The organism is Chromobacterium sp. FG89 (genome assembly GCF_057808735.1).
Window position 1 is genome coordinate 223,932 of sequence record NZ_JBMDIQ010000003.1, and the last position, 54,764, is coordinate 278,695.

The 54,764-nt window shown below is 65.4% G+C and carries 54 protein-coding genes (1 of these 54 only partly in view); 24 read left to right on the forward strand and 30 right to left on the reverse strand.

Annotated features, from left to right (window positions below):
- From ACODRW_RS04580 to ACODRW_RS04610, 7 genes are all read left to right on the forward strand, one after another.
- Nucleotides 1–494 carry the end of a tail fiber protein gene (locus ACODRW_RS04580; protein WP_253315717.1) on the forward strand. 1,255 nt of this gene lie to the left of the window's left edge, so 494 of the gene's 1,749 nt are visible here — the last part of the coding sequence; its start codon lies beyond the left edge, outside the window; its stop codon occupies nt 492–494.
- A 10-nt stretch (nt 495–504) separates the two neighbouring features.
- Entirely contained in the window at nt 505–1,086 is a 582-nt protein-coding gene (locus ACODRW_RS04585) for a tail fiber assembly protein (RefSeq protein ID WP_227105775.1), read from the forward strand.
- A gap of 360 nt (nt 1,087–1,446) precedes the next feature.
- Entirely contained in the window at nt 1,447–2,448 is a 1,002-nt protein-coding gene (locus tag ACODRW_RS04590) for a hypothetical protein (RefSeq protein ID WP_235085691.1), read from the forward strand.
- Between the two features lie 227 nt (nt 2,449–2,675).
- Nucleotides 2,676–3,587 carry a phage tail protein gene (locus ACODRW_RS04595; protein ID WP_227105773.1) on the forward strand — a complete coding sequence of 304 codons (912 nt, stop codon included), beginning with the start codon at nt 2,676–2,678 and terminating at the stop codon, nt 3,585–3,587.
- Nucleotides 3,588–3,597: 10 nt separating this feature from the next.
- Nucleotides 3,598–4,182: a tail fiber assembly protein gene (locus ACODRW_RS04600; protein WP_488905255.1), complete on the forward strand. Its 585-nt coding sequence runs from the start codon at nt 3,598–3,600 to the stop codon at nt 4,180–4,182.
- 240 nt (nt 4,183–4,422) lie between these two features.
- Nucleotides 4,423–5,454: a phage tail protein gene (locus ACODRW_RS04605; protein ID WP_488905256.1), complete on the forward strand. Its 1,032-nt coding sequence runs from the start codon at nt 4,423–4,425 to the stop codon at nt 5,452–5,454.
- 10 nt (nt 5,455–5,464) lie between these two features.
- Nucleotides 5,465–6,049, forward strand: coding sequence for a tail fiber assembly protein (locus tag ACODRW_RS04610; RefSeq protein WP_488905257.1), 585 nt, complete (start codon nt 5,465–5,467; stop codon nt 6,047–6,049).
- 209 nt (nt 6,050–6,258) lie between these two features.
- On the opposite strand, the gene ACODRW_RS04615 is transcribed toward ACODRW_RS04610, so the two are convergent.
- The 3 genes from ACODRW_RS04615 to ACODRW_RS04625 all read right to left on the reverse strand — a co-directional run bounded on the left by ACODRW_RS04615 (nt 6,259) and on the right by ACODRW_RS04625 (nt 9,085).
- Nucleotides 6,259–6,906, reverse strand: a complete 648-nt coding sequence (locus tag ACODRW_RS04615; RefSeq protein WP_488905258.1) for an alanyl-tRNA editing protein — start codon at nt 6,904–6,906, stop codon at nt 6,259–6,261.
- Nucleotides 6,903–7,355, reverse strand: a complete 453-nt coding sequence (locus tag ACODRW_RS04620; RefSeq protein WP_488905259.1) for a GNAT family N-acetyltransferase — start codon at nt 7,353–7,355, stop codon at nt 6,903–6,905. Before ACODRW_RS04620 ends, ACODRW_RS04615 begins: the two co-directional genes overlap by 4 nt.
- A gap of 245 nt (nt 7,356–7,600) precedes the next feature.
- Complete coding sequence (locus ACODRW_RS04625; protein ID WP_488905260.1) at nt 7,601–9,085, reverse strand: C69 family dipeptidase; 1,485 nt, start codon at nt 9,083–9,085, stop codon at nt 7,601–7,603.
- A gap of 450 nt (nt 9,086–9,535) precedes the next feature.
- Between ACODRW_RS04625 and ACODRW_RS04630 the strand changes: the two genes are divergently transcribed.
- The gene (locus ACODRW_RS04630) at nt 9,536–9,835 is read left to right on the forward strand and encodes a superinfection immunity protein (protein WP_107801237.1); all 300 of its coding nucleotides are present in this window, start codon (nt 9,536–9,538) and stop codon (nt 9,833–9,835) included.
- A gap of 341 nt (nt 9,836–10,176) precedes the next feature.
- Entirely contained in the window at nt 10,177–11,370 is a 1,194-nt protein-coding gene (locus ACODRW_RS04635; protein ID WP_235085708.1) for an amino acid aminotransferase, read from the forward strand.
- A 259-nt stretch (nt 11,371–11,629) separates the two neighbouring features.
- On the opposite strand, the gene ACODRW_RS04640 is transcribed toward ACODRW_RS04635, so the two are convergent.
- On the reverse strand, nt 11,630–12,457 hold the full coding sequence (locus ACODRW_RS04640) for a LysR family transcriptional regulator (protein ID WP_488905261.1): 828 nt from the start codon (nt 12,455–12,457) through the stop codon (nt 11,630–11,632).
- Nucleotides 12,458–12,572: 115 nt separating this feature from the next.
- Here ACODRW_RS04640 and ACODRW_RS04645 point away from each other — a divergent pair, with 115 nt between their 5' ends.
- The gene (locus ACODRW_RS04645; protein ID WP_107801234.1) at nt 12,573–13,295 is read left to right on the forward strand and encodes an SDR family oxidoreductase; all 723 of its coding nucleotides are present in this window, start codon (nt 12,573–12,575) and stop codon (nt 13,293–13,295) included.
- A gap of 46 nt (nt 13,296–13,341) precedes the next feature.
- Here ACODRW_RS04645 and ACODRW_RS04650 read toward each other — a convergent pair whose 3' ends face one another.
- The 5 genes from ACODRW_RS04650 to ACODRW_RS04670 all read right to left on the reverse strand — a co-directional run bounded on the left by ACODRW_RS04650 (nt 13,342) and on the right by ACODRW_RS04670 (nt 20,216).
- A complete protein-coding gene (locus ACODRW_RS04650; protein ID WP_107801233.1) occupies nt 13,342–14,106 on the reverse strand; it encodes a DeoR/GlpR family DNA-binding transcription regulator in 765 nt (254 codons plus the stop codon).
- Between the two features lie 58 nt (nt 14,107–14,164).
- A complete protein-coding gene (locus ACODRW_RS04655; RefSeq protein WP_488905262.1) occupies nt 14,165–15,259 on the reverse strand; it encodes an NAD(P)/FAD-dependent oxidoreductase in 1,095 nt (364 codons plus the stop codon).
- A 79-nt stretch (nt 15,260–15,338) separates the two neighbouring features.
- Nucleotides 15,339–17,363, reverse strand: coding sequence for a choline BCCT transporter BetT (gene betT / locus ACODRW_RS04660; RefSeq protein WP_235085715.1), 2,025 nt, complete (start codon nt 17,361–17,363; stop codon nt 15,339–15,341).
- A gap of 150 nt (nt 17,364–17,513) precedes the next feature.
- Nucleotides 17,514–18,902: an aminopeptidase P family protein gene (locus tag ACODRW_RS04665; protein WP_253314985.1), complete on the reverse strand. Its 1,389-nt coding sequence runs from the start codon at nt 18,900–18,902 to the stop codon at nt 17,514–17,516.
- Between the two features lie 105 nt (nt 18,903–19,007).
- Nucleotides 19,008–20,216 carry a benzoate/H(+) symporter BenE family transporter gene (locus ACODRW_RS04670; protein WP_253314984.1) on the reverse strand — a complete coding sequence of 403 codons (1,209 nt, stop codon included), beginning with the start codon at nt 20,214–20,216 and terminating at the stop codon, nt 19,008–19,010.
- Nucleotides 20,217–20,331: 115 nt separating this feature from the next.
- Between ACODRW_RS04670 and ACODRW_RS04675 the strand changes: the two genes are divergently transcribed.
- Nucleotides 20,332–21,759, forward strand: coding sequence for an aminotransferase-like domain-containing protein (locus tag ACODRW_RS04675; protein WP_235085722.1), 1,428 nt, complete (start codon nt 20,332–20,334; stop codon nt 21,757–21,759).
- A 49-nt stretch (nt 21,760–21,808) separates the two neighbouring features.
- On the opposite strand, the gene aroG is transcribed toward ACODRW_RS04675, so the two are convergent.
- From aroG to ACODRW_RS04705, 6 genes are all read right to left on the reverse strand, one after another.
- Nucleotides 21,809–22,870, reverse strand: coding sequence for a 3-deoxy-7-phosphoheptulonate synthase AroG (aroG, locus tag ACODRW_RS04680; protein ID WP_235085726.1), 1,062 nt, complete (start codon nt 22,868–22,870; stop codon nt 21,809–21,811).
- A gap of 232 nt (nt 22,871–23,102) precedes the next feature.
- Nucleotides 23,103–23,513 (reverse strand): RNA polymerase-binding protein DksA, encoded by a 411-nt coding sequence (gene dksA / locus ACODRW_RS04685; protein ID WP_019102526.1) that lies wholly within the window; start codon nt 23,511–23,513, stop codon nt 23,103–23,105.
- A gap of 284 nt (nt 23,514–23,797) precedes the next feature.
- Nucleotides 23,798–24,103 (reverse strand): c-type cytochrome, encoded by a 306-nt coding sequence (locus ACODRW_RS04690; RefSeq protein WP_107801226.1) that lies wholly within the window; start codon nt 24,101–24,103, stop codon nt 23,798–23,800.
- A 92-nt stretch (nt 24,104–24,195) separates the two neighbouring features.
- A complete protein-coding gene (locus ACODRW_RS04695; RefSeq protein WP_107801225.1) occupies nt 24,196–24,777 on the reverse strand; it encodes a YggT family protein in 582 nt (193 codons plus the stop codon).
- Between the two features lie 8 nt (nt 24,778–24,785).
- Entirely contained in the window at nt 24,786–25,589 is an 804-nt protein-coding gene (gene proC / locus ACODRW_RS04700) for a pyrroline-5-carboxylate reductase (RefSeq protein WP_107801224.1), read from the reverse strand.
- 53 nt (nt 25,590–25,642) lie between these two features.
- The gene (locus ACODRW_RS04705) at nt 25,643–26,335 is read right to left on the reverse strand and encodes a YggS family pyridoxal phosphate-dependent enzyme (RefSeq protein ID WP_488905263.1); all 693 of its coding nucleotides are present in this window, start codon (nt 26,333–26,335) and stop codon (nt 25,643–25,645) included.
- A 268-nt stretch (nt 26,336–26,603) separates the two neighbouring features.
- Between ACODRW_RS04705 and ACODRW_RS04710 the strand changes: the two genes are divergently transcribed.
- Nucleotides 26,604–27,641 (forward strand): type IV pilus twitching motility protein PilT, encoded by a 1,038-nt coding sequence (locus ACODRW_RS04710; protein WP_043589321.1) that lies wholly within the window; start codon nt 26,604–26,606, stop codon nt 27,639–27,641.
- Between the two features lie 46 nt (nt 27,642–27,687).
- A complete protein-coding gene (locus ACODRW_RS04715) occupies nt 27,688–28,824 on the forward strand; it encodes a PilT/PilU family type 4a pilus ATPase (protein WP_048412756.1) in 1,137 nt (378 codons plus the stop codon).
- Nucleotides 28,825–28,965: 141 nt separating this feature from the next.
- Here ACODRW_RS04715 and ACODRW_RS04720 read toward each other — a convergent pair whose 3' ends face one another.
- The gene (locus ACODRW_RS04720) at nt 28,966–29,553 is read right to left on the reverse strand and encodes a TetR/AcrR family transcriptional regulator (protein ID WP_488905264.1); all 588 of its coding nucleotides are present in this window, start codon (nt 29,551–29,553) and stop codon (nt 28,966–28,968) included.
- 334 nt (nt 29,554–29,887) lie between these two features.
- On the opposite strand from ACODRW_RS04720, the gene ACODRW_RS04725 reads away from it, so the two are divergent.
- Entirely contained in the window at nt 29,888–31,804 is a 1,917-nt protein-coding gene (locus tag ACODRW_RS04725) for a sensor domain-containing diguanylate cyclase (protein ID WP_488905265.1), read from the forward strand.
- A gap of 52 nt (nt 31,805–31,856) precedes the next feature.
- Complete coding sequence (locus ACODRW_RS04730) at nt 31,857–32,564, forward strand: pseudouridine synthase (RefSeq protein WP_107802064.1); 708 nt, start codon at nt 31,857–31,859, stop codon at nt 32,562–32,564.
- A 449-nt stretch (nt 32,565–33,013) separates the two neighbouring features.
- Here ACODRW_RS04730 and fepB read toward each other — a convergent pair whose 3' ends face one another.
- Together fepB and ACODRW_RS04740 are read right to left on the reverse strand one after the other, a co-directional pair.
- Nucleotides 33,014–34,021 carry a Fe2+-enterobactin ABC transporter substrate-binding protein gene (fepB, locus tag ACODRW_RS04735; protein WP_488876709.1) on the reverse strand — a complete coding sequence of 336 codons (1,008 nt, stop codon included), beginning with the start codon at nt 34,019–34,021 and terminating at the stop codon, nt 33,014–33,016.
- A gap of 106 nt (nt 34,022–34,127) precedes the next feature.
- Complete coding sequence (locus ACODRW_RS04740; RefSeq protein WP_488905266.1) at nt 34,128–34,949, reverse strand: M949_RS01915 family surface polysaccharide biosynthesis protein; 822 nt, start codon at nt 34,947–34,949, stop codon at nt 34,128–34,130.
- 336 nt (nt 34,950–35,285) lie between these two features.
- Between ACODRW_RS04740 and ACODRW_RS04745 the strand changes: the two genes are divergently transcribed.
- Complete coding sequence (locus ACODRW_RS04745) at nt 35,286–36,287, forward strand: extracellular catalytic domain type 2 short-chain-length polyhydroxyalkanoate depolymerase (protein WP_107801212.1); 1,002 nt, start codon at nt 35,286–35,288, stop codon at nt 36,285–36,287.
- 18 nt (nt 36,288–36,305) lie between these two features.
- Here ACODRW_RS04745 and ACODRW_RS04750 read toward each other — a convergent pair whose 3' ends face one another.
- The gene (locus tag ACODRW_RS04750) at nt 36,306–37,193 is read right to left on the reverse strand and encodes a LysR family transcriptional regulator (protein ID WP_227105717.1); all 888 of its coding nucleotides are present in this window, start codon (nt 37,191–37,193) and stop codon (nt 36,306–36,308) included.
- A gap of 118 nt (nt 37,194–37,311) precedes the next feature.
- Here ACODRW_RS04750 and ACODRW_RS04755 point away from each other — a divergent pair, with 118 nt between their 5' ends.
- Nucleotides 37,312–38,511, forward strand: a complete 1,200-nt coding sequence (locus ACODRW_RS04755) for an MFS transporter (RefSeq protein ID WP_488905267.1) — start codon at nt 37,312–37,314, stop codon at nt 38,509–38,511.
- Here the strand turns inward: ACODRW_RS04755 and ACODRW_RS04760 are convergent.
- On the reverse strand, nt 38,466–39,245 hold the full coding sequence (locus ACODRW_RS04760) for an EAL domain-containing protein (protein ID WP_107801210.1): 780 nt from the start codon (nt 39,243–39,245) through the stop codon (nt 38,466–38,468). The genes ACODRW_RS04755 and ACODRW_RS04760 overlap by 46 nt on opposite strands.
- 373 nt (nt 39,246–39,618) lie before the next feature.
- Here ACODRW_RS04760 and ACODRW_RS04765 point away from each other — a divergent pair, with 373 nt between their 5' ends.
- Nucleotides 39,619–40,239, forward strand: a complete 621-nt coding sequence (locus ACODRW_RS04765; RefSeq protein ID WP_107801209.1) for a tetratricopeptide repeat protein — start codon at nt 39,619–39,621, stop codon at nt 40,237–40,239.
- Between the two features lie 23 nt (nt 40,240–40,262).
- Here ACODRW_RS04765 and ACODRW_RS04770 read toward each other — a convergent pair whose 3' ends face one another.
- Nucleotides 40,263–40,682: a hypothetical protein gene (locus tag ACODRW_RS04770; protein ID WP_043589344.1), complete on the reverse strand. Its 420-nt coding sequence runs from the start codon at nt 40,680–40,682 to the stop codon at nt 40,263–40,265.
- A 203-nt stretch (nt 40,683–40,885) separates the two neighbouring features.
- Here ACODRW_RS04770 and ACODRW_RS04775 point away from each other — a divergent pair, with 203 nt between their 5' ends.
- Both ACODRW_RS04775 and ACODRW_RS04780 read left to right on the forward strand, forming a co-directional pair.
- Nucleotides 40,886–41,461, forward strand: coding sequence for a YqiA/YcfP family alpha/beta fold hydrolase (locus ACODRW_RS04775; RefSeq protein ID WP_488905268.1), 576 nt, complete (start codon nt 40,886–40,888; stop codon nt 41,459–41,461).
- A gap of 86 nt (nt 41,462–41,547) precedes the next feature.
- Nucleotides 41,548–42,522 carry a quinone oxidoreductase family protein gene (locus ACODRW_RS04780; protein WP_107801207.1) on the forward strand — a complete coding sequence of 325 codons (975 nt, stop codon included), beginning with the start codon at nt 41,548–41,550 and terminating at the stop codon, nt 42,520–42,522.
- Between the two features lie 16 nt (nt 42,523–42,538).
- Here ACODRW_RS04780 and ACODRW_RS04785 read toward each other — a convergent pair whose 3' ends face one another.
- From ACODRW_RS04785 to ACODRW_RS04795, 3 genes are read right to left on the reverse strand one after another with little or no spacing between them, the layout of a single operon-like run.
- Complete coding sequence (locus ACODRW_RS04785) at nt 42,539–43,252, reverse strand: helix-turn-helix transcriptional regulator (RefSeq protein WP_235085734.1); 714 nt, start codon at nt 43,250–43,252, stop codon at nt 42,539–42,541.
- Nucleotides 43,253–43,705: an EVE domain-containing protein gene (locus ACODRW_RS04790; RefSeq protein ID WP_488905269.1), complete on the reverse strand. Its 453-nt coding sequence runs from the start codon at nt 43,703–43,705 to the stop codon at nt 43,253–43,255.
- Complete coding sequence (locus ACODRW_RS04795; RefSeq protein WP_107801204.1) at nt 43,702–44,070, reverse strand: VOC family protein; 369 nt, start codon at nt 44,068–44,070, stop codon at nt 43,702–43,704. The genes ACODRW_RS04790 and ACODRW_RS04795 overlap by 4 nt, the downstream gene beginning before the upstream one ends.
- A gap of 301 nt (nt 44,071–44,371) precedes the next feature.
- Between ACODRW_RS04795 and ACODRW_RS04800 the strand changes: the two genes are divergently transcribed.
- Nucleotides 44,372–45,097, forward strand: coding sequence for an MgtC/SapB family protein (locus tag ACODRW_RS04800; RefSeq protein WP_019103569.1), 726 nt, complete (start codon nt 44,372–44,374; stop codon nt 45,095–45,097).
- Between the two features lie 209 nt (nt 45,098–45,306).
- On the opposite strand, the gene ACODRW_RS04805 is transcribed toward ACODRW_RS04800, so the two are convergent.
- Both ACODRW_RS04805 and lptM read right to left on the reverse strand, forming a co-directional pair.
- A complete protein-coding gene (locus tag ACODRW_RS04805) occupies nt 45,307–46,401 on the reverse strand; it encodes a pyridoxal phosphate-dependent aminotransferase (protein WP_107801203.1) in 1,095 nt (364 codons plus the stop codon).
- 136 nt (nt 46,402–46,537) lie between these two features.
- A complete protein-coding gene (gene lptM, locus ACODRW_RS04810; RefSeq protein WP_488905270.1) occupies nt 46,538–46,708 on the reverse strand; it encodes an LPS translocon maturation chaperone LptM in 171 nt (56 codons plus the stop codon).
- A 135-nt stretch (nt 46,709–46,843) separates the two neighbouring features.
- Here lptM and cyaY point away from each other — a divergent pair, with 135 nt between their 5' ends.
- Together cyaY and ACODRW_RS04820 are read left to right on the forward strand one after the other, a co-directional pair.
- Nucleotides 46,844–47,161, forward strand: a complete 318-nt coding sequence (gene cyaY / locus ACODRW_RS04815; protein ID WP_107801201.1) for an iron donor protein CyaY — start codon at nt 46,844–46,846, stop codon at nt 47,159–47,161.
- Entirely contained in the window at nt 47,158–47,574 is a 417-nt protein-coding gene (locus tag ACODRW_RS04820; protein WP_488905271.1) for a YqaA family protein, read from the forward strand. Before cyaY ends, ACODRW_RS04820 begins: the two co-directional genes overlap by 4 nt.
- A 70-nt stretch (nt 47,575–47,644) precedes the next feature.
- Here the strand turns inward: ACODRW_RS04820 and ACODRW_RS04825 are convergent, their stop codons facing one another.
- Genes ACODRW_RS04825 through hemC form a run of 4 tightly spaced genes read right to left on the reverse strand, consistent with a single transcriptional unit; the run spans nt 47,645 to nt 51,550 of the window.
- Entirely contained in the window at nt 47,645–48,853 is a 1,209-nt protein-coding gene (locus ACODRW_RS04825) for a heme biosynthesis protein HemY (RefSeq protein ID WP_048412739.1), read from the reverse strand.
- A 3-nt stretch (nt 48,854–48,856) separates the two neighbouring features.
- On the reverse strand, nt 48,857–49,885 hold the full coding sequence (locus ACODRW_RS04830) for a uroporphyrinogen-III C-methyltransferase (protein ID WP_107801199.1): 1,029 nt from the start codon (nt 49,883–49,885) through the stop codon (nt 48,857–48,859).
- A complete protein-coding gene (locus ACODRW_RS04835; RefSeq protein ID WP_486636134.1) occupies nt 49,882–50,613 on the reverse strand; it encodes a uroporphyrinogen-III synthase in 732 nt (243 codons plus the stop codon). The genes ACODRW_RS04830 and ACODRW_RS04835 overlap by 4 nt, the downstream gene beginning before the upstream one ends.
- Nucleotides 50,614–50,620: 7 nt before the next feature.
- The gene (hemC, locus tag ACODRW_RS04840) at nt 50,621–51,550 is read right to left on the reverse strand and encodes a hydroxymethylbilane synthase (RefSeq protein WP_488905272.1); all 930 of its coding nucleotides are present in this window, start codon (nt 51,548–51,550) and stop codon (nt 50,621–50,623) included.
- Between the two features lie 295 nt (nt 51,551–51,845).
- On the opposite strand from hemC, the gene ppc reads away from it, so the two are divergent.
- Nucleotides 51,846–54,545: a phosphoenolpyruvate carboxylase gene (ppc, locus tag ACODRW_RS04845; protein ID WP_227105713.1), complete on the forward strand. Its 2,700-nt coding sequence runs from the start codon at nt 51,846–51,848 to the stop codon at nt 54,543–54,545.
- The last annotated feature ends 219 nt before the right edge of the window (nt 54,546–54,764 follow it).

Here is a 54,764-nt window from a genome sequence, read left to right on the forward strand (position 1 = left end):
ATGACGGTCATCTGACCGGGCAAGTCGCCTATTTTGCCATGAGCGATGCACCGGAGGGTTGGCTGAAGGCTAATGGCACCGCGGTAAGCCGAACCGAATACGCCGCTTTATTTGCGGCGATAGGCACCAGGTTTGGTGTTGGGGATGGCTCAACGACTTTTAATCTGCCTGATTTGCGAGGGGAGTTCATCCGTGGTTGGGATGATGGACGAGGGGTGGATTCGGGGCGTGCTCTGGGAGCATCCCAGAGTCCTACCTATATTCGCAATCTGATCGATAAGTTGAGTGGAGGCTATCCAATAGGCACTTCCGCTATCGGGGCTTGGAATACGGAGGGGTGGTCCGTCAATGTCGAGGGCAACAAAACACCCACTGATATGAGCAATACCACTTACTACGTTGCAGTTGCCTCTGCTGTCCCTGGCAGTGGAGATAATGGGGCGTTTTCCACACGTCCCCGCAACGTTGCTCTGCTTGCCTGCATCAAGTTCTAAGGAGACTTTCATGCAAGAAATCAAAAACAAAACCGTCTACGCCTACCACCCGCAAACCGGGGAGTATCTGGGAATCACACAGGCGGACCTGTCGCCACTGGAAAAAGATGTTTGGTTGTTGCCGGCTCATAGCACCGAACAACAGCCGTCGGTCACTGCGGAACGTCAAACCGCAGTATTCCGCGATGGCGGCTGGATGGTCATGCCGGATTGGCGCAGTACTAAACTGTGGAGCCAGCAGACCGCACTACCGGTCCAGGCCAAGCTAGGCGAGACCCCGGACAGCTTGCGTGCCACCTTGCTGGAGCCCTGCGAGTTTGCGGCTTGGGATGGCAAAGGCTGGATCATTAATAAGGCGGCCCAGGCTACCGCTTTGGTGGCACAAATGCAGGCTCAATTGAAGCAGCGCCTCGTGGAAGCCTATGCCAGCCGTCGTCCTTTGGAGGATGCGGCGGAAATCGGCATGGCGACGGAAGCGGAGTTGGCGCGGCTGCTGGGATGGAAGCGTTATTGTGTGGAGCTATCGCGTTTGCCTGAATTGGCGATGTGGCCTCGGCTGGTGGAGACGGACTGGCCGAAGCAGCCTGTCTGATTCAGGGTTTATCAATCAAAACGGCAGCCATGCGCTGCCGTTTTTTCTTCAAGTCATTGCGGAGTATTATCGGTGCCGGGGTATTTAAAACTTGTTCAATGTCTACTGCGCTTTAGCAGGGTAGCTAGACAGCGACGTTGAAAATGCCTGCAGAATGTTCTGTTATGTATGTATTCAGCTGATATTGCTGTGTTTCGTTCTCACTCGCTGGATTTTGAAGCAGCCTCCCTCCTCCGGTGCACTGACATCCGTCCACTGCTGCTGCTGCTGTGTTTCTTGCAAAATCCCCTCCAAATCCTTTCAGTAACGACACCTGTCATCGGCCGTGGCCGATTCTTCATTTCCGCGGGAGGCGATTCCATGCAAGAAGCACTCAAGCCCATCAACACGCCGGACACTCTGTTTCACGACGGCAACCCCACCACCGGCGAACTGGGCACCATCGTCAGCGCCGACTGGTTGAACAACCTGCAACTGGCTACGCGCTCGGCCCAGGAGGAACTGATCTCCTTGATCAAGGACAGTGGTCAGACGCTGGACGCCAGCCGCAAGGACCAGTTGTTGCAGGCGGTGAAAAAAATGGCCTGGGGCGGAGACAGCAAGCCGACCACGCTGGCGGGCTACGGCATTAGCGATGGGGCCACCAAGGCCGAAGTGGCGGTCAAGGCCGATAAGGCCAGCACCCTGGCGGGCTACGGCATCCAGGACGGCATCACTGTGGGCATGCTGCCGCGGCGTAATCTATTGGCGGACGGCGGGCGTTTTTTCGATCCATTCACGCCGGAGGGCATTGCCCAGGTGAGAGCCATTCAGATCACCACTCCGTTTGCCACCCCCATGCATAATGTTTCATATAGCCAGAGTGTTAGCTCTGTGGGGCGTTTCATTCATGATAATAGCTCGTATGAAGGCCCTGGCCCGAAGTTGGCGCAGCCGGTAGAGGATTTATTGAATGGCATGGGGCGTGATCAAAAGCGTTATGGCAACGAGTTTCATATTGCGGAGTTGCGCTGTGGAGCATTGAGTCATTCGGCGCAAGTGCTCGATGGAAAAAATATGGCATTGGCGATGGCGTATGGGGCCGGTACCGATGGACTAGTTACATTCATGAGCTGGCTGCGTTGTATCAGCGGCTCTATTTACCTTGATTGCGGCCAGTATCGCAATGGCAAGCCAATGGAGAATAAGCGCATCACGCCGAGCGATGGCTGGGTGCATATGGCTGGGATGACTGACTGGGGGCGTGGCTATAGCAACTGTCACATTTTTGCCGAGAATAACTCGGTCTTCCAACTGGCCTTGCCTGCAGCGCTGTCCGGTATGCATGGCGGTTACGTACACAAAGCGCCGATCGCGCCGTAAACATCATCGGTTTTCAAGTATGGCAATCCTGCGGGGTTGCCATTTTTTTGCCTGCTCGCCACTGACATCCGTCCGCTGCTGACGCGCGTCGCTCCCCGGCACAATGAGGGCATTAATTCACTAGCGAAGCGGGTCAACTGGCGGTCTGACGACGGCTAATGTGGTCCGTACCCCGCCTATGTCGCCGGCCCGGCTCATGGGCAGACTCATTAAGGAGCGAGAGCGCGATGCAAAACACTTTGAAGCCGATCAACAGCCCGGACGGTCTGTTTCATGACGGCAACCCCACCACTGGCGAACTGGGTACCATCGTCAGCGCCGATTGGCTGAACAGCCTGCAGCAGGCGACTGTCGCCACTCAGGACGAGTTGATTGCCTTGATCAAGGACAGCGGCCAGGCATTGGACGCCAACCGCAAGGATCAATTGCTACAGGCGGTGAAGCAACTGGCCTGGGGTGGCAATAGCAAGCCGACTACTTTGGCGGGTTACGGGATTACCGATGGGGCCACTAAGGCAGAGGTTTCCATCAAGGCGGACAAAGCGGGTACGCTGGCTGGTTATGGCATTGCCGATGGCGCGACGACTAGTCAATTGCGTGCCGCGGCGCCAGCCGGCGAAGTGGCCTACTTTGCAATGCCATCTGCACCGCCTGGTTGGTTGAGATGTGATGGCTCCTTGGCCAGCCGCAATGTTTATCCCGCGTTGTTTGAGGCAATTGGGACGCGATACGGTGCAGGAGATGGGACAACAACGTTTAACCTGCCTGATTTACGCGGAGAATTTATCCGCGGCTGGAGCAGCGATCACCCTGTAGTAGACGTGGGACGTGCATTTGCGTCTAGGCAAATGGGCTCATTGATTCCTTACCAAGGCTATATCGATCCGACGCGCAGCGGTGCATGGCAAAGCAGTTACAACGATAGATTGGGATGGGTGAGTGGTCTGTTTGATGATGGTTTTGAGAGCAACCATGTCGATGGTACTTCCGTGGTTAATTACGGTGTAACTCCGATCCCGAACTGGCAAGCTCAACTTCTTGGAGGCACATTGACGCAAGCTGTTACAGGGTCGACAACCAACCTTTTGAAAGGCACCCGCCCCCGCAACATCGCCCTGCTTGCCTGCATCAAACACTAAGGAGATCACCATGCAAGAACGCACGCAGAAAACCGTCTACGCCTACCATCCGGAAACCGGCGAGTATTTGGGTACCACCATGGCGGACCTGTCGCCGCTGGATGTTGAAGAAACCTGGCTGATTCCGGCCTACGCTACCGAGCAGCAACCGCCGCAGGCGGGGAACAGGCAAGCGGCGGTCTATCGTGACGGCGGCTGGCTGCTGGTGGTGGATTTTCGCGCGCTCAAGCTGTGGAGCAAGGCCAGCGCGCAGCCGGTGACGGCGCAAATCGGCGACACGCCGGACAGCCTGCAGGCCACCGAGCTGGAGCCGCCGCCCTTCGCGGTGTGGAACAAGAAAGCCTGGAAAGTGGACGCCGATGCGCAGCGCGCGGCGCTGACGGCGCAGGCGCAGCAGGAGTTGCAGCAGCGTTTGGCGATTGCCTACGCTCAGCGCCGGCCTTTGGAGGACGCGCAGGAGCTGGGGCTGGCGACGACGCAGGAACAAGGCCTGCTGACGGCGTGGAAGCGTTACTGCGTTGAGCTGTCGCGGCTGCCGCAGCAGGCCGCGTGGCCGCAGCTGGGCAAGGCGGACTGGCCTGCGGCGCCTGTCTAAACATTGAGTTTGTGTGCTTGGAAAACGGCGGCTTCGGCCGTCGTTTTGCTTTGCGGCTGCGCTCCAAACTACTGACATCCGTCCACTGCTGACGCGCGTCGCTAAACGGCAAAATGACGGTATTGATTCACTAGCGAAGCAGGTCAGCGGGTGGTTTACGGATCACCCTACCGGCCCGGAGTCCGCCCCAAGCCGCCAGCCCGGCCAGCGGGCCAACCCTGTAAATGGAGCGAGAGCGCGATGCAAAACACCATGAAGCCGATCAACAGCCCGGACGGCCTGTTCCACGACGGCAACCCTTACACCGGCGAATTGGGCACGGTGGTGACCTCGGAGTGGTTGAACAATGTCCAGTCCGCCGCCCAGTCCAGCCAGGACGAGCTGTTGACGGTGATACGCGACAGCGGCCAGAGCGCGGATCCGGCGCGCAAGGACCAGTTGTTGCAGGCGCTGAAGAAGCTGACCTGGGGCGGCAATAGCAAGCCGACCACGCTGGCCGGCTACGGCATCACCGACGCCTTGCCGCTGAGCGGCGGCAAGATGAATGGGCGGGTGGATTTTCAGCCCAATTCTCGCTTCCTGGCCGAGGGCGGCAAGGAAGGCGGCCAGCTGCAATTGCAAGCGCCGCAAAGCGACAGCAAGCTCAGCGACGTCAATATCGATGTCTGGGGCAACCAGTTCCGCGTGTTCAACAACGATGGCGTCAAGGCGCGTGGTTTTTACGTGGACCTGACCCAGTGCGAGGACGGCCCTATCACCAATCTGCTGACCATGTCCGGCGCGCCGGGCCTGGTAGGGCATTTCGCGATGCCTTATACGCCGCCTGGTTGGTTGAGGTGCGACGGCTCTCCGGTCAGTCGCAGCACTTACCCCGGCTTGTTTGCCACGATTGGGACAACGTATGGGGCAGGGGATGGCTTGACGACGTTCAATCTTCCGGATCTGCGCGGGGAGTTTGTGCGTGGTTGGGATTATGGTGGCGGGGTGGATGACGGGCGGGTGTTCGGTTCATGGCAAAAAGGGACGCTAACAATTTCTGATCCAAGTCTTGACTCCGTTGGCGTTGCGAGTCTGATTCATGCAAATAACAACACCCCGATCGGGTATGTGGACTTAGGCGCGGATAAAACCAAGAAGGAATATTACGAGATGCGACGAGCCCAAATGGAAGGTTACGGCATCGTATACGATGTGGACAGTAATGGCTGGGCTGGCGGTTATGGCTCCACCCGCCCCCGCAACGTCGCCCTTCTCACCTGCATCAAATACTAAGGAAACCGCCATGCAAGAACGCAAACAGAAAACCGTCTACGCCTACCATCCGGAATCCGGCGAGTATCTGGGCACCACTACGGCGGATCTATCGCCGCTGGATGTTGAGGAAACTTGGTTGATTCCGGCCAATGCCACCGAGCAGCAACCCCCGCAGGCAGGGGACAAGCAAGCGGCGGTCTACCGCGACGGCGGCTGGCTGCTGGTGGTGGATTTTCGCGCGCTCAAGCTGTGGAGCAAGGCCAGCGCGCAGCCGGTGACGGCGCAAATCGGCGACACGCCGGACAGCTTGCAGGCCACCGAGCTGGAACCGCCGCCTTTCGCGGTGTGGAACAAGAAAGCCTGGAAAGTGGACGCCGATGCGCAGCGCGCGGCGCTGACGGCGCAGGCGCAGCAGGAGTTGCAGCAGCGTTTGGCGATTGCTTATGCTCAGCGCCGGCCTTTGGAGGACGCGCAGGAGCTGGGCTTGGCGACGACGCAGGAACAAGGCTTGTTGACGGCGTGGAAGCGTTACTGCGTCGAGTTGTCGCGCTTGCCGCAGCAGATCGCGTGGCCGCAGTTGGCCGAGGCGGACTGGCCGAAGCAGCCTGCCTGAGCGTTTGCAGATTGCCGTTTCACGTGAAACCACCCGCGCCGGGCATGCCCGCGCGGGTTTTTCTTAAAGCCTATTCAAAGTCTCGCGGGCAAGAGCGAGACAAGGCGAAAACGGCTGAGAAAGCGGAATGTACACGTGCTACATGAGCATTTCGAAGGTGTACTCACCGCGCCGCTACTCACGTAGCGCAGCAGACATTGAACAGGCTCTTATGGCCGCGCCAGCGTGATCTCCACCCTCTCTTTGCCCTGGCCCACGTTCTTGCGTTTGAGCTTCAGTTCGCCCACTTCGCCGCTGCGGCGCAAATGGGTGCCGCCGCAGGGCACGCGGTAGAGGCCGGGCAGTTCCCAGTAGCGGCGCTGGTTTGCTTCGTCGGAATAGGCGCTGACGATGGCGAGATCGGCGTCTATCAGCGCCAGCACCTTGGCGGCGATGGCGGGCAATAGCGGGGTGATGGGCCGGGCCAGAGCAAAATCGATGCGCGCTTTATCCTCCGCGATGTGAGCGCCTATCTTTTCCGCGTCGGGCAGCTCGCGGCAAATGGTTTCCAGCACCAGCTCCGCGGCGAAGTGCAGCCGCATCAGCCGGTAGCGGCGCGGCCAGTCTATCGCTACCGTCACCGCGTCGCCGGCGCCAAGGCCATGGTTGTCCGCCAGGGTATAGGCGATGTCCAGGCCCTGTTTTTCCGCGCGCAGCACCGGACGGCCGGCTATGTTGCCGCTGTCGCTTTCCTGGCCGCCGGAGAAGGCGTAGAAGAGGGTGGCGTCCAGCCAGACCCGCGAGCCGTCCACGTGCGCCACCGTGGTGTGCAGCTCGGTCTGGTAGGGATCGACCCAGAATTGTTTGCGCACGCTCATGCCGCGCTTCCGGGATTCGCGGTCAGCCGCTGGTAGACGTCGGCGTCTCTTTTTTCCATCATCCATTCCGGCCGGGACAGCGGGCTGAAGCCGAACTGCGCGTACAGGCCGTGAGCGTCGGCGGTGGCCAGCAGCATGCGGCGCAGGTTCTGCAGGCCGGGATGGCTATCGATCGCCGCCATCAATTGCTTGGACACGCCTTGGCCGCGCCAGGCTTCGACCACGAACACGTCGGCCAGATAGGCGAAGGTGGCGTAGTCGGTGATCACGCGAGCGAAGCCTATCTGCTCGCCGTCGGCGGCGTAGGCGCCAAAGCACAGCGAATGGTCGAGCGAGCGCTCGAAGATGTCGCGCGGCAGTTGGCGCGCCCAGTAGGATTGCTCCGACAGGTAGCGGTAGACGCGTTCGCGGTCCAGCCGCGCGGGATCGGTGTCGATGTGGGGGGGCATGGCGCAGCCAGCCGGGCGAGGGGGATGCCATCAAAGATAACACGCCCGGACTGGCGGGAGCGGCCGGGTTTGCCCGCGCCGCTCCTGGCTGCTAGCCGCTTAGAACCTGTTTACGATCTGCTGCGTGGCGTGAAGCGTTGCACGGTGAGGACCCGCTCAAAATGCTCATGTCCCACCTGTATATTCCGCTGTTTCGCTCGTTTCCGCCTTGTTTCGCCTTAGCTCGCGAGATCGTAAACACGTTCTTATAGGTTTTTGATTTTTTCCAGCTCCTCCGGGCTGTATTTCTTCTCGCTGGCCTTGGTCAGGTCGGTCAGCAGGCCGGCGTGCACGTCGCGCGCCGATTGCACCGCGCTCAGCATATTGCCGCCGCTCCACTGGCCGGCAAAGCCTACCGCGGTTTGCGGCTGACTGGCGTAGAGGCTGGTCAGCATGGCGTCCACTGCCGGCTGCTGGCTTTGGAACTGCCGCTCCAGCCGCGCCTGCCATTGCGCCAGCACCGGCAGATATTTGTCCGGCTTGGTCTGGGCCAGCGTGGCGTTGGCGCGGAAGGCCCAGTAGGCGGAGCCGCTCTCGTAATTGGCCGCGCCGGCGCGCAGCGGCACGGGGATGTCCTTCATCGCGTTTTCATACATCGGCACCAGCACCGCGCCGGCCGGGCTGCCGAAGGATTGCCAGGTCAGCGCCGCCAATTCCTTGGGCAGGCCGGCGCGCAGCTGGATGACGTGGGTTTCTATGGTGCGGTCCACGCCCATCGGCCGGTCCGCGTCCTTCTGTTTGGCCAGCGCGGTGCCGTGGAAGGTGGCGCGCAGCACCTTGGCCACGTCGGCCACCGCGATCTTGTGTTCCGGCTTCAGCGTTAGCGGGTATTGCGCCTGCCGCGTGGCCTGGCGCAGCGCCGGGTTCAGCAGATGCTGGCCCAGCCATTCGCGGTCCACATTGTATTTGTCGCCGACGACGCCGAAGGCCTGGGCGAAGTTGAAGCGCTTGGCGTCCACCTTGGCCAGCAGCTGGTGTTTGGCGGTGAACTCGGCCAGGCCGGGGCTGGCGATCACATTGGCGCGGTCGGCGAGGTCGATGTCGTGCAGGCGCAGGCCGTTGGCCACCATCAAATAGCTGTCCTGCGGCACGCGATAGGCCAGCCAGTGGTGGCCGGAGCCGATTTCCATATACCAGGCTTCGTTCGGATCGGCGATCAGCACGCCATTGCCTTCGCCGGCGCCGTATTGGTTGATATAGCGGCCCAGCAGTTCCACACCTTCGCGCGCGGTCTTGGCCTGCGGCAGAATCAGCGAGGGGATCACCGCCTCGACCACGCCGTTGTCCAGCAGCGGGTCCGCTTTCTTGGCGCGGGCGTTGATCTCCGCGCTATTGGTGGCGGACACCGCCACATTGAATTCATTGACGCCGCGTTCCTCGTACAGGCCGTCGCCGCCGGCGCTGTCGCCGTTCCAGTCCATCAGGCCGCTGTAGCGGTAGAACTGTGCCGGCGCCGGCACTTTCAGGCCGTTCTTGAAGCTCAGCGTCTCATCCTTGGCCGCCGCGCGCGCCGGATGCAGCACCAGGCGCTTGTTCCAGTTATTGATGTAATAATCTTCGTTGCGGGCGATGATGATGGAGCCATCGGCGGAGGCCTGTTTGCCGACGATCAGCGATGAGCAGGCGTCGGCGAGCGGGGCGGCCAGCGCAAGGGCGGTGGCCAGGGCAAGCAGGGTAGGGCGCGGCGTCATGATGCATTCCTCTTCTCTGAGAGCGTGTTTACGATCTAGCGAGCTAAGGCGAGACCAAGCGAAAACGGCTGAGAAAGCGCAGTGTACAAACGGTACATGAGCATTTCGAAGCGGTACTCACCGTGTGACGTCTCACGACGCGCAGCAGATCGTAAACAGGTTCTGAGCAGTCAGTCGCGGTGCGAGACGGCTCATGGTGGCCGCGCGCTAAGCGTGCGGCGGTTGGCGGTGAGGGCAAGTGGATTGTAGGCAGATGGTTCGCATTAGTTGAAAAGGGAATCCCATGCTTGCCTGATGCATATCAATCTTGCGCTGTTTGGTAAAAATGTGGCGCAAACTGTCTGATTTATGCAATTGCTTTTGCCATATTGGCGCAAGCCTGATTAAGCTTGGCATTTCATTGTGGCGGCGGCTGATGGCGCTGTCGCGGCGAGAACGGATTAGGAAGATATGAAGATTTTGACGATGGCGCGCAAGCTGTTCTTCACGGTGCTGGCGGCGGCGTTGGCCTTGTGGGCTTACGGCGCTTACAGCGGAGAGCCGCAGTGGCAGCAATGGGCGATGTATCTGGGTAATGCGCTGGCCTTGGGCGGCGCTTATCTGGTGCCGACCTTGACCGCCGCCTTGGTGGGCAGCCCGCGGCTGAAGCTGGTGGCGGCGCTGAATGTGCTGGGCGGCTGGCTGATCCTGCCGTGGATCGCGGCGATGATGCTGGCGCTGAAGCGCGACGATCTGGCGTCCGGGTCCTGAATCCGTCTGGCACAATACTCTATCTTTACCGCCCCGTCAGAGGGCGGCGTAAGAAGCTGTTTACGATCTGCTGCGCGTCGTGAGACGTCACACGGTGAGTACCGTCTCGAAATGCTCATGTACCACTCGTACATTCCGCTTTCTCAGCGGTTTTCGCTTGGTCTCGCCTGAGCTCGCGAGATCGTAAACGCGTTCTAAAGAGCGGCTAACAAATATGGGTTTCACGCCTGAGGCATGGCGCGCCGTTGAGTACGGCAAGTCGGCGCAACGCAGCATCAGGGGTTTGTTAGCCGTTCTAAACGGCTGCACGAGGCGATACCACACTACTCAAGGAGAAACACATGTTTCAGCACGTCGACGCCTACGCCGGCGATCCCATCCTGTCGCTGGTCGACGCCTTCGGCAAGGATGCGCGCGGCGACAAGGTCAACCTCAGCATCGGCCTGTATTACGACGAGCAGGGCCGCATTCCGCGCCTGAACGCGGTGCAGCAGGCTGAGGCCAAGCTGGCGGCCCAGCCGGCCCAGCCTTGCACTTATCTGCCGATGGACGGCCTGCCGGCCTACCGCAAGGCGGTGCAGGAGCTGTTGTTCGGCGAGGGACACCCGGCGCTGGCCGCCGGCCGCGTCGCCACCATCCAGACCCTGGGCGGTTCCGGCGCGCTGAAAGTGGGCGCGGACTTCCTCAAGCGTTATTTCCCCGACGCCCAGGTGTGGGTCAGCGATCCGACCTGGGACAACCACGTGGCCATCTTCGAAGGCGCCGGCATCGCGGTCAATCGCTACCCCTATTTCGATCCGCAAACCCGCGGCGTGGACTTCGCGGCGATGCTGGACACGCTGGAAACCCTGCCTGCCGGCAGCATCCTGCTGCTGCATCCGTGTTGCCACAACCCCACCGGCTCGGATCTGGACAATGCGCAGTGGGATCAGGTGGTGGCGCTGGCCAAGCGCAAGCAGCTGATTCCCTTCATGGACATCGCCTACCAGGGTTTCGGCGCCGGCTTGGAAGAGGACGCCTACGCCATCCGCGCGATGGCCGACGCCGGCGTGTCCTTCCTGGTCAGCAACTCCTTCTCCAAGATCTTCTCGCTGTACGGCGAGCGCTGCGGCGGCCTGTCGGTGGTATGCCCGAGCCAGGCCGAGGCGGAGCTGGTGTTGGGCCAGCTCAAGGCCACGGTGCGCCGCAACTACTCCAATCCGCCCACCACCGGCGCGCGCTTGATCGCCACCGTGCTGGGCGACGCCGAGCTGAAAGCGCTGTGGGTGTCCGAGGTGAACGAGATGCGCAGCCGCATCCTGGAGATGCGCGGCATTCTGGTGGAGGTGCTGAAGCAGGCGCTGCCGGAGCAGGACTTCGCCTATCTGGTCCATCAGCGCGGCATGTTCAGCTACACCGGCTTCAGCCAGGCCCAGGTGGACGCCCTGCGTGAGCGTTTCGGCGTCTATCTGGTGGGCACCGGCCGCATGTGCGTGGCCGGCTTGACCCGCGCCAATGCGCCTTATGTGGCCAAGGCTTTCGCCGCGGTGCAGTAAGAACCTGTTTACGATCTGCTGCGCGTTGTGAAATGTGACACGGTGAGTACCGCTTCGAAATGCTCATGTACCACGTGTACATTCCGCTTTCTCAGCCGTTTTCGCCTTGTCTCGCTTTAGCTCGCGAGACTTTGAACAGGTTCTAAGACCAAGCGCGGCTGACAAAACCGCTGATGCCGTGCTCAAGGGACTGGTTACGTCGGCGCGTCTTGCCTCAGCCGTAAAACTGAGTTTTGTCAGCCGCTGTTAAAACAGGTCCTCAGCCGCCGGCCAGGCCTTGTTTCAAACGGGCCAGCGCCGGCTTGGCCAAGGCGTCCGGCGCGTAGCACAGGCCGACGCGGCGGCTGAGTTCCGCCTGTTCCAGCCGCACGCAGCGCAGCTCGGGGTGGTCCTTGGCCAGCCCCTGCGGGACGAAGGCGACGCCGGCGCCGGCCGCGGCCAGCGTCGCCGCCTGTTGCAGGGTGGCGCAGCGCGCCGCCACCGCCAGTTCCCGCGCCGCCTCGCCCAACAGGCTGGCGAAGCGCTGGTGCGACGGATGGTCCGGGCAGGCGATCAGGTCCTGGCCCAGCAGTTGTCCCGGCCGTAGCAGCGGCTGTCCCGCCAGCGGCGCGTCGGCGCGCATCGCCAGCACATAATCCTCTTCCCACAGCGGCAGGAACAGTTCGTCCTCGCAACGATTGGCCTCCTCGTCCAGCCGCGCGTCGCCGGCGCAGCCCGCCGCCAGTTCCAGCAGCAAGCCGTCCACAGCGCGGTAGGCCGCCGCCAACACGCGCGCCACGTCGGCCTGGCCCAGGTCCGCCGCCACTCCCAGCGTCAGCGGCAGGCAGTCCTGCCGGCCGCGAAACAGCTGTGTCAGGCTGTCGGCTTCTTCCACCAGCCGCCGCGCCGCCGGGTACAGCAGCCGGGCGGCGTCGGTTACTTCCACCCCGCGCGGCTGACGCTGGAACAGCGCGGCCCCCAGCTGTTCTTCCAGTTGCCGGATGGTGGCGGACAGCGCAGGCTGGCTCAGGTAGAGACGCGCCGAGGCCTGGGTGATGTTGCGCTCTTCGAATACAGCGATGAAGGCTTTGAGTGAGCGGATATCCATAAATTAAACCGATGGCAGCAAGTGGAATAAACGATTTTTCGTGGAATCGTCAGCGAATTATAGTGCTGCTCAAGGATTTGATATCAGTTATTTCTATTGCTAAAGGAGAAGTTCCATGAGTAAGGCTCTCATTGTCATCACCGGCGCCAGCTCCGGCATCGGCGCCGCCACCGCCCGTTTGTTGTCGCAACAAGGCCATCCGCTCTTGCTATTGGCGCGTCGGGTGGAGCGGCTGGAAGCGCTGGCCTTGCCCAATACCTTGTGCCGCGCGGTGGACGTGACCGACCGCGCCCAGCTGGCCGCCGCGGTGGCGGAGGCGGAGGGCCGCTTCGGGCCGGTGGACGCCATCGTCAACAACGCCGGCGTGATGTTGCTGGGACAGATGGCCGAGCAGGCGCCGGAGGAGTGGAAAACCATGTTCGACGTCAATGTGCACGGCCTGCTCAACGGCATCCACGCGGTGCTGGGCGGCATGGTGGAGCGCAAGCGCGGCACGGTGATCAATATCAGCTCGGTGGCCGGGCGCAAGACCTTCCCCAACCATGTGGCCTATTGCGGCACCAAGTTCGCGGTGCACGCGATGTCTGAGAATCTGCGCGAGGAAGTGGCGGACCACGGCGTGCGGGTGGTGACGATAGCGCCGGGCGCGGTGGACACCGAGTTGCTGTCGCATACCAGCAGCGAGGCGATCAAGGCCGGTTACGAAGCCTGGAAACAGGAGATGGGCGGCGTGTTGGCGGCGGAAGACGTGGCCAGCGCCATCGTCTACGCCTATCAGCAGCCGCAGAATGTGTGCATTCGCGAGATCGTGCTGGCGGCGACGCGGCAGCAGCCCTGAGACGCGGCGCAAGGCGGACGGACCTTGAGCGGGCTCCGAGGCCGGCTCAGTCCGCCACGTACAATTGGGTATCCGCCTCCCGCATCAGCTCGACGACGGCGGGCGGCGGCGGCTGGTCGGTGAACAGCGCGTCTATCTGCGACAGATGGCCCAGCTCCACCAGCGCCGGGCGGTCGAACTTGCTGTGGTCGGCGGCCAGGAAGACATGGCGGGATTGCTGGATGATGGCCTCGGCGCTGCGCACCTCGCGGTAGTCGTAATCGCGCAGCGTGCCGTCCAGCTCGATGCTGGAAATGCCGATGATGCCGTAATCGACGCGGAACTGGCGGATCAGCTGCACCGTGGCCTCGCCGGTGATGCCGCGGTCGCGTTTGCGCAGCATGCCGCCCAGCACGATGACTTCGCAGTCCGGGTAGTCGCACATGGTGTCCGCCACGTGCAGATTATTGGTGATCACCCGCAGGCCGCGGTGCTGGTGCAGCGCCTTGGCCACTTCCTCGGTGGTGGTGCCCAGATTGATGAACAGCGAAGCGTTGTCCGGGATGTGGCGGGCCAGGCATTCGGCGATGCGGCGCTTTTCGTCTATGCACAGCACCTGCCGCGCCTGGTAGGCGACGTTCTCCACGCTGGACAGCACGCTGGCGCCGCCGTGATAGCGTTGCAGCAACTGATGCTCGGCCAGCAGCGCGATGTCGCGGCGTATGGTCTGCCGGGTGACGGAGAAATGTTCGGCCAGCTTTTCCACGCTGACGTAGCTGTCGCGTTTGACCATGGCCAGCAATTCCTGCTGGCGTTGATTCAGAATGAGCATAGACTGCGAGGCGGCGGGTTGGGACGGTTCGATTGTAAGCGGACAACTCGTCCCGGCGCTATGCCGTCAGCGTCGCCGCCGCGTATTCGGCCAGCGCCAGGCTGGCGGTGAGGCCGGGGGATTCGATGCCGTAGAGTTGGAGCAGGCCGGGCACGCGGTGCTGCGCCGGCCCCTGGATCAGGAAGTCCGCGTCCGGCGCGCCGGGTCCGGCGATCTTGGGGCGGATGCCGGCGTAGGCCGGCGCCAGCGCCTGTTCCGGCAGCGCCGGCCACCAGCGGCGGACGCCGGCGTAGAAGCGCTCCGCGCGTGCCGGGTCCACTTGGTAGTCGATGGCGTCCACCCATTCCAGGTCCGGGCCGAAGCGAGCCTGGCCGGCCAGGTCCAGCGTCAGATGCGTGCCCAGGCCGCCGGCCTCGGGCAGCGGGTAGATCAGGCGCTGGAACGGCGAGCGGCCTTGCAGCGCGAAATAGACGCCGCGCGCGTAATAGGGCGTGGGAATGGTTTCACGTGGAACCCCGGCAATGCTGGCCGCCGCCCGCGGCGCCCACGCGCCGGCGGCGTTGACCGTCAGCTCTGCGCGTAGCCGCATGCCGGCGATGTTCAGCTCCAAACCGTCGCCGCTCACGCGGCCGTCTTGCAGCGGGGAGTTCAAGGCCAACGTCGCGCCGTGGGCCTCGGCGTCGGCCAGCAGGGCCAGCATCAGGCCGTGGCTGTCTATTATGCCGGTGGACGGCGACAACAGCGCGGCGCGGGCCTGCAAGGCCGGCTCCAGCGCCTGAAGCTGTTCCGCGTCCAGCCAGCGCAGATCATCGACGCCGTTGGCGGCGGCGCGCTGTTGCAAGGCTTGCAGCCGCGGCAGTTCGGCCTCGTTTGCGGCGACGACGAGCTTGCCGCAGCGCCGGTGGGCAATCGCGCGCTGGGCGCAGTAGTCGTACAGCCGCTGGCGGCCGGCCACGCAGAGCCGCGCTTTCAGGCTGCCGGGCGGATAGTAGAGCCCGGCGTGGATCACTTCGCTGTTGCGGCTGGACGCATGCTGGCCGATGGCGCTTTCCGCTTCCACGATGAGGACTTCGCGGCCGGCCATCGCCAGCTGCCGCGCCACGGCCAGGCCGATCACGCCGGCGCCTATCACCACGCATTCCACGGTTTCCATCGCGCTTCCCATCATGCCGGATTGAATAGCGCATGGTGCGACGCCGCGACGGCGGCGTCCAGCCCGGCGGCGCGGAGGTCTATGAGGCGGCGGACTGCGCTTGCCGGCTGAGGTGGAGGTAGTGCAGATGCCGTTCGTACTGGTCCAGGATGTCGGCGATGATCTGTTCCTTGTGGTAGCCCCACAGGCTGTAGCCCTGGCTGCCGTCCTGCAAGTGCACTTCCAATCGGCAGTAATGGCCGGGCGCGGCGCGGATGGCGAAGGAGGGCGTGGCCGCCATGGCGGCCTGGATGCGGTAGCGGAAGGCGGCGTCGCCGTCGCCGGCGATGAGCAGGCCCAGCCGCGGCAGGCCGGTCTGCGGGTCTGTTTCCTGTTCCAGCCGCGCCTTGGCGCCGCGCTGGCGCAGCGCGGCGCAAACCTCGCGCAAGGCCGGGAGACAGCTGTGTTCCAGCATGGTCCGGGTCTGGTCCGCGTCCGGATAGCTCATCGCCCGGCTCAGCCGCTGCTGCCAGTTCAGCCGCGGATCGGAGTGGGCGTAGGTGCGGCCGGACAGCGAGCCGGCCAGGCTGGCCTGGCGGCTGTCTTCGCGCATGCCTTCGCGCCGCAGCGCCTTGTACAAGCCGGCCATGATGAAGAACATCACGAAAGAGAAGGGCAAGCCCATGATGATGGTGGCGTTCTGCAGCGTGGGCACGCCGCCCACCATCAGCATGGACAGCGTCAGGATGCCGATGGCCAGCGACCAGAAAATGCGCAGCCACTTGGGCGCGTCGCTGGCCGGGTCCTTGAGAATGGAGGTGAAGTTGCCCAGCACCAGCGCGCCGGAGTCGGCCGAGGTGACGTAGAACAGCAGACCGGTGACGGTGGCGAGCAGGGCGCTGAAACCGGTCCACGGGTATTGCGCCAGCAGCGAATAGAACGCCCGTTCCGGCGTCTCCATCGCGGTCTTGCCGAAGCTCTGGTTGCCGGCCAGCACCAGGTCCAGCGCGCTGTTGCCGAAGATGGAAATCCAGATCAAGGTGAACACGAAGGGGATGACCAGGGTGCCGATGATGAATTGGCGCAGGGTGCGGCCGCGCGAGATGCGCGCCAGGAACAGGCCGACGAAGGGCGCCCAGGCCACCCACCAGGCCCAGAAGAACAGGGTCCAGGCATTCAGCCAGTCCACCGGGCGCTGGAAGGCGAAGGTGTTCAGGGTCATGCCGGCGAAGCCGTTCAGGTAGTCGCCCACGTTCAGCACCAGGCCGTTGAGCAGGAACACGGTATTGCCGCTGAACAGCACGAACAGAATTAGCAGGATGGCCAGCAGCACGTTCAATTCCGATAGCCGGCGGATGCCCTTGTCCACGCCGGAGACCACGGACAGGGTGGCCATCGCCACCGACAGCAGGATCAGCAAGGCCTGCGCCAGCACCCCTTCCGGAATGTCGAACATGAAGCGCAGGCCGTAGTTGAGCTGCACCACGCCTATGCCCAGCGAGGTGGCGATGCCGAAGATGGTGCCGAGCACGGCGGCGATGTCGACGCCGTGGCCGAGCGCGCCGTGGATGCGGCGGCCGAAGATGGGATAGAGGGCCGAGCGGATGCTGAGCGGCAATTGATGGCGATAGCTGAAGTAGCCCAAGGCCATGCCCATCAACGCGTACATCGACCAGCCGGTGATGCCGTAGTGGAACAGGGTCCAGGACATGGCCTGGCGCGCGGCGGCGTGGGTGCCGGGCGCGCCCTCGGGCGGGGCCAGCAGGTGGGTGACCGGTTCGGCCACCGAGAAAAACATCAGGTCGATGCCGATGCCGGCGGCGAACAGCATCGCGCCCCAGGTGAACAGGCTGTATTCCGGCCGCGAATGGGCCGGACCCAGCTTGATGCTGCCAAAGCGGGAACAGGCGATGACGAGGACGAACAAGACATAGAGCGTGGCGGCCAGGAAGTAGTACCAGCCAAAGCCCTCGGTGATCCAGCCCAGCACCTGGGCCATGACGCGGGCGGCGGCGTCGGCGTCCAGCATCGCCCACAGCGCCAGCGCCAGAATGCAGCTGGACGAACCGAGGAACACCGTGCGGTTGAGGCGGTCTGTCGCCCCGGTTTCCGGTAATGCAGCCATGTAGGGGTCTCCCGATGCTGACGCAAGGAAAGACCGACACTAGCATCGGCCCGCGGCGGGGGCTGGTCAGAATGCGACGCGGGGGCGAGCGCAGGCGACCGGGCGTGAAAAAGCCGCCCATGGGCGGCTGGAAGGCGGGAGCGGCGGGTTTCAACCGGCCATCGCGGCTTCGACTTCTTCCACCGTCTTGGGAATCGGCGCGCCCAGCACGCGGCTGCCGTCGGCGGTGACCAGCACATTGTCTTCGATGCGGATGCCGCCGAAGTCCTGGTATTCGCGGAATTTGTCGTAGTCGATGTACTGGCTGTGGCGGCCTTCGGCGGCCCAGGCTTCGATCAGCGCCGGGATGAAGTACATGCCGGGCTCCACCGTCACCACCATGCCTTGTTTCAGCGGCTTGCCCAGACGCAGGTAGCCCAGGCCGAACAGCGGGCTGCGCTCGGTGTCCTCGCCGTAACCCACCAGGTCTTCGCCCAGGCCTTCCATATCGTGCACGTCCATGCCGATTTGATGGCCAAGGCCGTGCGGGAAGGCGATGGCGTAGGCGCCGGATTCAACGATATCGTTGGCGTCGCCCTGGAAGAAGCCCAGCGCGCTCATTCTTTCCACCATCAGCCGCGCGGACAGCTTGTGCACGTCCAGATAGCGCACGCCCGGCTTCATCGCCTCGATGGCGGCCAGCTGCATGTCCAGCACGATATTGTACAGTTCGCGCTGGCGCGGGCTGAACTTGCCGCCCACCGGGAAGGTGCGGGTGATGTCGCTGGCGTAGCCGCCGCCGGAGGTACAGCCGGTGTCGTTCAGCGCCAGGTCGCCGCTTTCCAGGCGGTTGTCGTGGTGATGGTTGTGCAGCACTTCGCCGCGGCGGGAGAAGATGGACGGATAGGCCAGCTGCCAGTCGCGGCGGCGCATGATGCCTTCCATCTCGCCCACCACCTCGTATTCCATCACACCGGGTTTGGCGTGGCGCATCGCGGCGACGTGCATGTCGCGGGTCACCGCCAGCGCCGCTTCCATTTCGGCGATTTCTTCGTCGCCCTTGATTTCGCGCAGCGCCACCACGGCATGGGTCAGCGGCGCGGAGAAGCCGTCCTTGACCTTGGCCGGATGAACGTCCAGCAAGCGGCCCATTTCAATCAGGGTCTCGCCGCGGTACGGCGCCAGGTAATGGACGGCGCGGCCGGCGGCGCGCGCGGCGCTCAGCGCGGAGGCCAGTTCGGCGTAGCCGCGGCTGTGTGTCAGGCCGGCCAGCGCGGCGCGTTCGGCCAGGCTGGGCAGCGGGCCGGTCCAGACGATGTCGGCCACGTCCGGATCGTTGCCGAACAGCGTCGCTTCGCCGCTGTCGGCGTCGATGAGGCCGGCCAGGCCCGGTTCGTTCAGGCCGAAGAAATAACGGAAGCTGGAGTCCTGCACGAAGGGCAGGGTGTTGTCGTGATAGTTCATCGGCGAATCGACATTGCCGACAAACAGCAGCAGGCCGGACAGGCCGGCCGCTTGCAGACGGGCGCGGCGTTGCGCGTATACGGTGGCAGCGAACATGGTTTCCTCGAGGGTGGGCAGGGTCCGCCCGGTTCGGTCGCCGCGCGGAATATTGTATCCAGTCCCTTAACTTATCATGCCCGCCGCCGGGCTGCCAGTGCCGGTTCAGCCGCGCTGGCCGACGGCGGCTTCGGCCTGCCGGGCCTTGGCCGGCCGCAGGATCAAGGCCACCGCGCCGCCGGCCAGCAAGGCCCACAGCGGCGCGCCCAGGCCGGCGATGCTGACGCCGGAGGCCGCCACCACGAAGGTGATCAGCGCCGCTTCGCGGCGGCCCTCGTCGCTTAGCGCCGCGCTCAAGGAGGACGCCAGGGTGCCGAACAGCGCCAGCCCGGCGGCGGTGGCCACCAGCGCCTTGGGCAGGGTCAGGATCAGGCTGGCCAGCGCTCCGCCGGCCGCGCCTATCGCCAGATAGAGCGCGCCGCAGATCACGCCGGCCACATAGCGGCGTTTGGGATCGGGGTGGGTTTCCGGTCCGGTGCAGATGGCGGCGGTGATCGCCGCCAGCACCACGCCGTGGCCGCCGAAGGGCGCGGTCAGCATGGACACCGCGCCCAGCAGCGACACCGGCGAGCGGGCCGGGATGCGGTAGCCGGAGGAGGCCAGCACCGCCATGCCGGGCAGGAATTGACCGGTCAGCGCCACCAGCGCCAGCGGCAAGGCCAGATTGAAGAAGGCGCTCCACGACCATTGCGGCGTGGTGAACAGCGGACCGCCGCCGCCTCCGCCGTGGGCCGGCAGCGGCTGGAACAGGCCTTGCGCCGCCGCCAGCAGCAGGCCCAGCAGGATGGCGGCCGGCAGCGCGTAGCGCGGGAAGAAGCGGCGGCCAACGAAGAACAGCGCGGCCATGCTGACCACCAGCAGCGGATCGTGGCCGGCGGCGCTGGCCAGTTCGGCGACGAAGCGGAACAGGATGCCGGCCAGCATCGCCGCCGCCAGCGCGGCGGGGAACACCTTCATCAGCCGGTCGAACAGGCCGCTGACGCCCAGCAGGGTGACGATGGCGGCGGCGGCCAGGAAGGCGCCCACCGCCTCGCCGTAGGGCACGCCGGGCAGGGCAGCCAGCAGCAGGGCCGCGCCGGGGGTGCTCCAGGCGGTGATCACCGGCGCTTTCCAGCGCCAGGACAGGTAGAGGCCGGCCACGCCGGAGCCGATGGACACCGCCCAGATCCAGGAGCCGAGCTGGGCCGGGGACAAGCCGGCGGACTGGGCGGCGTGGACGATGATGAGGAAGGGGCCGGAATAGCCGACCAATAAGGCCAGCGCCGCGGCCAGCGCGGCGGAGGGCGACAGGTCGCGCCAGAAGGTGGACGGCATGATGCGCTTTCTTGCGATGAAAAGTAGGGCCAGCCTAGCGCAAGCGCCGCGCCTCGCCTTCCCACAGCCGACGCAAACAGTTTATGCTGCGCACAATCTGTTCTATATAACAGCGATGACTGATTCCCTGTATCTACGCATTGCCGCGGACATCGAGCGCGGGCTGGACAGCGGCGAGTACCCGCCCGGCAGCCGGCTGCCCTCGGTGCGCCGCCTGGCCGCCCTGCACGGCGTCAACGTCTTGACCGCGCTGGCGGCTTACCGCCATCTGGAGCGCCGGCAACGCGTCAGCGCCCGGCCGCGCGCCGGCTTTTTCGCCGCCTTGCCCAGCCGCGCGCAGCAGGCGCATGCCCGGGACGACGGCTTGCCGTCGGCCGCGACCCTGGTGCGGGTGGATAGCCGCATGTCGCAATTGATCGAATGGTCGGGCCTGGACATCGGCACTCAGCTGCACATGGCGGAAGCGCACGGCAGCATGTATCCGGCGGCGGCGCTGGCGCGTCGGCTGCAACAGACGCTGAACCAGCGGCCGGAGCTGATCGGCGCCTATCTGCCGCGCGGCGAACAGGCGCGGCTGCACCGGCTGGTGTGCGGGCTGGCGGCGCAGTGGCAGCTGGCGCTGGAGCCGGACGCCATCCTGTTCACCCACGGCATCACCGAGGCGATCAGCCTGTCGCTGCGCTTGCTGACCCGGCCGGGCGACACCGTGGCGGTGGAGACGCCGGTGTACTTCGGCCTGCTGCAAACCCTGGAGGCCCTGGGACTGAAAGCGCTGGAAATTCCGTGCACGCCGGACGCCGGCCTGTCGCTGGAGGCGCTGGAGTTCGCCTTGCGCCACGGACCGGCGCCGCGCTGCCTGGTGACGGTGACCAATTTTCAGAATCCCACCGGCGCCTTGATGCCGGACGAAGCCAAGAAGCGTTTGTTGCAGCTGGCTTACCGTCACGGCCTGACCATCATCGAGGACGATGTGTTCGGCGAGCTTTACTTCGGCGAGCAGCATCCGACGCCGCTGAAGGCCTGGGACAGCCGCGGCGAGGTGATTTACTGCTCATCCTTCACCAAGAGCTTCGCGCCTTCGTTCCGTCTGGGCTGGCTGTCCGGCGGCCGCCATCACGCGGCGCTGGCGCGGCTGAGCAATAGCAGCAGCCTGGTGAGCTCGGCCTTGTATCAGGGCTTGTTGGCGGACGTGCTGGCCGACGGCGACTACGCGCGTTTCGCCGAGCGTTTGCGGCGGCAATTGGCGCGGCAGATGGGCCAACTGGCCGACGCAGTGCTGGCGGCCTTCCCCAAGGGCACGCGGCTGCGGCGGCCGCAGGGCGGTCTGCTGCTGTGGGTGGAATGTCCGGAAGGGCTGGACGCGGGCCGCTTGCTGGAGCGGGCGCTGGCCGAATCCATCAGTTTCGCGCCGGGCCTGGTGTTTTCCGCCGAGCCGCGTTTCGGCCACTGCCTGCGGCTGAACTTCGGCCAGCCGTGGTCGCCGGCGCTGGCGCGGGCGATCGCCACTCTGGGCCGCCTGGCCGGCGAGCAGCTGAGCCAATGAAAACGGCGGAGCGCATGCTCCGCCGCGAGGCTGTCGGCTTGGCGCCGGCTCAGTCTTGACGCGCGCGGCGCGCCTTCACCGCGTCGGCCAGCGTGGTCAGCAGTTTTTCCGTGTCGTCCCAGCCGATGCAGGCGTCGGTGACGCTCTGGCCGTAGGTCAACTCGCAGCCCGGCTTCAGGTCCTGGCGGCCTTCCACCAAGTGGCTTTCCACCATCACGCCGAAGATATTGGCGTTGCCGGCGGCCAGCTGGCCGGCGATGTCGTCGGCCACTTCCATCTGACGACGGTAGTCCTTGCGGCTGTTGGCGTGGCTGAAATCCACCATCAGCTTTTGCGGCAGGCCCACGGAGACCAGTTCCGCCGCCGCGGCGCTCACGTGCTCGGCCGAGTAATTGGGTTCCTTGCCGCCGCGCAGGATCACGTGGCAATCCGGGTTGCCGCCGGTGGAGACGATGGCGGAGTGGCCGGTCTTGGTCACGGACAGGAAATGGTGGGGCACGCTGGAGGAGCGGATGGCGTCCACGGCGATCTTCAGATTGCCGTCGGTGCCGTTCTTGAAACCCACCGGGCAGGACAGGCCGGAGGCCAGTTCGCGGTGCACCTGGCTTTCGGTGGTGCGCGCGCCGATGGCACCCCAGCTGATCAGGTCGGCGAAGTACTGCGGCGTGATCATGTCCAGGAATTCGGTGGCGGCCGGCATGCCCATGTCGTTCAGGGTCAGCAGCAGGCGGCGCGCGATGCGCAGGCCGCTGTTGATGTCGAAGGATTCGTTCAGCAGCGGATCGTTGATCAGGCCTTTCCAGCCGACGGTGGTGCGCGGTTTTTCAAAGTAGACGCGCATCACCACCACCAGCTCCTGCGACAGCTTGTCGCGCAGCGGCGCCAGCTTCTTGGCGTACTCAATGGCGGCTTCGGTGTCGTGGATGGAGCAGGGGCCGATCACCACCAGCAGGCGGTCGTCCTCGCCGCGCAAGAGCGCGGAGATGTCGCGGCGGGCGGCGTAAATCACCTCGGAGGCGGCCTCGGTGATCGGCAGTTCGTACAGGTGGGCGATGGGCGGCAGCAATTCCTTGATTTCGCGGATTCTGACGTCGTCGGTCTGGCGTTGCATAAAGGCGGCTTCCTTGCTATTTCAGTTTTTGCATAGCAGCAAGATAACCGGATTCCACGACGCTAGACAAGCGGCCGGCCTGCTTTAATGCCCTAAATTCATACTAGATGATCGTTAGGGATAAGCTATCGGCTCCCGATTTATCTGCTTGTTTTTCTTGGACGAGGGACAGGCGGACATGAAAAACGCCCCGGATGCGGCCAGGGCGTTTTGCGGGCGAGAGCCGGAACGGTCAGTCGGCGTACTGACGCTTCATGCGTTCGCGGCGTTCCTGGGCTTCCACCGACAGCGTGGCGGTGGGGCGGGCCATCAGGCGGCGCAGGCCGATCGGTTCGCCGGTGTCTTCGCAGAAGCCGTAAGAACCGTCTTCGATCTGGCGCAGCGAGGCCTGGATCTTTTGCAGCAGCTTGCGCTCGCGGTCGCGGGTGCGCAGTTCCAGCGCGTATTCCTCTTCCAGCGTGGCGCGGTCAGCGGGATCCGGCGTGGCTTCCTGCTCTTGCAGGTGATTGGCGGTCGCATTTGCGTTAGAGAGCAACTCCTGCTGCATCTGCAACAACCGGTCTTTGAAAAACTCAAGATGGTCGGCGTTCATGTAATCGTCGCCGGTCCAGTTGAGGATATCCTGTTCGGTTAGTTTGGCCATAATAGGTGCTTCCAGCATAGAGTTGGCAACAGGCGGAGAAGATTACCGGCGCCCCGCTATTTCTGCAACTGTCTTAGGCGCTTAGGTGATATTAACTCCCTGCTGCTGACAATCGGTATAGCGTTGTTTCACTCCGGTAACAAGCCTGAGGCATCGTTAAAAGGGTATTGGCGCAACAGGCTAGGACATAAAATGTCCCGGACAGTTCAAAGGCGGCAATCCGCCGCCTTTTTCCGGGAGCCGGCGCGCCGTGCGGCGTGCCGGGTTTCTAGCGTCGGGATGGCTTATTTCAGCGACAGCACCCATTTGGCCAGCGCGCGCAGGTCCGCGTCCGGGATGTTCGGATGCGGGGTCATCGGCACCGGGCCCCACACGCCGGAGCCGCCGTTCTTGATCTTGGCCATCAGCATGGCTTCCGCGCCTTTCTGGCTGGCGTATTTCTTGGCCACGTCCTTATAGGCCGGACCGACGATCTTCTTGTCCACCGCGTGACAGGCGGTACAGCTGTATTTTTGCGCCAGCTGCATATTGGCGAAGGCGGGAGCGGCGGCGGCGCTCAACAGGGCGGCGGCGAGCAAGGCTTTTTTCATTGGAAGTCTCCTGGTGTGGTGATGCAAATCGGTTGCCAAACGAGCGGCCGCAAAGCGCGGCCGCGAAAAAATATGACAAATAACCTGAATTGCTACAGTACTACCTTGAGTTGGGTCAAGAAGCTTGCTTCCAGCATGCGCACCGGCAGCATCAGGATCACCTGGATGATCAGGAGCAGCACCAGCGGCGACAGGTCCACGCCGCCGATATTGGCCTTGCGGAACGGGCGCAGGAAGGGCCGGGTCAGCGCGTCCAGCACCGGCATCAGCGGGTTGTAGGGGCTGACCCAGCTGAGCACGGCCTGAACGATGACGCTGCCCATCAACAGGGTCAGCGATTGCTTGAACACTTCCAGCAGCGACAGCAGCGACAGCGCCACCCAGACCTGCGGAAAGGTGAAGACTTCCGGCACCGAGCTGAGCAAGGTGACCAGCACATTGGACAGCAGCGCCACCAGCCAGGCCAGCAACATGGTGGCGCTGTCGTAGCCGCGCATCGCCGGCACCAGCTTGCGCAGCGGCAGCACCGCGAAATTGGTGGCGGCCATCACGAACTGGCACAGCGGGTGTTTGAACGGCGCGCGCGCCACTTGCAGATAGAAGCGCAGCAGCAGCACCAGCACGAACAGGCCGCAAAGGGTGTGGATCAGAAAGCGCAAAGTGTCGAAGAACATGATGTGGCTTAGTCCTGGCTGAGTTGTTGGCCCATTTCGATGGAGCGGTCGCGGCAGTCCAGCGTGCCGGCGATGATGGCCTGCTTGACGCCTTCCGCCTCAAAGCGGGCGATGGCGCGTTCGGTGGTGCCGCCCTTGGACATCACATTGGTGCGCAAGGCGGCCACGGACAGCGGGCTTTGCTTGGCCAGTTCCACCGCGCCTTCGAAGGTGGCCAGCACCAGCCGGCGCGCTTCCGCTTCGGAAAAGCCGGTTTGCTGGGCGGCTTCTATCATGCTTTCGATGAAATAGAACACATAGGCCGGGCCGCTGCCGGACACGGCGGTGACGTCGTCGATGCGTTGTTCGTTTTGCAGCCAGACGGTGATGCCGGCCGCCTGCATCACGGTGTTGGCGTCCTGGCGGTCGTCTTCGCTGACGCCCACCGAGGCGAACAGGCCGGACACGCCCTTGCCTATCATCGCCGGGGTGTTGGGCATCACCCGCACCACGCGCTTGCTGCCCAGCCAGCGGCATAGCGCGTCCAGGCGGATGCCGGCGGCGATGGAGATCACCAGCGCGCCGTTGAGCCTGGGCTCAAGCTCCAGGCACAAGTCGCGCAGATGCTGCGGCTTGACCGCCAGCACCACGATGTCGCCGATGCCGAAGGCGTCCGGCAGCGCCGCGCCGCCGCTGACGTCGTATTCCTGGCGCAGCCGTTCCACTTTGCCGGCGTCCGGGTCTACCACGTGGATGCGATGCGCCGCCTGCTTGATCAGGCCGGCGATGATGGCGTTGGCCATATTGCCGCCGCCTATGAAGGTAATCCGCATGCTTTTTCCTTATAAACCGGCCTGAAACCGCTATCGTTTCAAGCCGATGTCATTCAATGATAATGGCGCGCGCCGAAAATGGCCGTACCCACCCGCACCAGGGTGGCGCCTTCGGCGACGGCGACGGCCATGTCGGAGGACATGCCCATGGACAGCGTGTCCAGCGCCAGCCCTTCGGCGATCAGGCGTTCGCGCAGCCTGCGCAGCTGGGCGAACTGAGACGCCAGCCGCACCGTGTCCTCCGTGGGTTCCGGGATGCACATCAGGCCGCGCAGGGTCAGACGCGGCAAGGCCGCCACCGCGCGCGCCAATTCCAGCGCCTGCTCCGGCGCGCAGCCGCTCTTGCTGGCCTCGCCGGACACGTTCACCTGAATGCACACGTTCAGCGGCGGCAGCGCCGCCGGACGTTGCGCCGACAGCCGTTCCGCGATTTTCAGCCGCTCCACCGAGTGGGCCCAGTGCGCCAATTCCGCCACCGCTCGGGTTTTATTGGATTGCATCGGGCCGATGAAGTGCCATTCGATCTCCAGGCCGGCCAGCGCCTCGGCCTTCTGCTGCAATTCCTGCACGTAGTTTTCACCAAAGGCGCGCTGGCCGGCAAGATAGGCTTGCTCGATGTCCGCGGCGGGGAAGGTTTTGCTGACGGCCAGCAAGCGCACCGATCCCGCCGGACGGCCGGCGGCGTGTTCCGCGTCCGCCAGGCGTTGGCGGACTTGCTGCAAGGGTTGGGAGATGGAGTCTGTCATGGCGTCGAGAAATGGTTTGCTGCGGGCGGTGAGGCTTGTTGCCCGGGTTTGGGGTTTCTACAAAGAATCATGGCCGCGCATCATTAATAATATGGGGTGACGGCGATATCCCAAATGGCTGAGTTGAGCTTACAATCAGCGCCAGAGCCGGAAATGCCGGGGTCTCGTTCGGGCGCGTCGCCGACGCGGGCGGTTCTTCATTATTTTTCAAGTGGTCGCCTGGCGGCTGAAACCATGGCGGCGGCGCAGTCATCGTGGAGATTATATTATGGAAATTTCGGAGCTCTTGGCCTTTACGGTCAAGAACAAGGCGTCCGACCTGCACCTGTCCGCCGGGCTGCCGCCGATGATCCGGGTGAACGGCGACATCCGCCGCATCAACCTGCCGCCGATGGACCACCATGACGTGCACGACATGGTGTACGACATCATGAACGATTACCAGCGCAAAATCTTCGAAGACACCTTCGAGTGCGACTTTTCCTTCGACCTGCCCGGCATCGCCCGTTTCCGCGTCAACTCCTTCGTGCAGAACCGCGGCATGGGGGCGGTGTTCCGGGTGATTCCGTCCAAGGTGCTGTCGCTGGAGCAGCTGGGCGCGCCCAAGATCTTCCAGGAAATCGCCGCCTTTCCGCGCGGGCTGGTGCTGGTGACCGGCCCCACCGGCTCAGGCAAGTCCACCACGCTGGCGGCGATGATTGATTTCATCAACGACAACCACTTCTCCCATATCCTGACCGTGGAGGATCCGATCGAGTTCGTCCACGACAGCAAGAAGTGCCTGATCAACCAGCGCGAGCTGGGCTTGCAGACCCACAGCTTCGCCAATGCGCTGAAGTCCGCCCTGCGCGAAGACCCGGACGTGATCCTGGTGGGCGAATTGCGCGATCTGGAAACCATACGTCTGGCGCTGACCGCGGCGGAAACCGGCCACCTGGTGTTCGGCACCCTGCACACCAGCTCCGCCGCCAAGACCATAGACCGTATCGTCGACGTGTTCCCGGCCGGGGAAAAGGAGATGGTGCGTTCGATGCTGTCCGAATCGGTGCGCGCGGTGATCGCCCAGACCCTGCTCAAGACCAAGGACGGCAGCGGGCGGGTGGCCGCGCATGAAATCATGCTGGGCACCCCGGCGATCCGCAACCTGATCCGCGAAAACAAGATCGCCCAGATCAACTCCATGATCCAGACCGGTCAGCAGCACGGCATGCAGACGCTGGACCAGTGTCTACAGGAGCTGGTGCGGCGCAATATGGTGTCGCCGGCGGACGCCAGACAAAAGGCCGCCAACAAGGATCAATTCTGAGCGGGCGCTGCGCTACACTAGAAACGGCGACCCGCGGGACCTCATCATGGAAAAAGACCAGGCTTCCAAGTTCATACTGGATCTGCTGAAGCACGCCACCGGCAAGAACGCCTCCGATGTCTTCATCGCCGCCGACTTTCCGCCGGCGATGAAGATAGACGGCAAGATCACACCGGTGGCGCCGCAGCCCCTGTCCGCCCAGCACACCAAGGAATTGGTGCGCGCGGTGATGAACGACCGGCAGACCGAGGAGTTCGAAACCAAGAAAGAGGCCAACTTCGCGATCAATCCGCCGGGCCTGGGGCGCTTCCGCGTCAGCGCCTATGTGCAGCAGGGCCACGCCGGCATGGTGTTGCGCAAGATCAACACCGAAATCCCCACTTTCGACCAGCTCAACCTGCCGCTGGTCTTGCGCGACATCGCGCTGATCAAGCGCGGGCTGGTGATCTTCGTCGGCGGCACCGGCTCGGGCAAATCCACCTCGCTGGCCGCGCTGGTGGACTGGCGCAACAGCCACAACCACGACCACATCATCACCATCGAAGATCCGATCGAATACGTGCACCAGCACAAAAAGTCCATCATCACCCAGCGCGAGGTGGGCGTGGACACCGATGATTGGGACATCGCCTTGAAGAACACCCTGCGCCAGGCGCCGGACGTGATCCTGATGGGCGAGATCCGCGACCGCGAAACCATGGGCTACGGCTTGCAGTTCGCCGAAACCGGCCACCTGTGCCTGGCCACGCTGCACGCCAACAACGCCAACCAGGCGCTGGACCGCATCCTCAACTTCTTCCCCGAGGAGCGTCATCAACAGGTCTTGATGGATTTGTCGCTGAATATGCGTTCCATCATTTCCCAGCGGCTGGTGCCGATCAAAAGCGGCCGCGGCCGGGTGGCGGCGGTGGAAATCCTGCTCAACAGCCCGCTGGTGTCCGACATGATCTTCAAGGGCGAAATCGCCGGTCTGAAGGAAGTGATGGGCCGCTCGCGCGAGACCGGCATGCAGACCTTCGACCAGTCCTTGTTCGAGCTGTACGAGGCGGATCTGATCAGCTACGAGGACGCTCTGCGCAACGCCGACTCCATCAACGATCTGCGGCTGAAGATCAAGCTTTACAGCGAAGGCTCCAAGTCCAGGGACCCGCTGGAAGGCATAGACCACCTCGACATCGTCTAAAGAGGCCGTTTCCTGTCTGCTGCGCTGCGCGAGATCTCGCGCGGCGGCTAGGCCTCAGCATGCTCACGCGCCGCGCGCTCCTTCCGTTTCTCCCGCCGCAAGGTCTTGTCTCGCGCTTGTCCGCGAGGTTTTGAACGGGTTCTAAGCCCGGGCTTGCAGGGCCAGCGCCGCCGCCGCGGTTTTCAGCAGCCGGTCGGACAGCGTCTCGTCCGAGATGGCGCGGGACAGCAGCAAGGCGCCCACCATCAGGGCCAGGCAGGCTTCGGGCGCCAGCGCCGGCCGAGAGCCGGCCGCCGTGTCGCATTGTTGCGCCTGGCGCAGCGTGTGCAGCAGCGCCTGCAAGCCCTCGGAAAACGCCTGGCGCGTGGCTTTGTCGTGGCGGGCCAGCTCCCCGGCCAGCGCGGCGGCGGCGCAGCCGGAGTCAGGAAAGTCGCGGTGCGCCGCGCTCAGATAATCCTTGGCCAGCCGTTTCAGCCCGGCGCCGTTGGGGGCCTGCTCCAGTTGGGTCTGCCAAATCTCGTTCATGTCCAGCAGCGCCTGGCGACAGGATTGCGCCACCAGATCGTCCTTGCTGTGGAAGTGGGCGTAGAAACCGCCGTGGGTCAGTCCCAGGTCGGCCATCAGATTGGCGATGCCGACATTGGCCACGCCTTCGGCTCGAAAACGCAGCGAGGCCATGGTCAGGATCCGTTGACGGGTTTCGGTCTTGTGAGTTGAGCTGTAGCGCATCGTTGACCTTCCTGTTCGGCTAGAGGGTGGCGCAACGCAATGACGAAGCGGTGATTCCGTTTTAGATGATAGCTATCATTTATTCAATCGCGATGTGAATCAGCAAGATAGCCCGCCCGCCCCCTGCGTGCGTGGCAGTCAAGAAAGCCAAGGAATGACGGCGGAATTTATCCAATATATCTATATTGACTAAAAAGCGGCGTTTCCCGCCTTGCTCCCCGTTCCGGGGACGGCCCGGAACACCGGTCGCGTTCAAGCCGGCGCGCGGGGGACGGATGGTTTCCCCCATTCGCCGGCCGTCGCGGCTGTGCGCTGAGGGAGGGTGGAGACAAGCATGCAGCGATGGAGGGATGCCGCCGCGGGCTTTTGGGCGGCCGCATGGCGGCAGCTGAGCGTGGCCGCGGCCTATTGGGGCTTGGCTCGGCTATTGATGGCCGGCTTCATGAATGCGGAAACCTGGCTGACGCCGGCCTGGTTTCCGGCCGGCCTGGCGATGGCGGTCGCCTTGCGCGGCGGCCAGCGCTACGGCATGGGGCTGGCGGCGGGGTCTTTGCTGTTTAGCCTCTTGTCGCGCCAGTTGCCGCTGGCGGACGCCTTGTTGATCGCCGGCGCCAATACGGTGGGCAGCTTGTTGGGCGCCTTGCTGGTGCGCTACCGCTGCGGCCGGCGCCTGCCCTTGCACAGCCTGTCCTATGTCCAGGCCTTCATCGCCGGCGCGGCGCTGGCCGCGGCCATCGCCGCCATGGGCGGCACGGCGGCCCTGCTGCATGGCCAGCCGCAACTCTTATTGCCGCTGGGGCGTCACTTCATCGCCTGGTGGTTGGCGGACCTGGCCGGCATTTTCAGCCTGACGCCCTGTCTGCTGCTGTTGAGGCGCGCGGTGACAGGCGAAGGCCACGGCGGCCTCGGCTCGCTGGACGGTTTGACCGCCTGGCTGACCTTGCTGGTCGCCGGCCTGGCCATGCTGGGCATAGACGACAGCACCGGACGCTATGCCGCCCTGCCTTATTGCTTCAGCCTGCCTCTGCTGTGGTTTGCGTTTCGCCAGCGCTTGCGGCTGGCCCATGGCCTGTCGCTGGGGATTTTGCTGCTGGCTCTGGCCGGCGGCGTGTCCGGCCACGGCGCTTTCGGGCACGGCGAGCAGGCATTGCTGACTCTCAGCATGCTGATGCTGATCCAGACCACCACCTTGCTGGTGTTCGGCGCGCTGGCGGTGGATCTGCGACGCACCGAGGCCAGGCTGCGCGGGGTCAACCGCCAATTGGAGGGCAAGGTCCGCGTCCGCACCCGCGAACTGGCGGACAGCGAGGCGCGCTTGCGCCTGATGGCCGACGCCGCGCCCTTTCCCTTGGCGATGAACCGTTTGCAGGGCGGCGAGCTGATCTACGCCAATGCCCGCGCCGAGGAGCTGTTCCGCGAACGTCTGGCGCCCGGGCGGCCGCTGCGGGTGCAGGACTTCTACGTGGATCCAACCGAGCGCGAGCGCGTGTCCGCGCTGCTGCGCGTAGGCGGTTGCGTGCGCGACCGCGAAGTGCGGCTGCGCGCCGCCGACGGCCGGGAGTTCTGGGCGCTGATCTCCTGTTCCGTGGTGAGGGCCGACGACGGCTGGTTTGTGATCAACGGCGTCAACGACATCAGCGAGCGCAAACAGCTGGAGCAGGATTTGCTGCAGGCCAACCAGGCGCTGCGCCAGAATCTGAATGAAATAGAACTGCTGCAGCAGGGCTTGCGTGAGCAAGCATTGCGCGATCCGCTGACCGGCCTGTTCAACCGCCGTCATCTGGACGATATTCTGCCGCGCATCCTCAGTCATATGCTGGCGGTGCACAGGGACGTGGCGGTGTTGATGGTCGACGCTGATCATTTCAAGCAGATCAACGACCGGTATGGCCACCCTTGCGGCGACGCGGTGCTGACGGCGCTGGCGGCGCATCTGAGCGACGCCTTCCGCAGCGGAGACATCGTTTGCCGCTACGGCGGCGAAGAGTTCTTCATCCTGCTGCCCGGCGCGTCGCTGAACGACGCCTACGCCAAGGCGCGCCAGCTGTGCCACGATGTGCGCGTTCTGCCCATCGTGGCCGGCGGGCACGATATCCGCGTCACCTTGTCGGTGGGGCTGGCGCTGTGCCCGCTGCACGGCACCGACGCCGGCAGCGTGGTGGCCGCCGCCGACGCGGCCTTGTACCGCGCCAAGAAGGAAGGGCGCGACCGGGTGTGCGTGGCGGATCCCATGCGTCCGCTGGTGTCCTGACGCTCCGGCTTGGCGGCCTGGCGCGTCGGGGGCGGTGTGCTACCATCCGCTGATGGAACTTTACCGACTACTGCAACAACAAGGCTTTGGCGGCCGCAAGGAATGCCGGCAGCTGATCGACTACGGCCTGGTCGAACTCAATGGCGAGATCGTCGACAACTACCGTCAGCAGGTGGAACTGGCCGATATCCGGCAACTGGTGGTGGACGACAAGCCCTGGGACGTGGTGACCGGGCCGCTCTACTTGCTGTTCCACAAGCCCCCCAATTACGAAACCTCGCACAAGCCGCAGCACAATCCCGGCATTTATCGGCTGCTGCCTTATCAGTTCGGCAATCTGGGCATCACCGCCGTGGGCCGGCTGGACGTGGACACCACCGGCCTGATCCTGCTGACCAACGACGGCCAGTTCGTGCACGCGCTCAGCTCGCCCAAGAAGCTGGTGCCCAAGTGCTACCAGGTGACGCTGAAACACGCGGCCAGCGAGGAGTTCATCGCCAAGCTGCAAAGCGGGGTTTATCTGAACGACGAAGGCGCAGAGTTCGCCGCCGACAGCATAGAGCGGCTGGACAGCCATGTGATTCTGCTGACCATCACCCAGGGCAAGTATCACCAGGTCAAACGCATGGTGGCGGCGGCCAGCAACCGGGTGGAACAGCTGCACCGCATCAGCCTGGGCAGCGTGGCGCTGGGCGAGCTGCCGCAGGGCGAATGGCGGCATCTGAGCGCGGAGGAGCTGGCCAGCCTGGGTTGGTCGTGAATCATCCCGCTTGGCGGCAATAAGCGCCGCATGCCGAACAGGCCGCCTTTCAAGGCGGCCTTTTTTGTCGCGCGGCGCGGCGCCGCGCGCCGGCATGGCCGCTCATCAAGTTGATCGCGGCATGGAATGCATTGAAGTGCCCCGAGGCGCGTCCGCGCCCGGGGCTTTTTTGCGCCTGACAAGCGGCGCTTGTGGTGGGAGCCTCCTGATTTGGCCGTGATTTCAGATGGGGGGCTAAATAGGCTTTGCTATCGATACTTTTCCATCGATTGCCATTAATGTAATTTATTTAATGAGTAACATTGTTTATTTACTTAAAAAAATTACACAGCCCCGTCATGGGAAGGCGCTCATGGAGAAGGCGGCGCCGGATGGCGGCGATCAATGTGAAAACAGGCCCGCGCCGTGTCGGGCGCGAGCCTGTCGGGAAGGAAGCCGGCCGCTGCCGGCTATTGGAATTGCCGCGCCAGCCGCGCCAGCAGATTGCGCGAGCTGTAGTAATCCAGGCGGAAGGTGTCGAAGCCGGCGGCGTAGACCTGTTTGCCGCGCACCGCGGCGTTGCCGGCCAGGAAGGGATTGGCCAGCACCTTGGGCACGCTGGGCGCGTCGGCGTTGAACAGCAGGATGCTGTTGCCGCGCAGCCCTTCGGCGAATTTCTCGCCGGACAGCTGCACGATGTCGCGGCGCACGCCCTGGCTGGTGTTGCCCTTGACGCTGTCCGGCGCGGTGGCGAGCGTAAAGCCCAGCGCTTGCAGCAGCTTGCCCTGGGCCGATTCCGGCGTCCAAAGATTGGCCCCGGAGCCGTCCTCGCTGTATACCATGGCGGCGGTGGGCTGCGGCGGCAGCTTCAGCTTGCTTTTCAACTGCGCGACTTCGGCGTCGAAACGGGCGATCACCGCCTGGGCGTCGGCCTCGCGGCCGCTGGCGCGTCCCAGCAGCGTCGCCAGCTCCTGCCAGCTCTTGTCGTCGTAATTGACCACCAGAGTCGGCGCCATCTGGCTTAATTGCTCGTACAGCTTCAGCGCGGAGTCGCCGCCGGTGCCGGCCATCACGATCAGGTCCGGCTGGGCGGCGATGATGGCTTCGGCATTGGGCTCGCCCTGGTAAAGCGGCTGCACGCCCCGTTGCTTGGCCACGGCCCCCCATTGGGTGAAGAAGCCCTGGCCGTCGGTGACTTTGGAATTGGCGGCGCTGCCGCCGCTGGCCACCACCGGGGCGTTGATGGCGAGCAAGGTGCCGGTCAGGGTCACGCTGGTGGACACGATGCGCAGCGGCGGCCGCTCCAGCGTCAACGGACCCTTGGGCGTGCTCAAGGTGCGCGGCCACTGGCCGGCGGCGGCGACGGAGGCGTCGGCGCTTTGCTCAGGCGCGCCGCAGGCGCTCAAGGCCAGAGCCAGGCCGGCGCTCAGCCATAAGCGCAGCGCGGCGCGGCGCGGGCGGGAAAAATCGGAAGCCATGAAAATCCTTAGGATAGACGCGGGTGGTGGCTCCGATTTTATTGCAAACAAGAATTATTATCATAATTACCGAAGGGCAGGTTTGCGAGGGCCGCAAGCCACGCGCTCATTCCTGTTGCTGCTTGAGCCAGTTGTCTTCCTGATGCCGCATCAGCGCAAACCACTGCTGGCGCATGTGGCGAGCAAAAGCCGGCGGCGCCGCGGCGAAGTCGTTTTCGTCGGTGTAACAGCCGGGCAGATAGGGCGGTTCGAAGTCTTTCTCCCAGCCCTTGGCCTGCAGCGCCCGCTGGCCCTGCGGGCTGCAGTCCTCGGGCAGCGGGAGTCCGGTCAGGTGGCCATTGTCCGGGTCCAGCCAGCGCACGCCCTGGCGATCCAGGCCGCGCAGGCCGTATTTGGCTTTGCCGGCGTGAAGAATCAGCTTGTAGTCGTTGGGGCTGACGTCGCTGGCGCAAGCGCTGCGATAGCCGACCACCGTTTCCAGCGCGCCGTCGCGGTTGAGGTCCGGAAAAGCAATGGAGGCCAGATCGAAGGTCGCGCTGGCGTCGAACTCGCAGCGCGTCACGCCGTCGCTGAGCATCCACTGCCGTCGCGGCCTATCCTGGCCCAGCGTGTATTGCGCGGCGTAGAGCGTCGCGCTCTGCGCGCCGTCGGCGCCGCGCGCTTCCTGTCGCTCCGCCAGCACCAGCACGTGCTCGCCGGCGCTGTCCGTCCAGCCGTAGGCGGCGGTCAGCTTGCCGCGCAGCTCGACGCCGGCCGGCACGGCGCTCAGGCGTCGCACTTGGCCGGCGACGGACGGCGCGCTGGCGGTGTCGGCCGGCTCGGCGGCGGGCGGAGGCGGCTGGGGTTTGCAGGCGGTGAGCGTCAGCGTCAGGCCGAGCAACAGCGAGACGCGCAGGCCGGCGGTACGGGGCGCGGGGAGCGGGGGCATGCCGTTCTTCTTGTCATTGATGAAACTGGAATAGTACGGAATACCAGCGACGCGGAACAGCTCCGGCGGCAGAGAGGGGTTGGGGGCAGGGCGGGAACTGACCGATTTGCCGACGATTCATGACGTTGGGGTGATTTTTGCCGGCTGGGGACGCCATAATCCAGGCGGGAGCGCGATCCTCGCGCGATACCGCAGTCTGTTCAAAGTCTCGCGAGCGAAGGCGAAGCAGCCGAGCACGCGGAACGCTCGTGGCTCATGGGCGTTTCAAAGCCGCGCTCGCCGTGTCGCGTTTGACGACGCGGGGCGGACAGGGAACGGGTTCTTTAAGGAGGGCTTATGTTGAAACCTGCTTGGTGGTGGGCTGGGGCGCTGGCGTTGACGCTGGCGCAGATGGCGGCGGCGGAGCCGCTGCCGGCGTATCGCGGCGACGCGCGGCAGTCTTCGGTGTCCGGTCTGTCGTCCGGCGCCTTCATGGCGGTGCAGTATCAGGTGGCGTTTTCCGCCTCGGTGCGAGGCGTCGGCGTGGTGGCGGGCGGGCCTTACTATTGTTCCAAGGGCATGCTGGCGGGCGCGCCGGCCTGCATGAGCGGTCCGCCGCCGGCGGTGGGCGGCCTGGTGCTGGCGACGCAGCAGTTCGCGCTGGCGGGACAGATCGATCCCTTGTCCAACCTGGCCAAGCGCCGCGTCTATCTGTTCAGCGGCAGCCAGGACAATACCGTCAAGACGGCGGTGGTGGACAGCGCCGAGCGTTACTTCCGCAAGCTGGGGGTGCCGGCGGCGAGCATCGACTACCTGCGCAGCCTGCCGGCCGGCCATGCCCAGATCACGCCGGCTTACGGCAATGACTGCGGCGAGACCAAGTCGCCCTATGTCAACCATTGCGACTGGAAGGGCGAAGGCTACGACCAGGCCGGCGCTATCCTGACGCAAATCTACGGCCCCTTGCAGCCGCGCGCCGGCCAATTGAGCAGCCAGGTGTCCGCTTTCAACCAGAAGCCGTACGCGCCGCCGGGCAGCAGCCTGGCCGACGAGGGCTATGTCTATGTGCCGCGCGCCTGCGCCGAGGGCGAATCCTGCAAGGTGCATGTGGCGCTGCACGGTTGCCGCCAGTACGCGGGCGCGGTCGGCGACGCTTTCTACGGCCATGCCGGCTACAACGAATGGGCGGACAGCAATCGCATCATCGTGTTGTATCCGCAGACCACGGCGATGCCGCCGGGCAACCCGAACGGCTGCTGGGACTGGTTCGGCTATACCGGCGTGAATTTCGCCTGGAAGAACGGGGTGCAGATGCGGGCGATCAAGGCGATGGCGGACCGGCTGGTGTCGGCGCCCTGAGCCAGAGTCCGGCGGGGTTCAGCCGCCGGGGAAGCCGCGTTTGGCGAAGAAGTCGATGAAGGCGCGCAGCCGCGGCGGCGGATAGGGCGAACCGGGCCATAGCAGATAAAGGACGCCGCTGCGCTCGGCCCAGGCTTCCGGCAGCGCCCGCAGCCGTCCGTCCGCCAGTTGGCGGCGCACGGTGAAGTCCGGCAGGCAGGCGATGCCGGCGCCTTGCTCCGCCAGCTGGATCAGCGCGTCGCCGGTATTGGCGCAGGCATGGACCGGCAGCGCCGGCGCGTCTTCATCCTGGCCGGCCAGCGGCCACGGCGCCAGTTTGCCGCTGCGCGGATAGCGGTAATGCAGGCAGCGGTGCTTCGTCAGATCCATCGGCGACGCCGGCTCGCCGCAGCGGGCGAAGTAGGCCGGCGCGGCCACCAGCCGCATGCGGTAAGCGCCCAGCCGCCGCGCGCTCAAGCGCGAGTCTCCCGGTTCGCCGCCGCGAATCACCACATCGAAGCCTTCGCCTATCACGTCCACCAGCCGGTCGCTGTAGTCCAGATCCAGTTCGATCTCCGGATAGTCTTGCATGAAGGCGGCCAGCAGCGGGGCCAGCACGCCGCATTCGTGCGGCAGGCCCACCTTCAGCCGGCCGCGCGGCGCGGCCTGCTCTTGTTGCAACTCGCGCTCCGCCGTTTCCACTTCGTCCAGAATGCGCAGGCAACGTTGCAGGTATTGCTCGCCGGCCGGGGTCAAGGTCAGCCGCCGGGTGCTGCGTTGAACCAGACGCGCGCCCAAGCGCGCCTCCAGCCGCGCCAGGCCTTTGCCGGCGGCGGAGGCGGAAATGCCCAGTTGCCGTCCGGCGGCCACCAGGCTGCCTTGCTGGGCGATATGGGCGAACAGCTCGATGCCGCTCATTTTTTCCATGGTTTGCCTCGAAATTACGGAATCAAGTTCCGTTATGTATGGAATTGAAGACTATTTTTCCGTATCGCCAAGGAATCTAGCATAAGCCCTCGTTCATGCGCGATACGGGAGAAGCGGGATGACAGGCAAGAGCGGCGAGTCGGCGATGCCGGCGACGGTGTATCTGTTGGGCTTATGCATTTTTGCGATGGCGACGTCGGAATTCATGGTGGCGGGGATGATGCCGTCGTTGGCGGCGGCCCTGGGCGTCGGCTTGCCGGCGGTGGGCAATCTGGTGTCGGCCTTCGCCGCCAGCGTGGTCCTGGGCGGGCCGGCGCTGACTTGGCTGCTGCGTTCGGCGCGGCGCAAGCACAGCTTGATCGGGCTGTTGCTGTTGTTCCTGGCCGGGCAGGCTTTGGGCGCGCTGGCCGGCGATTACCGGCAGATGCTGTGGTCGCGGCTGATCTGCGGCGTGGCGCAATCGGCTTTCTTCGGCGTGGCCCTGGCCTTGGCTGCGGAACTGGTGGGCGAACACCGGGTGGCGCGCGCCGCCGCGCTGGTGCTCAACGGCCTGATGCTGGCTTCGGTGGCCGGCCTGCCGCTGGCGGCCTGGGTGGATCAGAGCTGGGGCTGGCGTGTGAGCTTTTGGCTGGTGGCGGGCATGGTGGCGTTGGCCGCGGCGGGCATCGCCGCGCTGACGCCGTCCGGCGTCCGTCCGCAGACCTTGAGTCTGGGCGAGGAGGGCCGCCGGCTGGCGCGACCCAGCCTGTGGGCGGCTTATCTGAGCAGCGGCCTGATCATAGGCGCGGTGTTCGCCGCCTTCACTTATCTGGCGCCCTTGTTCACCCGGGTCAGCGGCTTCGCCGCTTCGGAGCTGCCCTGGCTGTTCGCCGCTTACGGGCTGGCGACAGTGCTCGGCAATCTGTTCAGCGGCCGCCTGGCGGACAGCCACACCCGCACCGTGCTGCGCGGCGGTCTGCTGGTCTTGCTGGCTGCCCTGGTGGCGTTGGCCTTGCTGGCGCAATGGCAGGCGGCGACGGCGGCGTGCGTGCTGCTATTGGGCTTGGCCGGCCTGCCGATGAATCCGGCGATGGTTGCGCGGGTGGTGCGCGCCGGCGGCAGCGGGCCTATGGTGAACAGCCTGCACATGTCGGTGGTCAATCTGGGTCTGATGCTGGGTTCCTGGGGCGGCGGCGCCTTGTTGGACGCCGGCTGGAGCCTGCGCGCGCCGGTATGGCTGGGCGCGGCGTTGGCCGCGCTGGCCTTGCTCAGCCTGTGGCTGGACCGCGCCGGTCACAGCTGGCAGGTCACCGGCAGCTCGGCCGGCTTGCCCAGGTAGAAGCCCTGGTAGAGCTCGACCCCCAGTTCCTGCATCGCCTGGTGTTGCTCGCGGGTTTCTATGCCTTCCACCGCCATGCGGCAGCCTATCTGCCAGCCCAGCTCCAGCAGCACCGGCAGCCGGTGGCGTTCGCCGGACATATAGTCCAGCAGCAGGCTGCGGTCTATCTTGATCAGGTCCGGGCACAGCGACTTGACCTTGCCGTGGCGAGCGGCCACCGCGCCGAAATCGTCCACAGACAGGCCGAAGCCGGCCTCGGCGGTCAGACGCAGGCTGTTGATCAGCGGTTGGCCGTGGTGTTCCACCTCGTATTCCGGCAGTTCGAAAATCACGCCGCCGCTGTCCAGTTCCAGCGAGTCCAGCAGGCCTTGCAGTAGGGGAAGGTGATTGCGGCCGTGGTTGTCCACCACCGCGGTCTGGGCCAGCAGATTCAGGCACAGGCAGCCGGATTGGCCGCTTTGCGCGAAATTGCGGATGTGGATCAGCCGCGCCAGCTGATCGGCCTCCAGCGCCAGCTCCGGCGGCAGGCCGGACAAAAAAGAGTCGGGGGACGGCGTCTGGCCGTCCTGCGTCCGCACGCGCAGCAGCGCCTCGTAGCCGAACACGCCGCCGCTGCGGTAGAACAAGGGCTGGAACACGCTGCTGAGCTGACAGCCGCCCAGACGCGCGCAATATCGGCCGTCCGCGTCGCGGTACAGCTGTCGCTCGGGATGAGGGCCTAGGGGTGGAGCCATGGTGGTTTAGTCGCGCGGGATGGACTTTCAGCATAGCAAGCATTGCGCCGGGCTACCGGCCGGCTGCTGCCTCTGCTGGAGCGCTATCCCTTGCCGCTGCACGCGGTGTACGCGGTGTTTCCCGAGCGCAAGCACGTGCCGGCCTAGGTGCGCGCCTTCCTGGAGTTCATCGACCGGAAGCTGGGCGGCGAGCCGCCGCCGACAGATTTCCCGGCCGCCGCCGACTAAGAGTCTGTTCAAAGTTTCGCGAGCGAGAGCGAGACAGGGCGAACGCCGCTGAGAAAGCGGAATGCGTCAGTAGCGCATTGGCGCTTCAGCGGGCTTTGAACAGCTTCTAAGCTTTGGTAGTACGGGCCCGATGAGGAGAGGCGCGATGAAGGCGTGGGCAGGCGGGATATGGGCGGCGTGGGCGTTGGCGTCCCTGGCCGCGGACGTGGCGGGCTGGGCCAGCTATCAGCGCGGCGATTTCGCCGCCGCGCGCCGGCAGTTCGAGCAAGCGGCCCAGGCGGGCGACCGGGTGGCGGCTTTCGACCTGGCGATGATGCATTGGCGCGGCGAAGGCGGCGCGCCGGACCGGGCGCAGGGCGAGCGCTGGCTGCGCCGCGCTGCCGACGCGGGTCTGCCGCAGGCGCAGCACGCCTTGGGCGCGCTGTATGAAAGCGGCCAGCAAGTGGCCAAATCGCAGACCGAGGCGACGCGCTGGTTCCAGTTGGCCGCGCGGCAGGATTATCTGCCGGCGGAGCTGGATCTGGGCACCCAGTACTTCTTGGGCCGCGGCGCGGCCAAGGACTACCGGCTGGCCGCGTACTGGTACGAAAAAGCCGCGCAGCAGGGCGATATGGGCGCGCAATATCTGATCGCCAGCATGTACGAGCACGGCGACGGCGTGGAGCGGGATCTGCCGGCGGCGATACGCTGGTACGCCAAGGCGGCGGCTCAGGGCGACGTCGGCGCCAGGCTCAAGGCGCTGGATCTGGCCAAGAGGGCCAAATAGGCCTCGAAACCCTAGCCGGGCTTTCAGGCGCGGGCCGGCCCGCGGCGCATCGCCGCCAGGCACTGGCAGGCGGCCTGCCAGTCCTGAACCCCGCGCAGGCCGCGCACGATGATGCCGGCCAGGGTGTCGTTGCAGGCGTCCGGGCCAAACTGCATCAGCATCTCATGCAGGGCGAAATGCAGGGAGGCGTTGTGTTGCAGCAACAAACCCACTTGCTCGTGGACGAAGCCGTCCACCGTGGCCTGGCCGTCGCGGTCCACATGCACATGGTGACGGGGGCAGAAGCCGGAACGGATCAGCGCCTGATCGGCGCGCACGTCGTCGAGAAAGGCCTGCGCGCTGTGGTGCAGAAAGCCGCAAGCCATGATCAGGCTGGCGACGGAGTAAGGCTTGGTGGTGGTGGCGTCGGCGACGAGGGCGTTGTCCGGCAGGGTGGCAAGCATTAATGTTCTCCTGTTATCTTTGTAAACCGCGCTCAATGGCATAAATCGTCGGTTTTATTATTTTTTCCGCGTTTTTGTATCATTCATGCGAATGTATTGGCAAGCCCGTCGAAAGGACGGTTGCCAGCCGCGGCTGCCAGGGTTTTTCTTGGGACGATGGCCATTTAGAATGAACTCTTTCTTTTCCGTTTGTTCCCATCCGCATGCATATTGTTTACCTGCACGGCTTCAACTCCGGTCCGCAATCGCTGAAGGCGAACGAAACCGCCGCTTATCTGCAACAGAACGCTTTCGATGCGACCCTGCATTGTCCGCAGCTGTCGCCGCATCCGGCCGAGGCGATTGAGCAGGTGTCCGCCCTGGTGGCCTCCTTGCCGGCCGACACCCTGTTGATCGGCAGCTCCCTCGGCGGGTATTACGCCACGTTTCTGGCCGAGCGTCATCAACGCCCGGCGGTGCTGATCAACCCGGCGGTGCGGCCTTACGACGACCTGGCGCGCTTCATCGGCGAGCAAACCAATCCCTATACCGGCGTGGTCTATACCCTGAGCGACGCCGATATGCGGGCCTTGCTGGCGCAGCGCGTGGCGCAGCCGTCCGCGCGCCGTTACTGGCTGCTGTTGGGCAGCCGCGACGAGGTGCTGGACTGGCGCGAAGCGGCCGCGCTGTATCTGGACTGCCGTCAGACGGTGTTCAACGGCGACGACCACAGGCTTGAAGCCTGGCCGCGCGTCTTGCCGGAGGCGCTGGCCTGGGGGCGCGGGCAATTATTGGCCTGAGCATCGAAACAGTCTGTTCTGCGACAGTGTCTTGTCCGGGGGAGGGCGCTGCCGCACACTGGATTTTTTGCGCCGAGGAGGCCGCCATGACTCAAGCCATCGTTTTCTCCCATACCGGCGGGCCGGAAGTGCTGGGCCTGCAGAGCCAGACGCTGGCCGCGCCGGGACCGGGCCAGGTGCGGGTGCGTCACACCGCCATCGGCGTCAACTTCATCGACACCTATCAGCGCAGCGGCCTGTATCCGCTGCCGCTGCCGTCCGGCCTGGGCCAGGAAGCGGCGGGGGTGGTGGAGGCGCTGGGGCCGGAGGTGTCTGGCCTGGCGGTGGGCGACCGCGTCGCATACGCCGGCGGCCCGCTGGGCGCTTACAGCAGCGAGCGGCTGTTGCCGGCGGCGGTGCTGGTGAAGATTCCCGACGGCATCAGCGACGAATCCGCCGCCTGCATGATGTTGCAGGGCATGACCGTGGAGTATCTGGTGCAGCGCAGCTACCCGGTGCGGCCGGGGCAGACCGTGCTGTGGCACGCCGCCGCCGGCGGCGTCGGCCAGATCGCGGTGCAGTGGCTGACGGCGCTGGGCGCGACGGTGATCGGCACCGTCGGCTCCGACGCCAAGGCCGACATCGTGCGCGGTCTGGGCTGCCAGCATGTGATCAATTACAGCCGAGAAGACGTAGTGGCCAGGGTGAGCGAGATCACCGGCGGCCAGGGCGTGCCGGTGGTTTACGATTCGGTGGGCAAGGACACTTTCCAGATCTCGCTGGCCAGCCTGAGCCCGCGCGGCATGCTGGTCAGCTTCGGCAACGCCTCCGGCGCGGTGCCGCCGTTCGCGCCGCTGGAATTGACCAGCCGCGGCTCTCTGTTCTTCACCCGGCCCAAGCTGGCCGATTACATCGCCAGCCGCGCGGAGCTGGAGGCTTCGGCCCAGGCGCTGTTCGAACGAGTGGCGGACGGCAGGATCAAGGTGGCGCCTTCGCATCGCTATCCTCTGGCCGAGGCGGCGCAGGCGCACCGCGATCTGGAAGGACGCAAGACCAGCGGCTCCATCATCTTGCTGCCTTGAGCCGGCGACGCGGCGCTTATTCTTGATGCCAGGGTTGGCGCTGGTGTCGTTCCAGCCAGGCCAGCGCCTGGCCGCCGGCGTCCACATGGCTCAGATAGCCGGCCAGGCTGACCCCGGGCGGACAGCTCAAGTCCGTGGCGCGCCAGCTTTGCAGCCGGTCCACGCGGAAGCTGCGGTAGTCCAGGCGCAGCCCACACCAGGCGGCCAGCAGCCAGCGGTCGCCCCAGAAGAACAGCGCCAGCGGCATCAAGGCGCGCTGGCTGCCGCGGCCGCTTTCATCGCGGTAATCCACCCATAGCGGCTGGCGGGAGACGATGGCGTCGCGCAGCGGCGCCAAGCGCTCGCGCGGGTAATTGCCCGACGTCGGCGCGTATAGCGGTTCCGGCGGCAGGCCGGACGAGCCCAGCACCGCGTGGATGCGGCCCAGCGCCGATTGCGCCGCCGCCGCGGTGTCGCGGTCGGCCCAGGCGGCCAGCATGCGGGCGCCCACTTCCAGCGCCGCCAGTTCGCGCGCGGAAAACGCCACCGCCGGCGGCGTGAAGCCGGCTTCCAGCCAATACCCCTCGCCGGCCTCGCCGTTGACCGGCGCGCCGCTGGCCATCAGGTCCGCCATATCGCGGTAGACGGTGCGCGGCGTCACCTCCAGCCATTCGGCCAACTGCCGGGCGGTGGTGCGGCGGCGGCCGCGCAGCAGCAAGAGGATTTGGACCAGTCGGTCGGCTCGGCGCATTCAGTCGGATTCCCGCAGCATGGATGGCGGCAGTGTCGCCCGCATTGCGCGCGCGATCAACAGGAAATCGGCGCGGCCGATTTCCAGGTGGCCAAAGCGGAAGGCGTAGCCCCAGCGCGCCGGGTCGGCGATGAAGGACAGCTGGCCGAGCAGCGGCCGGATGTCGGCGTCCTCCGCCGGCCAGAAGGCGATGTCGCGCCGGTAGGGTTCGAAATCGACGCTGACCCGGAAGGGATAGACCCGCGCGTCCGCCGCCAGGCCGACGGCGGTGAAGCGTTGGCAGGGCTCGCGCCCCTCCAGGCTCAGCACCGGCGAGTAATAGATCAGGCCGTCGCCGGCCGCCATCCGCCTGAGCGGCGCGGCCTTGCCGTGGCAGAGCTGGGCGAAGCCGCCGGCCAGACCGCGCCGAACATGGTCGCGGCTGGCCACGCCTATCCAGTAGCGCCGGCTCATGCGGCGCTGTGCAGGCCGATCAGATTGCCGTCCGGATCGGAAAACAGCGCGATCTGGCCCCAGTTCTCCGGCAGCGCGGTCTTGGGCTGCACCACGATGCCGCCGGCGCTCTTGATCCGTTCCAGCGTGGCGTCGAGATCGGCGCCGCCGTCCAGATAGACGCGCACGCCGTCGACATGGGGGCGGGCTTGCGGGCAGCTGAGCAGCGCGCCGCCGCAACTGTCGCCGGTTTGGGGAAACAGGGCCATGCGATTATTGTCGAAGCTCTCTTCTTGCAGTTCCACCCGCAGCGCCTGTTGATAGAAGGCGACGGCGCGCTCGAATTGGAGCACGGGAATTTCAAACCAGTGTAGAACGGGGGACATGGCACACTCCTTGAACAGGTTTTATCGAGATCCGGCCGGGAACATCCCGGCGCCGCTTCCGGGCGGGACGGAGGCGGCGTTGCGGCCTGGAGGACAGTGTGCGGCCCCCCTGCTGACAGCGTACTGTCAGCAGACATCCGCCGTCGTCAATTTTCCTGCTTGGGCCGGCGTCACGTGTGCATCGCTCGCAGCAATCGCCTGGTCGGACACGACCCGGTGACGCGGATGTGGCAAACTGCCTGACTGTTTCCCGGCGCGACGGGAGCGCTGTTTTTTCAATCGACCGCAGGAGGAATAAGAAGTGGAAACCTTACTGCAGTTTCTGGGCTTCAACGGGTCTGGTCTGCTGCAAACCTTGCTCAGCCTGTTGACGGCTTTCATCCTGGGCTCGGCCATTGGCTATGAGCGGCAGTTCCGTCAGCGTACCGCCGGCTTGCGAACCAATACCCTGGTGGCGGTGGGCGCGGCGGCCTTCGTCGACATGGCGCTGCAGCTGGACGGCACCGGCGGCGCGGCGCGGGTGGCGTCCTACGTGGTGTCCGGCGTCGGCTTTCTCGGCGCCGGCACCATCATGAAGGAAGGCTTGAACGTGCGCGGCTTGAACACCGCCGCTACCTTGTGGGGCTCGGCCGCGGTCGGCGCCAGCGCCGGCGCCGGCCAGATTCCGCAAGCCTTTCTGATCACGCTATTCGTCTTGGCCAGCAACACCTTGCTGCGTCCGGTGGTGAACTCCATCAACCGCAAGCCGATCGACGACGAAACCAGCGAAGTCACTTACCAGCTATGCGTGATTTCCAGCCGTTCCGGCCAGAAGCACGCGATGGCCTTGCTCAGCGATCTGCTGGAGGAGTCCAAATACCCGGTGGGGGATCTGGACGTGGAGCCCTTCGGCGACGACGAGGTGGAGATGACCGCCACCTTGCTGTCCACCTCGGTGGAGTGGGAGGAGCTGGAGGAGATCGCCGCCAAGCTGGTGGCCCAGCCTTTCATCAGCCAGGCTTACTGGAACCCCAGCACCTCGGAGTGAGGACGGCGGGGAAAAGACCGCGCCCTGGGCCGCTAGCCGGTCCAGGGCGTTTTTTATGGGGCGGGAGAGCGGTTCAAAGTCTTGCGAGCCAGGGCGAGACAAGGCGAAAACCGCTGAGGAAGCGAAACGCACGCGTAGCGCGTGGGCGTTTACGAAGCGGTGCTCGCCGCGCCTCGTATCACGAAGCGCAGCGTATGTTGAGCCGCTTCTTAACCTTCCGCCAGCGCCGCCATCACCTTGGCCGACAGCGCCTGCGGCTGCGCGGTGACGCGCAGCAGATGGCGCACCGCCGGATGCGGCGGCCGGTGCACGGCGATGCCATCGGACAGCAGTTGGCGGTGAATGGCCTCGCTGCTGGCGGCGTCGCGATAGGCGATGCAGACGAAGTTGGTGTGCGAGGGCATCACCACCAGATCGCGCGCGCGCAAGGCGTCGGACAGCTTGTCGCGCAGATGGATGGTGGCGGCGATCAGCTGGCGCGAGTAGTCCGGATCGTCCAACACGATTTGAGCCGCCAGCTGGGCGAAGCTGGACAGCGCGAATTGAGGCCGTATCTGGTCCGCCTTGGCGACGATGTGCTGCGGGCCGACGGCGTAGCCCACCCGCAGGCCGGCCAGCGCATAGGCTTTGGACAAGGTGCGCAGCCGCAGCGTGTTGGGCAGCGCGCCTTGCGGCGGCGCGTCCTGCGCGTCCACGCAGAAATCGACGTAGGCCTCGTCCAGAATCAACAGCGTGGACGAGGGCAGCATTTCGCGCAGCGCCAGGATATCGTCCGCGCCCCAGTAATGGCCGCTGGGATTGTCCGGGTTGGCGAGATAGAGCACGGCGGCGCGTTCGGCGCGCGCCACCTCCGCCAGCCGCGGCAGATCGGCTTGCAGCCGGTCGCCTTGCTGCTGGTAGGGCACTTCCAGGATGCGCGCGCCCACGCCTTCGGCGAAATAGCGGAAAGTGGGATAGGTGCCGGCGGTGCACACCACCGCGTCGCCGACATTACAGGCCAGGCGCAGCGCCAGCAGGATCAGGCTGTCGGCGCCGGTGTCGAACAGCACCTGGCTCGGGTCCACGCGGTTGTGGGCGGCTGCGCGCTGGCGCAGCCCGTGCGCGTAGGGGTCCGGGTAGAGCCGGGCCAGCTCCGTCATCATCTCGCCGAATTCCGCCGTCAGCGGCGAGGCCGGCTTGGCCATGCTTTCATTGGAGCCGATGCGCGCGCCGATGCGGTGACCCAAGGCCGCTTCCAGCTTGGCGATGCCGGGAAAGGGGTTGACGATGGTGTGATGTTCCAGATGACGGGCGAAGTGGGACATCGGCGGCTCCTTTATCTGCAGATACAGCCTTTGAGTGTAAAGGATATGACTGAAGCGCAGGAAACCGCGTGGGAATATCAATATGTCTTCGGCATTTCGCGGCCGCCGCGCCGGGCCCAAAGCGCGGCGGGAACCGTCAGCGGACGGCGGGAGCGGCGGGTTCGGCCGCGGCGCGCGGGGCGGAGGCGTTGGCCTTGGCCGCGGGTTTGACGGCCGGCGCGGCGGCGGCGGGCAGATACAAGGGGCCTTTGAAGCCGCAGGCGGCCAGGAACAGGGTCAGGCTTGCACAAGCCAGCAAGGTGCGCATACGAATGAGTTCCAATGTGGCAAAATCTGGATACTAGCAAAGCTGCGGCGCGTCGTGTGATTCCGATGCGCCCGGTGATCAAGGCCTGAGCCGCGCCAAGACGGCGTCCAGGCCGTCATTCAACGGGAAAGCGCAATGAACGAAACCGAATTTCTGCGGCACACCGACGCCATCTTCGCACGCATCGAAGCCGCCATCGACGACAATGATCTGGACGCCGACTACCTGGTGTCCGGCAATGTGCTGGACATCGAGTTCAGCGACGGCGCCAAGATCATCGTCAACCGCCACACCGCCAATCAGGAGCTGTGGATCGCGGCGAAGAGCGGCGGCTACCACTTCGCCTTCCGCGACGGCCGCTGGATCGCCGCGCGCGACGGTTCGGAGTTCTTCTCCACGCTCAGCGCCGCCATCGCCGCCGCCTGCGGCGAAACCATCGGGTTTGATGAATGAGTCATTTGGTTTGGCTGGGCCTGGGCGGGCTGGCGGTGTCGGCCTTCACCTCGTCCACCATCCTGCCCGGCAATTCCGAACTGGCGCTGTCCGCCTTTCTGTACAAATGGCCGGAGTGGCTGTGGCCGGCCTTGCTGGTGGCCACGGTGGCCAATACCGCCGGCAGCGTCACCAGTCTGTGGCTGGGGCGGCTGGCGCCGCGCAAGGAGCTGCCGCCGCGGCTGGCCGGCTGGTTCCAGCGTTTCGGCCCGGCGGTGCTGGCCCTGTCCTGGCTGCCGGTGGTCGGCGACGCCATCCCCTTGGCCGCCGGCTGGCTGCGGCTGCCCTGGTGGTCCAGCATTCTGTGGCTGACCCTGGGCAAGGCGGCGCGCTATCTGGCCTTGGCCTGGGGGGTGCTGCTGTTGTCGAGTTGAGCCGATAACAATCAGGGCAATAAAAAAGGACATGCGCGAGCATGTCCTTTTTCGTATGGAGTCCCCGGGGTCAGCAGCCCTGTTTCAGCGCCAGCTCCAGGCTCTTGTTGTAATGCTGAGCCGCCAGCTCTTCCTTGCCGGTGGCTTCGAACAGCCGCGCCAGCTCGGCGTGGGCGCACAGCGTCGGCGAGATCGAGGCGCTGGCTTCCAGATAGCTCTGCGCCTTGCCCCACAGCTGCTGGCACAGGGCCAGACGGCCCAAGGCCATCAGCAGCCAGTGGTCGCGCGGCCGCTTCTTCAGCCAGTTTTCCGCGGTTTTCAGCAGCTCCAGGCGCTTGTCCTCGCTCAGGTGCTCGGCCAGCTTGCCCAGTTCGCGAGACAGCTCCGGGGTGTCGTGGTCGTCGTTGGCCAGCGCGCCGGCCAGCAAGGTGGCGGCGTAGTCGTAGTCCTGTAGCACGATCAGCCGCGCCACCACCTGGTCCATCAGCTGCGGGTTGCTGCGTTCGGCTTCCGGAATGCGGCGCAGCCAGTCGCGGATTTCCTGACCGCCCAGCAGCGTCACCAGCTGTTGCTGGTAGGCGGCCAAGCGGTAGCGCCGCGCCTGTTCCGGCTCCAGCGCGTCGGCCTTGAGCAGTTTCTCGGTCAGCGCCAGCACCGCCTCCGGCTGCTTCTGCAACAGACGGACCTTCAATTCCAGCCGCAAGGCGTTGGTCAGATTGGGCGACAGCGCGCGCGCGCGTTCGATGGCGGCCAAGGCGCCCAGCGGGTCCTTGGCTTCCAGCTTCAGTTCCGCGTCCAGCATATGGCGCGCCAGCTGCAGCCGCGGCGGCATGGCGTCCAGTTGCGCCAGATAGCCGTCCCGCTTGTCCAGATCGCCGGCGGCGCCGGCGGAACGGGCGGCGATCAAGAGCGCCAGCGCCTTGTTTTCCGGCGAGTATTCGTCGTCCAGCGATTTGCTGGCCTCGCGCTCGGCTTTCTGGAAACGGCCTTCAAAGTAGGAAATGCCGGCTTCGCGCAGCGCGTGGCGGGAGGCTTTCAGCTTTTTCTGGCGCTGGAAGCGGCGCACTTCCGCCGGCAGATTGGCGGCCACCGCCACCATGCGCAGCACCAGGTGCACCACGAAGATCAGCGCCACCACCGACACGATCAGCAGGTTGAAGGACACTTCCATCCGGTAAGGCGGCAGGAACAGGATGGCGTAGCCGGTGTTCAGGGTGGCGGCCAGGCCGACCAGCACCGCGAGGGCAAACAGCCCGGTAATCCACAAGGCGAATTTCACGGTTTATTCTCCTGCCGCGCCTTGGGCGTCGCGCACCGATTTGAGGCTGGCGTTCATGTCCGGCAGCGCCACGTCCAGCGGCGCGCCTTCCAGTTCGCCCAGCGTGCCCAGCCATTGGGTGACGGCCGGAGCGTCGCGGTCGAAGTAACGCTGCACATAGCTGCGCGCGGCCACGATGTCGGCGGCGAAGGTCTTGCCGTCGCGCTGGATCAGCGCCAGGCGCGCGTCCAGCAGGCGCATTTTCAGGTTTTCCCGCAGGAAGAAGGCTTGCTCCGGCGACAGCAGCAGCGCTTCGGGCTTGTCCATGCGGCGGATATGGATCAGCTCGCCCAGGCTCTTGCTGACGTCGGCCACCAAGCGTTCCCACAGCGGCGCGCTGGCCGGCGTCGCGGCCTTGGCCTGCGGTTTCTGGCTGGCCAGGCGGTGGGCGTCCACCGCCAGCGGCAGGCTGTCGGCGGACAGCATCAGCCGGTCCAGCTTGACGGTGAGGCCGACGCTGTCCAGATAGGGCAGGGCCTTGAGTTTTTCCAGGTCGGTGGCCACCGCCTTTTTCACGCCGATCAGCTGCGGGCGGTCGAACTTGGCCAGGCGCGCGTCCACCATTTCCAGCGCGGACACGGCGGCCGGCACATTGCCGGCCAGCTGCAATTGCTGGCTGGCGATGGCCAGGGTGTGCTCGACTTCGGACAGCAGCCAGTCGGTGCGGTTCTTGGTCAGTTCCTGGTACATGCCGTTCAGCGTCGCGTATTGGCCGGCGGATTCGTTGACGCGGGCCTCCATCAGCGCCAGCCGGCCTTCGGTGGCGCGGTTGGCGCTGATCGCCTGCTCGGTCATCGCGCGCAGCTCCTTGGCGGATCCGCTGCCTTCGGCCAGCCGGCGCGCCAGTTCCTGGCGGGCGGCGGTCAGTTCCTGCTGGGTGCTGAAGTACTGCCAGCCGGACACGCCCAGCGCGGCGATGGCGATCAGCAAGGCCGGACTCAGCGATTTCTTGGACTCGGGTTTGGCGGTTTCGGTGATCTGGGATTCGCTCATGGGTGACGACAGAACCATTTTTTAAGGCCGGCGACCAGCGCGCTGTCTTCGGCCCGGGTTGTCATGATGCGCGTCGCGCCTTGCGCGGCGAGCCGGTCGGCCACGCGCGGATGCGGCACGCAATATAGCAGGCATTGTAACGTCCTGATTCGACTGGGGCCAGCGAGACGGAACAATTGCTCTACGATTTCGCCGGAAGTGACGATTACCGCGTCCGGCGGCGCGAGGTCGAAGGCCGCCCAGTCCGGCGCGCCGTCCAGCCGGCGGTAGATTTCGGCGAACTCCACCGCCGCGCCGCGAGCGGCCAGGCTTTGCGCCAGCAGCGGCCGGCCGCCGACGCCGCGCACGATCAGCACGCGCTGTCCGCGCATATCGGCCAGTTCGGGCAGGGCCAGCAAGGCTTCGCTGTCGCTGCCCTCGGCGGGGTGCAGCGCCGTCCGGCCGCTGAGCGCGGCCAGCTTGGCGGCGCTGGCGCGGCCGACGCAGACCAGCCGCTTGGCGGCGAGGTCCAGCGTTTGCAGCGCCGGCCAGGCCTGATCTATGGCGCTGGGGCTGACGAAGACCAGGCAGTCCGCCGCCGCCGCTTGTCGCGGCAGCGCCGCCAGCGCGTCCGGCTGCGGAGCGATCTCCATCAGCGGCAGATGGCCGGCGTCGAAGCCGGCGGCGGCGAGCAGGCGCAGCAGCTCGGCGCTTTGCGCCAGCGGACGGGCGACCAGGACGCGCGGCATCGCCGTCTCAGCGCGGGTCGGCCAGCACCGCTTCGATCAGCGGGCCGGCGCCGTCGTCCAGCAGCCTCTTGGCCACAGCGCGGCCCAGCGCGTCGGCGTAATCGGCCGGGGCGCTGGCGCTGGCGGTCAGCATCACCGAACCGTCCGGGCTGGCGACGAAGCCGCCCAGCGTCAGCGTGTCTTCGCTGAGGGTGGCGAAGGCGCCCAGCGGCACCTGGCAGCTGCCGCCCAGCTCGCGCGCCAGCGCGCGCTCGGCGCTGACACAGGCGTGGGTGGCGGCGTGGTTCAGCGGCGCGAGCAGCTGCATCAGGTCGGCGCGGTCGGCGCGGATTTCGATGCCCAGCGCGCCTTGGCCGGCGGCCGGCAGGCTTTCCGACGGCGGCAGCTCCTTGCGGATGCGCTCGGACAGGCCCAGGCGCTTGAGGCCGGCGGCGGCCAGGATGATGGCGTCGTATTCGCCGTCGTCCAGCTTGCGCAGCCGGGTTTGCACATTGCCGCGCAGCGGCTTGACCACCAGCCGCGGATAGCGGGCGCGGATCTGCGATTCGCGGCGCAGGCTGGAGGTGCCCACCACCGCGCCGTCCGGCAGCTCCGACAAGTCCGCGCAGCGGGCGGACACCAGCGCGTCGCGCGGGTCTTCGCGCTCGCAGATGGCGGCCAGCGCGAAGCCTTCCGGCAGCACCATCGGCACGTCCTTGATCGAATGCACGGCCAGGTCGGCGCGGCCTTCGGCCAGCGCCACTTCCAGCTCTTTGACGAACAGGCCTTTGCCGCCGATCTTGGACAGGGTCTTGTCCAGAATCTGGTCGCCCTGGGTGGTCATGCCCAGGATGTCCACGCTGAGGTGGGGGTAGAGCGCTTGCAGCCGGGCCTGGATATGTTCGGCCTGCCACATGGCCAGCCGGCTCTCGCGGCTGGCGATGACGATTTTGTCCATGAAAACCGGTTTCCGATTGGGCTATGTGCTTGGATGGCGGGCATTCTAGCACGCCGGCCCGACGCGCAGCGCCGCGGCATCGTCCAGGCGGGGGCGTAAAGCTTGATGTTGCGCAATGCGCAGTCAGGTCAATATCTAACAGCTTAAATGACAGTAGTGTTGCCACTACAGCGGCAAGCCTGCTTATGATGTTTTGCATGCGAAACGAATCGTCTGAAGTCAGCGACCGCGCTGACTTGAGCCGATTCAAAACTAGGAGCGGCCACGGCCGCTCGTCATCATCAAGGAATACCGAATGAGCGATTTAGACAAGGACTTGCCGCTGCGCGCCGATCTGGCGCGCCTGGACCGCGCGCTGGCCGAAGTGTTGAGCGAACAGGCCGGCCCCGAGGTCTACGCCGAGGTGCGCGCCATCGCCGGCCGCAGCGCGGAGGAACGCAGCCAGCCCTTGGCGGCGGAATTGAGCCCGGCGGCGGCGATGGCGCTGGTGCGCGCCTGCGGCCTGTACGCCCAGCTGTTCAATATCGCCGAGGATCTGCACCATGTGCGCCGCCGCCGCGCCCACCGCCAGGCCGGTTCCGCGCCGCAACAGGGCAGCCTGTCGCGCGCGCTGGGCAAGCTGAAGGCGGACGGCGTCAGCATCGCCATGCTGGCCGACACCCTGCGCGACGCCTATGTCGGCGCCATCCTCACCGCCCACCCCACCGAGGTGCAGCGCCAGAGCGTGCTGGACGGCCACCGCGCGGTGCGCCGTTTCCTGGGCAAGCTGGCGGCGGCGGACCTGACGCCGGAAGAAGAAGAGGAACTGGAGGCCAAGCTCAAGCGCGTGATCGTCGCCTTGTGGCAGACCTCGGAAATCCGCCACTTCAAGCTGGCGGTCAAGGACGAGATCGAAAACGGCGTCGCCTACCACCCGCTGACCTTCTTCCAGGCCTTGCCGGCGCTGTACCAGCGCCTGGACCGGCAGATCGAGGCCACCTGGGGCCAGACGACGCCGTTGCCGTCCTTCATCCGCGTCGGCAGCTGGATAGGCGGCGACCGCGACGGCAACCCCAATGTCGACGCCGTGGTGCTGCGCCACGCGGTGACGCGCCAGGCGCAAGTGGCCTTCGAACATTATCTGTACGAGCTGGCGGCCTTGTACCGCGAGCTGTCGCTGTCGCAGCGCCTGGTCGGCGTCAGCCCGGCCCTGGTGGGTTTGGCGGCGTTGACGCCGGACCAGGAGGAGAGCCGCCGCGAGGAGCCGTACCGGCGCGCGCTGGCGGCGATGGAGGCGCGGGTGCTGGCCACCGGCCTGCGGCTGGGCGTGAGCCTGAGCGGCCGCTGGCCGGCGGGCCGGCCCTATGCGGACCAGGCTGAATTCCAGGCCGATCTCGCGGTGCTGGACGCCTCGCTGCGCGAACACGGCAGCGCGACGCTGGCCGACGGCCGGCTGGCGGAACTGATCCGCGCGGTGGACGTGTTCGGCTTCTTCCTGATGCCGCTGGACCTGCGCCAGTTCGCCGGCAGCCACGAGGCGGTGGTGGGCGAGCTGTTCGCCCGCGCCGGGCTGGAGGAGTTCGCGGCGCTGGACGAGGCGGCGCGGACCCGGGTGCTGCTGCGCGAGCTGGCCACGCCGCGGCTGCTGTATTCGCCCTATCTGGACTACAGTGCCGAAGCGGAGAAGGAACTGGCCATCTTCCGCGAGGCGGCCTTGATCCAACGTCAGTTCGGCGTGGACGCCATCGGTCAGAGCATTATTTCCAATTGCGCCCAGGTCAGCGACATCCTGGCGCTGGCGCTGCTGCTGAAGGAGGCCGGCATGATCCGGCTGGTGGACGGGCAGCCGCGCGCCAGCGTCAACCTGGTGCCCCTGTTCGAAACCATCGCCGATCTGGACCGCAGCGCTCAGGTGATGACGGCGCTGTTCGCGCTGCCGTGGTACCAGCAACTGCTGGACAGCCGCGGCCGCATGCAGGAAGTGATGCTGGGCTATTCCGACAGCAATAAGGACGGCGGTTATCTGACCAGCCAATGGCAGCTCTACCAGGCGGAAAAGCGGCTGGTGCGCTGTTTCGCCGACGGCCGGGTCAAGCTGCGGCTGTTCCACGGCCGCGGCGGCTCGGTGGGCCGCGGCGGCGGTCCGTCGTTCGAAGCCATCATGGCGCAGCCGGCCGGCAGCGTGGCCGGCCGCATCCGCATCACCGAGCAGGGCGAGGTGATCGCGTCCAAGTATTCGGACCCGGCCATCGGCGGCCGCAACCTGGAAGCCCTGGTGGCGGCGACGCTGGAAGCCAGCCTCAGCGGCTGCGCCAGCTGCGAGACCGACGAGACGGTGTTCGACGAGCTGTCGGACGCCGCCTACCGCGCCTATCGCGAGCTGGTGGAAGCGCCGGGCTTCATGCAGTACTTCCTGGAGGCGACGCCGATCAACGCCATCGCCAAGCTCAATATCGGCAGCCGGCCGGCCTCGCGCAAGAGCCTGGCTTCGATCAAGGATTTGCGGGCCATTCCCTGGGTGTTCTCCTGGTCGCAATCGCGGGTGATGCTGCCCGGCTGGTTCGGTGTCGGTTCGGCGGTGCGCGCCTTCATCGAGCGCCACGGCGAAGCCGGCCGCGCGCGCCTGCAAAGCCTGTATCGCAGTTCGCCGTTCTTCCAGGTGGTGTTGTCCAATATGGAGCAGGTGCTGGCCAAGGCGGATCTGGGCATCGCCCGCCGCTTCGCCGGCCTGGTGGAGGACCGCGCGCTGGCCGAGGCGCTGTTCGGCCGCATCCAGGCCGAGTGGCAGGCCACGCTGGACGCTTTCTACGCCGTCACCGGCCAAAGCGCGCTGCTGGAGAAGAACCCGACGCTGCACCGCAGTCTGGAAACGCGCTTGCCGTATCTGGACGCGCTGGGCCTGTTGCAGGCCGAGTTGCTGAGCCGGCTGCGCCGTCAGCCGGACGACGCCGAGGCCTTGTACGCGATCCATCTGACCATCAACGGCACTTCGGCCGGCCTGCGCAACAGCGGTTGAGGCCAGTCGCGGCGGCGGCACAGGCCCGTCGCCGCGCTATGTAGGCTGGAGCTCGTTTTTGATCATTTCAGATCGGGCTAATGGCCTAAATGATGATTTAGGGCCGGTTCCGCCCTGACCGAGCGAAGCGTCGCGAGGGAATCAAACGGAAAGGGAGATTTGCGCGGCCCAATCGCCCCATCGCTGAGCGAATCAAAGATTCTCAAAGATTCTCAGTGA

Coding starts and splice junctions, on each gene's coding strand:
- ACODRW_RS04645 (WP_107801234.1), top strand. CDS start 12,573: ATGAGTAAGGCTCTCATTGTCATCACCGGCGCCAGCTCCGGCATCGGC.
- ACODRW_RS04730 (WP_107802064.1), top strand. CDS start 31,857: ATGGAACTTTACCGACTACTGCAACAACAAGGCTTTGGCGGCCGCAAG.
- ACODRW_RS04615 (WP_488905258.1), bottom strand. CDS start 6,906: ATGAGCGTGCGCAAACAATTCTGGGTCGATCCCTACCAGACCGAGCTG.
- ACODRW_RS04805 (WP_107801203.1), bottom strand. CDS start 46,401: ATGTCCCACTTCGCCCGTCATCTGGAACATCACACCATCGTCAACCCC.
- ppc (WP_227105713.1), top strand. CDS start 51,846: ATGAGCGATTTAGACAAGGACTTGCCGCTGCGCGCCGATCTGGCGCGC.
- ACODRW_RS04675 (WP_235085722.1), top strand. CDS start 20,332: ATGACTGATTCCCTGTATCTACGCATTGCCGCGGACATCGAGCGCGGG.
- ACODRW_RS04705 (WP_488905263.1), bottom strand. CDS start 26,335: ATGACAGACTCCATCTCCCAACCCTTGCAGCAAGTCCGCCAACGCCTG.
- ACODRW_RS04835 (WP_486636134.1), bottom strand. CDS start 50,613: ATGCCGCGCGTCCTGGTCGCCCGTCCGCTGGCGCAAAGCGCCGAGCTG.
- ACODRW_RS04830 (WP_107801199.1), bottom strand. CDS start 49,885: ATGAGCGAATCCCAGATCACCGAAACCGCCAAACCCGAGTCCAAGAAA.
- ACODRW_RS04610 (WP_488905257.1), top strand. CDS start 5,465: ATGCAAGAACGCAAACAGAAAACCGTCTACGCCTACCATCCGGAATCC.
- ACODRW_RS04760 (WP_107801210.1), bottom strand. CDS start 39,245: ATGGCTCCACCCCTAGGCCCTCATCCCGAGCGACAGCTGTACCGCGAC.
- lptM (WP_488905270.1), bottom strand. CDS start 46,708: ATGCGCACCTTGCTGGCTTGTGCAAGCCTGACCCTGTTCCTGGCCGCC.
- ACODRW_RS04750 (WP_227105717.1), bottom strand. CDS start 37,193: ATGGAAAAAATGAGCGGCATCGAGCTGTTCGCCCATATCGCCCAGCAA.
- ACODRW_RS04820 (WP_488905271.1), top strand. CDS start 47,158: ATGAGTCATTTGGTTTGGCTGGGCCTGGGCGGGCTGGCGGTGTCGGCC.
- ACODRW_RS04605 (WP_488905256.1), top strand. CDS start 4,423: ATGCAAAACACCATGAAGCCGATCAACAGCCCGGACGGCCTGTTCCAC.
- hemC (WP_488905272.1), bottom strand. CDS start 51,550: ATGGACAAAATCGTCATCGCCAGCCGCGAGAGCCGGCTGGCCATGTGG.
- ACODRW_RS04775 (WP_488905268.1), top strand. CDS start 40,886: ATGCATATTGTTTACCTGCACGGCTTCAACTCCGGTCCGCAATCGCTG.
- ACODRW_RS04585 (WP_227105775.1), top strand. CDS start 505: ATGCAAGAAATCAAAAACAAAACCGTCTACGCCTACCACCCGCAAACC.
- ACODRW_RS04755 (WP_488905267.1), top strand. CDS start 37,312: ATGACAGGCAAGAGCGGCGAGTCGGCGATGCCGGCGACGGTGTATCTG.
- proC (WP_107801224.1), bottom strand. CDS start 25,589: ATGCGGATTACCTTCATAGGCGGCGGCAATATGGCCAACGCCATCATC.
- ACODRW_RS04745 (WP_107801212.1), top strand. CDS start 35,286: ATGTTGAAACCTGCTTGGTGGTGGGCTGGGGCGCTGGCGTTGACGCTG.
- ACODRW_RS04620 (WP_488905259.1), bottom strand. CDS start 7,355: ATGCCCCCCCACATCGACACCGATCCCGCGCGGCTGGACCGCGAACGC.
- ACODRW_RS04720 (WP_488905264.1), bottom strand. CDS start 29,553: ATGCGCTACAGCTCAACTCACAAGACCGAAACCCGTCAACGGATCCTG.
- ACODRW_RS04690 (WP_107801226.1), bottom strand. CDS start 24,103: ATGAAAAAAGCCTTGCTCGCCGCCGCCCTGTTGAGCGCCGCCGCCGCT.
- ACODRW_RS04780 (WP_107801207.1), top strand. CDS start 41,548: ATGACTCAAGCCATCGTTTTCTCCCATACCGGCGGGCCGGAAGTGCTG.
- ACODRW_RS04785 (WP_235085734.1), bottom strand. CDS start 43,252: ATGCGCCGAGCCGACCGACTGGTCCAAATCCTCTTGCTGCTGCGCGGC.
- ACODRW_RS04590 (WP_235085691.1), top strand. CDS start 1,447: ATGCAAGAAGCACTCAAGCCCATCAACACGCCGGACACTCTGTTTCAC.
- ACODRW_RS04665 (WP_253314985.1), bottom strand. CDS start 18,902: ATGTTCGCTGCCACCGTATACGCGCAACGCCGCGCCCGTCTGCAAGCG.
- ACODRW_RS04695 (WP_107801225.1), bottom strand. CDS start 24,777: ATGTTCTTCGACACTTTGCGCTTTCTGATCCACACCCTTTGCGGCCTG.
- ACODRW_RS04725 (WP_488905265.1), top strand. CDS start 29,888: ATGCAGCGATGGAGGGATGCCGCCGCGGGCTTTTGGGCGGCCGCATGG.
- ACODRW_RS04655 (WP_488905262.1), bottom strand. CDS start 15,259: ATGGAAACCGTGGAATGCGTGGTGATAGGCGCCGGCGTGATCGGCCTG.
- ACODRW_RS04715 (WP_048412756.1), top strand. CDS start 27,688: ATGGAAAAAGACCAGGCTTCCAAGTTCATACTGGATCTGCTGAAGCAC.
- ACODRW_RS04595 (WP_227105773.1), top strand. CDS start 2,676: ATGCAAAACACTTTGAAGCCGATCAACAGCCCGGACGGTCTGTTTCAT.
- ACODRW_RS04740 (WP_488905266.1), bottom strand. CDS start 34,949: ATGCCCCCGCTCCCCGCGCCCCGTACCGCCGGCCTGCGCGTCTCGCTG.
- ACODRW_RS04765 (WP_107801209.1), top strand. CDS start 39,619: ATGAAGGCGTGGGCAGGCGGGATATGGGCGGCGTGGGCGTTGGCGTCC.
- ACODRW_RS04795 (WP_107801204.1), bottom strand. CDS start 44,070: ATGTCCCCCGTTCTACACTGGTTTGAAATTCCCGTGCTCCAATTCGAG.
- ACODRW_RS04770 (WP_043589344.1), bottom strand. CDS start 40,682: ATGCTTGCCACCCTGCCGGACAACGCCCTCGTCGCCGACGCCACCACC.
- ACODRW_RS04670 (WP_253314984.1), bottom strand. CDS start 20,216: ATGCCGTCCACCTTCTGGCGCGACCTGTCGCCCTCCGCCGCGCTGGCC.
- dksA (WP_019102526.1), bottom strand. CDS start 23,513: ATGGCCAAACTAACCGAACAGGATATCCTCAACTGGACCGGCGACGAT.
- ACODRW_RS04710 (WP_043589321.1), top strand. CDS start 26,604: ATGGAAATTTCGGAGCTCTTGGCCTTTACGGTCAAGAACAAGGCGTCC.
- ACODRW_RS04640 (WP_488905261.1), bottom strand. CDS start 12,457: ATGGATATCCGCTCACTCAAAGCCTTCATCGCTGTATTCGAAGAGCGC.
- cyaY (WP_107801201.1), top strand. CDS start 46,844: ATGAACGAAACCGAATTTCTGCGGCACACCGACGCCATCTTCGCACGC.
- ACODRW_RS04625 (WP_488905260.1), bottom strand. CDS start 9,085: ATGACGCCGCGCCCTACCCTGCTTGCCCTGGCCACCGCCCTTGCGCTG.
- ACODRW_RS04630 (WP_107801237.1), top strand. CDS start 9,536: ATGAAGATTTTGACGATGGCGCGCAAGCTGTTCTTCACGGTGCTGGCG.
- fepB (WP_488876709.1), bottom strand. CDS start 34,021: ATGGCTTCCGATTTTTCCCGCCCGCGCCGCGCCGCGCTGCGCTTATGG.
- ACODRW_RS04790 (WP_488905269.1), bottom strand. CDS start 43,705: ATGAGCCGGCGCTACTGGATAGGCGTGGCCAGCCGCGACCATGTTCGG.
- ACODRW_RS04635 (WP_235085708.1), top strand. CDS start 10,177: ATGTTTCAGCACGTCGACGCCTACGCCGGCGATCCCATCCTGTCGCTG.
- betT (WP_235085715.1), bottom strand. CDS start 17,363: ATGGCTGCATTACCGGAAACCGGGGCGACAGACCGCCTCAACCGCACG.
- ACODRW_RS04600 (WP_488905255.1), top strand. CDS start 3,598: ATGCAAGAACGCACGCAGAAAACCGTCTACGCCTACCATCCGGAAACC.
- ACODRW_RS04650 (WP_107801233.1), bottom strand. CDS start 14,106: ATGCTCATTCTGAATCAACGCCAGCAGGAATTGCTGGCCATGGTCAAA.
- aroG (WP_235085726.1), bottom strand. CDS start 22,870: ATGCAACGCCAGACCGACGACGTCAGAATCCGCGAAATCAAGGAATTG.